The 52,619-nt window shown below is 50.9% G+C and carries 41 protein-coding genes; 19 read left to right on the forward strand and 22 right to left on the reverse strand.

The features are described from left to right. Positions 1 to 35: 35 nt before the first annotated feature. Entirely contained in the window at positions 36 to 926 is an 891-nt protein-coding gene (locus JJU14_RS08895; RefSeq protein ID WP_228612688.1) for an MBL fold metallo-hydrolase, read from the forward strand. Positions 927 to 930: 4 nt separating this feature from the next. Here the strand turns inward: JJU14_RS08895 and JJU14_RS08900 are convergent, their stop codons facing one another. The 5 genes from JJU14_RS08900 to JJU14_RS08920 all read right to left on the reverse strand — a co-directional run bounded on the left by JJU14_RS08900 (position 931) and on the right by JJU14_RS08920 (position 8,572). After that, on the reverse strand, positions 931 to 1,254 hold the full coding sequence (locus tag JJU14_RS08900) for a TraR/DksA family transcriptional regulator (protein ID WP_228612690.1): 324 nt from the start codon (positions 1,252 to 1,254) through the stop codon (positions 931 to 933). 68 nt (positions 1,255 to 1,322) lie between these two features. After that, the gene (locus JJU14_RS08905; protein ID WP_228612692.1) at positions 1,323 to 2,537 is read right to left on the reverse strand and encodes an efflux RND transporter periplasmic adaptor subunit; all 1,215 of its coding nucleotides are present in this window, start codon (positions 2,535 to 2,537) and stop codon (positions 1,323 to 1,325) included. Between the two features lie 4 nt (positions 2,538 to 2,541). Next, complete coding sequence (locus tag JJU14_RS08910; RefSeq protein WP_228612694.1) at positions 2,542 to 4,896, reverse strand: FtsX-like permease family protein; 2,355 nt, start codon at positions 4,894 to 4,896, stop codon at positions 2,542 to 2,544. Next, positions 4,896 to 5,555, reverse strand: coding sequence for an ABC transporter ATP-binding protein (locus JJU14_RS08915; protein ID WP_228612770.1), 660 nt, complete (start codon positions 5,553 to 5,555; stop codon positions 4,896 to 4,898). Before JJU14_RS08915 ends, JJU14_RS08910 begins: the two co-directional genes overlap by 1 nt. A gap of 218 nt (positions 5,556 to 5,773) precedes the next feature. Then, positions 5,774 to 8,572 carry a TonB-dependent receptor gene (locus JJU14_RS08920; RefSeq protein WP_228612696.1) on the reverse strand — a complete coding sequence of 933 codons (2,799 nt, stop codon included), beginning with the start codon at positions 8,570 to 8,572 and terminating at the stop codon, positions 5,774 to 5,776. 316 nt (positions 8,573 to 8,888) lie between these two features. Between JJU14_RS08920 and agaR the strand changes: the two genes are divergently transcribed. From agaR to JJU14_RS08960, 8 genes are all read left to right on the forward strand, one after another. Continuing rightward, positions 8,889 to 9,671, forward strand: a complete 783-nt coding sequence (agaR, locus tag JJU14_RS08925; RefSeq protein WP_228612698.1) for a transcriptional repressor AgaR — start codon at positions 8,889 to 8,891, stop codon at positions 9,669 to 9,671. A gap of 13 nt (positions 9,672 to 9,684) precedes the next feature. Then, complete coding sequence (locus tag JJU14_RS08930) at positions 9,685 to 11,055, forward strand: Gfo/Idh/MocA family oxidoreductase (protein ID WP_228612700.1); 1,371 nt, start codon at positions 9,685 to 9,687, stop codon at positions 11,053 to 11,055. A gap of 78 nt (positions 11,056 to 11,133) precedes the next feature. Then, on the forward strand, positions 11,134 to 12,438 hold the full coding sequence (locus tag JJU14_RS08935; RefSeq protein ID WP_228612702.1) for a D-tagatose-bisphosphate aldolase, class II, non-catalytic subunit: 1,305 nt from the start codon (positions 11,134 to 11,136) through the stop codon (positions 12,436 to 12,438). Further along, positions 12,435 to 13,589 carry an SIS domain-containing protein gene (locus JJU14_RS08940; protein ID WP_228612704.1) on the forward strand — a complete coding sequence of 385 codons (1,155 nt, stop codon included), beginning with the start codon at positions 12,435 to 12,437 and terminating at the stop codon, positions 13,587 to 13,589. The genes JJU14_RS08935 and JJU14_RS08940 overlap by 4 nt, the downstream gene beginning before the upstream one ends. Next, positions 13,589 to 14,509: an ROK family protein gene (locus JJU14_RS08945; protein WP_228612706.1), complete on the forward strand. Its 921-nt coding sequence runs from the start codon at positions 13,589 to 13,591 to the stop codon at positions 14,507 to 14,509. The genes JJU14_RS08940 and JJU14_RS08945 overlap by 1 nt, the downstream gene beginning before the upstream one ends. After that, positions 14,502 to 15,668, forward strand: a complete 1,167-nt coding sequence (nagA, locus tag JJU14_RS08950) for an N-acetylglucosamine-6-phosphate deacetylase (protein ID WP_228612708.1) — start codon at positions 14,502 to 14,504, stop codon at positions 15,666 to 15,668. The genes JJU14_RS08945 and nagA overlap by 8 nt, the downstream gene beginning before the upstream one ends. Then, complete coding sequence (locus JJU14_RS08955) at positions 15,665 to 17,032, forward strand: sugar MFS transporter (protein ID WP_228612710.1); 1,368 nt, start codon at positions 15,665 to 15,667, stop codon at positions 17,030 to 17,032. The genes nagA and JJU14_RS08955 overlap by 4 nt, the downstream gene beginning before the upstream one ends. Positions 17,033 to 17,126: 94 nt before the next feature. Next, positions 17,127 to 20,222, forward strand: coding sequence for an ATP-binding protein (locus JJU14_RS08960; RefSeq protein ID WP_228612712.1), 3,096 nt, complete (start codon positions 17,127 to 17,129; stop codon positions 20,220 to 20,222). A 31-nt stretch (positions 20,223 to 20,253) separates the two neighbouring features. Here the strand turns inward: JJU14_RS08960 and JJU14_RS08965 are convergent, their stop codons facing one another. After that, positions 20,254 to 23,424, reverse strand: a complete 3,171-nt coding sequence (locus JJU14_RS08965) for an ExeM/NucH family extracellular endonuclease (RefSeq protein ID WP_228612714.1) — start codon at positions 23,422 to 23,424, stop codon at positions 20,254 to 20,256. Positions 23,425 to 23,675: 251 nt separating this feature from the next. Next, complete coding sequence (gene fadE, locus JJU14_RS08970) at positions 23,676 to 26,144, reverse strand: acyl-CoA dehydrogenase FadE (RefSeq protein WP_228612716.1); 2,469 nt, start codon at positions 26,142 to 26,144, stop codon at positions 23,676 to 23,678. 196 nt (positions 26,145 to 26,340) lie between these two features. On the opposite strand from fadE, the gene JJU14_RS08975 reads away from it, so the two are divergent. Further along, a complete protein-coding gene (locus JJU14_RS08975) occupies positions 26,341 to 27,105 on the forward strand; it encodes a class II glutamine amidotransferase (protein ID WP_228612718.1) in 765 nt (254 codons plus the stop codon). On the opposite strand, the gene JJU14_RS08980 is transcribed toward JJU14_RS08975, so the two are convergent. From JJU14_RS08980 to JJU14_RS09030, 11 genes are all read right to left on the reverse strand, one after another. After that, complete coding sequence (locus tag JJU14_RS08980; RefSeq protein WP_228612720.1) at positions 27,102 to 27,881, reverse strand: DUF3108 domain-containing protein; 780 nt, start codon at positions 27,879 to 27,881, stop codon at positions 27,102 to 27,104. The two genes, JJU14_RS08975 and JJU14_RS08980, sit on opposite strands and share 4 nt — an antisense overlap. Beyond that, positions 27,856 to 28,512, reverse strand: a complete 657-nt coding sequence (gene purN / locus JJU14_RS08985; RefSeq protein ID WP_228612722.1) for a phosphoribosylglycinamide formyltransferase — start codon at positions 28,510 to 28,512, stop codon at positions 27,856 to 27,858. Before purN ends, JJU14_RS08980 begins: the two co-directional genes overlap by 26 nt. Before the next feature lie 18 nt (positions 28,513 to 28,530). Beyond that, complete coding sequence (gene purM, locus JJU14_RS08990) at positions 28,531 to 29,571, reverse strand: phosphoribosylformylglycinamidine cyclo-ligase (RefSeq protein WP_228612724.1); 1,041 nt, start codon at positions 29,569 to 29,571, stop codon at positions 28,531 to 28,533. Positions 29,572 to 29,641: 70 nt separating this feature from the next. Then, complete coding sequence (locus tag JJU14_RS08995) at positions 29,642 to 30,049, reverse strand: hypothetical protein (protein ID WP_228612726.1); 408 nt, start codon at positions 30,047 to 30,049, stop codon at positions 29,642 to 29,644. Next, on the reverse strand, positions 30,022 to 30,954 hold the full coding sequence (locus tag JJU14_RS09000; RefSeq protein WP_228612728.1) for a LysR family transcriptional regulator: 933 nt from the start codon (positions 30,952 to 30,954) through the stop codon (positions 30,022 to 30,024). Before JJU14_RS09000 ends, JJU14_RS08995 begins: the two co-directional genes overlap by 28 nt. Positions 30,955 to 30,986: 32 nt before the next feature. Then, a complete protein-coding gene (gene cmoB / locus JJU14_RS09005; protein ID WP_228612731.1) occupies positions 30,987 to 31,955 on the reverse strand; it encodes a tRNA 5-methoxyuridine(34)/uridine 5-oxyacetic acid(34) synthase CmoB in 969 nt (322 codons plus the stop codon). A 7-nt stretch (positions 31,956 to 31,962) separates the two neighbouring features. Continuing rightward, complete coding sequence (gene cmoA / locus JJU14_RS09010; RefSeq protein WP_228612733.1) at positions 31,963 to 32,694, reverse strand: carboxy-S-adenosyl-L-methionine synthase CmoA; 732 nt, start codon at positions 32,692 to 32,694, stop codon at positions 31,963 to 31,965. Between the two features lie 76 nt (positions 32,695 to 32,770). After that, positions 32,771 to 33,142 (reverse strand): hypothetical protein, encoded by a 372-nt coding sequence (locus JJU14_RS09015; RefSeq protein ID WP_228612735.1) that lies wholly within the window; start codon positions 33,140 to 33,142, stop codon positions 32,771 to 32,773. Continuing rightward, on the reverse strand, positions 33,139 to 34,692 hold the full coding sequence (locus JJU14_RS09020) for a GNAT family N-acetyltransferase (RefSeq protein ID WP_228612738.1): 1,554 nt from the start codon (positions 34,690 to 34,692) through the stop codon (positions 33,139 to 33,141). The genes JJU14_RS09015 and JJU14_RS09020 overlap by 4 nt, the downstream gene beginning before the upstream one ends. Before the next feature lie 25 nt (positions 34,693 to 34,717). After that, positions 34,718 to 36,811: a diguanylate cyclase gene (locus tag JJU14_RS09025; RefSeq protein WP_228612740.1), complete on the reverse strand. Its 2,094-nt coding sequence runs from the start codon at positions 36,809 to 36,811 to the stop codon at positions 34,718 to 34,720. Between the two features lie 440 nt (positions 36,812 to 37,251). Beyond that, positions 37,252 to 37,689, reverse strand: coding sequence for a DCC1-like thiol-disulfide oxidoreductase family protein (locus tag JJU14_RS09030; protein WP_228612743.1), 438 nt, complete (start codon positions 37,687 to 37,689; stop codon positions 37,252 to 37,254). Between the two features lie 78 nt (positions 37,690 to 37,767). Between JJU14_RS09030 and JJU14_RS09035 the strand changes: the two genes are divergently transcribed. Beyond that, the gene (locus tag JJU14_RS09035; protein WP_228612745.1) at positions 37,768 to 39,000 is read left to right on the forward strand and encodes an Nramp family divalent metal transporter; all 1,233 of its coding nucleotides are present in this window, start codon (positions 37,768 to 37,770) and stop codon (positions 38,998 to 39,000) included. A gap of 43 nt (positions 39,001 to 39,043) precedes the next feature. Beyond that, entirely contained in the window at positions 39,044 to 39,322 is a 279-nt protein-coding gene (locus JJU14_RS09040) for a hypothetical protein (protein WP_228612747.1), read from the forward strand. Here JJU14_RS09040 and JJU14_RS09045 read toward each other — a convergent pair. Continuing rightward, positions 39,319 to 39,657: a ribonuclease E inhibitor RraB gene (locus tag JJU14_RS09045; protein ID WP_228612749.1), complete on the reverse strand. Its 339-nt coding sequence runs from the start codon at positions 39,655 to 39,657 to the stop codon at positions 39,319 to 39,321. The genes JJU14_RS09040 and JJU14_RS09045 overlap by 4 nt on opposite strands. Before the next feature lie 105 nt (positions 39,658 to 39,762). Between JJU14_RS09045 and JJU14_RS09050 the strand changes: the two genes are divergently transcribed. The 3 genes from JJU14_RS09050 (at position 39,763) to JJU14_RS09060 (ending at position 41,925) form a co-directional block, all read left to right on the forward strand. Beyond that, complete coding sequence (locus JJU14_RS09050; protein ID WP_228612751.1) at positions 39,763 to 40,173, forward strand: cytochrome b562; 411 nt, start codon at positions 39,763 to 39,765, stop codon at positions 40,171 to 40,173. A 42-nt stretch (positions 40,174 to 40,215) separates the two neighbouring features. Further along, positions 40,216 to 40,821, forward strand: coding sequence for an HAD family hydrolase (locus JJU14_RS09055; protein WP_228612753.1), 606 nt, complete (start codon positions 40,216 to 40,218; stop codon positions 40,819 to 40,821). Positions 40,822 to 40,884: 63 nt separating this feature from the next. Continuing rightward, positions 40,885 to 41,925: a GGDEF domain-containing protein gene (locus tag JJU14_RS09060; protein WP_228612755.1), complete on the forward strand. Its 1,041-nt coding sequence runs from the start codon at positions 40,885 to 40,887 to the stop codon at positions 41,923 to 41,925. Here JJU14_RS09060 and JJU14_RS09065 read toward each other — a convergent pair. Next, a complete protein-coding gene (locus JJU14_RS09065; RefSeq protein ID WP_228612757.1) occupies positions 41,864 to 44,914 on the reverse strand; it encodes a transglycosylase domain-containing protein in 3,051 nt (1,016 codons plus the stop codon). The genes JJU14_RS09060 and JJU14_RS09065 overlap by 62 nt on opposite strands. Positions 44,915 to 44,931: 17 nt before the next feature. Next, positions 44,932 to 46,008, reverse strand: coding sequence for a ferrochelatase (gene hemH, locus JJU14_RS09070; RefSeq protein ID WP_228612759.1), 1,077 nt, complete (start codon positions 46,006 to 46,008; stop codon positions 44,932 to 44,934). A 425-nt stretch (positions 46,009 to 46,433) separates the two neighbouring features. On the opposite strand from hemH, the gene JJU14_RS09075 reads away from it, so the two are divergent. From JJU14_RS09075 to JJU14_RS09085, 3 genes are read left to right on the forward strand one after another with little or no spacing between them, the layout of a single operon-like run. Continuing rightward, positions 46,434 to 46,844: a hypothetical protein gene (locus tag JJU14_RS09075; RefSeq protein ID WP_091341581.1), complete on the forward strand. Its 411-nt coding sequence runs from the start codon at positions 46,434 to 46,436 to the stop codon at positions 46,842 to 46,844. Continuing rightward, the gene (locus tag JJU14_RS09080; RefSeq protein WP_228612762.1) at positions 46,831 to 48,048 is read left to right on the forward strand and encodes a hypothetical protein; all 1,218 of its coding nucleotides are present in this window, start codon (positions 46,831 to 46,833) and stop codon (positions 48,046 to 48,048) included. The genes JJU14_RS09075 and JJU14_RS09080 overlap by 14 nt, the downstream gene beginning before the upstream one ends. Positions 48,049 to 48,051: 3 nt before the next feature. Then, positions 48,052 to 50,502 (forward strand): EAL domain-containing protein, encoded by a 2,451-nt coding sequence (locus JJU14_RS09085; RefSeq protein ID WP_228612764.1) that lies wholly within the window; start codon positions 48,052 to 48,054, stop codon positions 50,500 to 50,502. Positions 50,503 to 50,510: 8 nt separating this feature from the next. Here JJU14_RS09085 and JJU14_RS09090 read toward each other — a convergent pair whose 3' ends face one another. Further along, positions 50,511 to 51,488 carry a glutathione S-transferase family protein gene (locus tag JJU14_RS09090; RefSeq protein ID WP_228612766.1) on the reverse strand — a complete coding sequence of 326 codons (978 nt, stop codon included), beginning with the start codon at positions 51,486 to 51,488 and terminating at the stop codon, positions 50,511 to 50,513. 344 nt (positions 51,489 to 51,832) lie between these two features. Between JJU14_RS09090 and JJU14_RS09095 the strand changes: the two genes are divergently transcribed. Then, entirely contained in the window at positions 51,833 to 52,597 is a 765-nt protein-coding gene (locus tag JJU14_RS09095) for a hypothetical protein (RefSeq protein ID WP_228612768.1), read from the forward strand. Positions 52,598 to 52,619 lie beyond the last annotated feature (22 nt).

A 52,619-nucleotide genomic window follows, 5' to 3' on the forward strand; every position in this document is an offset into this window, starting at 1 on the left:
TATTTAGTGAAATCTAATTTAAAAGAGGTGCCCCGATGACTACGCAACAGCAGCCGATGCACATTGAGATGTTTTTTGATAACGATAGCAGTACTTTCAGTTATTTGCTGGTGGACGAGATCAGCAAAGTGGCTGCACTGATCGATCCTGTGCTCGATTACGATGCCGCCGCCGGCACGGTCGATACCCGCAGTGCCGATCAAGTGCTGGCCTACCTGAATCAGCACCAACTGACCTTGCAATGGATTTTAGAAACCCATGCCCATGCTGATCATTTATCGGCTGCGCATTACCTGCGGAAAAAAACCGGTGCCCAGGTCGGTATTGGTGAAGGTATTCGCAAAGTGCAGCAGACTTTTAAGGTGGTGTTTAATATCGGCGACGAAGAGTTAACAGCCAAGGGCGATTGTTTTGATCACCTGTTCCATGATGACGAGACTTTCCAGATTGGCACTTTGACCGGACGGGTGATCAATACGCCGGGGCACACCAACGACAGTGTCAGTTATCTGATAGCCGGTCATCTATTTGTTGGTGACTCTTTGTTTATGCCGGATGCCGGTACTGCGCGCTGTGATTTCCCGGGAGGCGATGCTGCTTTGTTGTTTCAGTCCATTCAGCGCTTGTATCAGCTACCGGATGAAACACCTATGTACATGTGCCACGATTATCAGCCCAATGGCCGTGAGCTGCGCTATAAAACCACAGTGGGGGAGCAAAAGCGCCAAAATATTCATGTTGCGGCGCAAACACTTCAGCAGGATTTTGTGCAAAAGCGCACGGCGCGCGATGCAACCCTGGCCGTGCCGCGGCTGATTTATCCTTCGGTACAGGTCAATATCCGCGGTGGTCAGCTGCCGGCAAAAGAGGGAAATGGTACGGCTTATATCAAGATCCCACTGAAAGGTAGCGAGCAACTGGGTTGATGGGCTAACTGGTGCGGTTAGCACACTGAATGCACAGAGTGGTGTAGGGAATGGCCTGAAGCCGCTCCAGTGCGATTACCTCCTGGCAAGCCGAGCAGCGGTCGTAGTTGCCTTGCTCCATCCGGGTTAAGGCACGATTGATGTGTTGCAATTCCTGTTCGGCTTTAAGCTCCAATGCATTTAACACATCATCATTTTCCCGCTCCTGAGCTTGCTCGGCTAAGTCGGAGCTGCGTCCCTGACGAAAATCGTGCTCGATGGCGGCAATTTGCCGCTCCAGCTTCATTTTGCGTTGCAGTAACTCTTGCTTTAGCTTTTGCAATGGCATCGCGATCTCCTTGGAGTAGTTTAATTATGGAGTGTAGCGCATTTTTTGCTCAGCTTACTTGATCTGTCTCAACGACTGCGTGAGTACTGAATTCGATCACCGGGTTGCAAGCTGGCGGGCGGATGGGTGATCACCCGTTCACCCGCTTTAAGCCCGGATTCCAGCTGCGTCACCAGTCCACTGCGCCGGCCAATCTCAACCAAGCGTAGCTGTGCTTTGCCATTTTGAGCGACAAAGACCGCCCAGTGTTGCTGACCCTGATGCTGCTCGCGAAATAAGGCACTGGTCGGCAGGCTGAGTACTTCATCGCCTTGCCAGAGCACAAAGCGGGCTTCGACCCGGTAGCCTTCGCCCAGGTGCTGCCAAAGCTCTGGGGGCGATTCAATGCTTACCAGCACTGGCACCCGTTGTTCATCCACCCCCAGTGCCGAGACCCGGGTAAAACCGGCCGGTTCAACCCGACGTACCAGTCCCTGCAGGGTGCTATCACCGCCCCAGCGCTCCAGATATACCGTCATACCGGGGCGCACCCGCACCGCATCGGCCGATAGCAAGTCAACCTGCACTTCCAGCTGATGTAGGTCTCCAAGTGTCAGCACCGGCACCCCGGCCATAATGACACCTTCGCAGCAGCGATGACGCTGCAGTACCAGGCCGCTAACCGGCGCCAGCACTTGCAAAACACGCTCATCACCACTGCGGCTGCCATCGGTAATGGCCAGCAGGGCGCGGGCATTTTCGACTTCGTAGCGGGCCACATCAATGGCGGCCCGGGCAACGCGTTCGGCCGCCTGAGCGCGCTGCCATTCGTGGCGCAGCCGCTCCAACTGAGTGGCGGAAATCACGCCTTGTTGCTGCAGGCCCTGATGACGTTGATACTCCTGCTCGGCGTAGCGACGCTCCTGCTCACTGCTGTCAAAACTGGCTTCAGCGGCCAGCAGCCTGGCTTTGGCGGCAGACAGCTGCTCTCTGGCCTGCTCCAGGCTGCGCGCATCCAGCGCCGGTGTAGGTGCTGGCTCCAGGGTTAGCAGGGCCTGGCCGGCCTGGACTGCATCGCCCGGCTCCAGCTCAACCCGGTGCAGGTAGCCGTCTATCGGCGCCGAAATGGTGTAGGTATCGCGCAGCCGGGTTCTGCCTTCATCGGCAATGGTTTCGGCAAAATAGCCAGCATGCACCTCGCTGACAGATACCTGCACAGCGGCAGGCCGAAGTGCCAGCAACAGGGCCACTAGCACTGCTGCGGTCAGCAGGTACAAAAACCAGTGTTTGGTTCGCATGATCATGAGGTTACTCCGTTTTTAAAGCCGAAATCATATCCAGTTGATGAAAGCGCCTGAGCATCAGGCTGAGCGACAAAGCGGTGGCCACCAGCACCCCAAGCGCTGCCAACGCAAAGCTGGCCGGTTCCAATACAAAAGGTAGGCGAAACAGATCCATGGTCAGCGCCTGTTGCAACGACCAGGCAAAGCCGATCCCCAGCACCCAGCCCAAGGGGATCGCCAGCAGGGTCAGCAGCAGCACTTCACCGGCCAGCACCCAGCCCACCTGGTAGCGCTCAAAGCCGAGCACCCGCAAGGTTGCCAACTCACGTGAGCGCTCAGCTAAGGCAATGCGGGCATTGTTGTAGATCACCGCAAAGGTAATGGAGCCTGCCATCAGCAGCAGGATAGCCATCATCCCCAGCAGCGTATCGGCAATGTAATTCCGAAGCTGCTGCTCGATATCGGCCATCTGGCTGATACCGGCGATAGTGGGCCGCTGCTGCAGGCGTTGTTGCAATTCAGTGCGCTTAAGCGGATCGGTCAGTAACCAGACACCGGAAATAGCAGGGCCTTCCCGCAGCAGGCGGTTTAAAGCTCTGCGCTCCATATAACCACTGACGCCAACCGGCTCATCCACCACGGCCGCCACCGGCAGCTCCACCAGGCGGTTGGCTCCCTCCATCAGTTCAGCCTGCACCCTATCGCCGGGTTTGACCCCGAGGTAGTCGGCCAGATAGCGGGTTAACACCAGGCCTTCAGCGGGCAGTTCTATCGGCGTTAGCTCCTGGTCGAGCAGTCGCCTTAGTTGAGGTTTGGCCTCCAGCCCTTGCAGTACAGTGCGATAGGAGGTGCGTTGATAATGCAGCCGCACCGGCACCATGCGAAAGGCTTCGACGGCCAACACCCCAGGTTCTGCCTTAATTTCGGCCAGTATCCGCTCCGGGCTGGTTTCGCTTAGCATTAGCTGGGTATCCATGCGCAGAATGTGGCGGTATTGTATGTCCAGCAAGGTATTGAGGGCATGAAACTGAAAACTGCCAACCAGCAGCAAGGCTGAGGACAGTGCGATGCCAAGCACCGACAGCAAACTGCGGCCGGGATAGCGCAGCAGGTTACGCACAATGATCCGGTTCAGTTGGCCCAGCCAGGGGCGCAGTAACATCTTCTCAGCCAGGCCGCGCTGAAACTGGGGTGGCACAGCAGGGCGCATGGCTGCTGCGGGCTGAAGTCTGGCGACCTGACGCAGCACATTGAAAACGCCCACAACGGCGGCCAGTAACGCCAGAAGTAAGGCCAGAGCCAGGTGACGCAGTTGCACCCGCAGTTCCATATCGGGAAAATGAAAATAAGCGGCATAAAGCTCAGCCAGGCCTGTTGCCGCCCAAAGCCCAAGACCAATGCCGAAAATAACTCCAATCACCACGATCACGCAGGCCAACTGCAGGTAATGCAGTAGCAATGAATTGTGGCTATAGCCAAAAGCTTTTAACACTGCAATTTGCTGCAACTGATTGCGCACCAGCCGGCCAATCAGCACATTGAGCAGGAAAGCGGCCACGCCAAGAAACAGCAGCGGCAGGAACCAGGCCATCACGCTTAATTGCTCTAACTCTTCGGTTAAAAAACGATGCGAAGCTTGCTCGGCTCTGAGGTAACTACCCCGGCTGCCATAGGGAGCCAGCAGCAGATCCAGCGCATCGAGCACCGGCAGCGGATTAGCACCGCGCTGCAGGCTAACACTCAGGTGATTAAAAGCACCATCCATCTGAAAGGCATGGGCCAGGGCGCGTCGTGGCATCCATAACACGCCAAAGCGATGATAGTCGGGCAGCAGATCGGCCGGGCCCAGCTGATAAATAAACTCAGGCGACAGCACGATGGCGCTTACTTGCAGGCGCTGCAAACGGCCCTGAATGACCGCAGTGATGTGATCGCCGGGTTGCAATTGATGGGCTTTGGCAAAGGGCTCGGTGATGGCGACCTCATTGGCTGCGACCGGTAAGTGCCCATGCAGCAGCACCAGTTGATTTAGCCGCGGCAGGCCCTGCTCTGGCAGTGACAGCATCAGGCCACGAATAGGATCGTCAAAACCGGCCACTTCCAACCGTACCGGTGCCCGCACCGAGCTTTGCAGCTGTTGTACGCCGGGCAGCAGCTGCAATTGTGGTAGCAGGTGCTCTGGTGCTCTGGTCAGATCGACAAAGACATCGCCAAAATGTGCCTGCTGATAAAAGCGCTGCTGGGCCCGTTCCAGCATATCCAGCGTAGTGACCGCCAGAAACAGCACCATGACACCGGCCCCTATCACAGCCGCGATGGCCAGGATCTGACCTTTCATCGCCAGTAGGTCGCGCCAGAGCTTTCGTTGCAAGGCCTGCATTACCAGCTTAGCTCCGAGGCTGATTTGGGGTTGGGGTTGTGCTGAATATCGACAATCTGGCCATCTTTTAACCGTATGACCCGATCAGCCATAGCGGCAATGGCTTCGTTATGGGTAATGACCAGAGTAGTAGTGCCCAGTTGTTGGTTGATCTGATGCAGCACCGCCATTACTTTGCTGCCGGTTTTGGAGTCCAGCGCGCCTGTGGGCTCGTCGCACAGCAGCACCCGTGGTTTTTTGGCAATGGCGCGGGCAATCGCCACCCGCTGTTGCTCACCGCCGGACAGTTGCGATGGGAAGTGATTGCTGCGCTCGCTCAGATCCACCATAGCCAGTGCTTCTTGCGGCGACATCGGGCTGGGACTGATGTCTGTGACCAGGGCAACATTCTCCAGTGCCGTCAGGCTGGGGATAAGATTGTAAAACTGAAACACAAAGCCGACCTGCTCGCGGCGATAGCGGGTCAGCGCCGTATCATCGGCCTGGCTTAATATTGCATCACCATAACGCAGTTCACCGGAGCTGGCTGTATCCAGCCCGCCAAGAATATTTAGTAAGGTGGATTTGCCAGAGCCGGATGCGCCTAACAGCACCACAAACTCCCCACGATACAAAGTCAGATCGACGCCACGCAGCGCCTGGATCAGCACATCGCCCATCTGGTAGTGGCGGGTTAGCTGGTGGGCGGAAAAAACGATGTCTTGGCTCTTGGTTGTTGCAGGCACCGCGTATCCTTATGAAAAAGCAATAGCTCAGTATGGCACAGTCTGATGCGAAGAGGCTTGATCTGCAGCAAGCTGGATGGTCTTGTATTCACTGAATAAAAAAGGGCGCAGCAGCTGCGCCCAACGGGAGTGTTACCTAAACAGAGCCTTACTTAGAAATAAGCCCGGATCCCTAACGAAAGCTGGGTGCCAAAACGCTCTAGGTAAGCGACCTGGTCTTCGCGGTCGATGTAATGCCAGGCGCGGTTGTTGGTGATGTTGGAAGCTTCGGCAAACACCGTGACCTTGTCATTGATGTCGTAGCTCAGGCTGGCATCCAATTGGCCATAAGCAGCATGCCAGGCCGGCCCACCCCAGGCATCGGGGTTGAGCAGGTACTTGCTGCGCCAGTTATAGGCCAGCCGTGCCTGCAGGCCATACTGCTCGTAGTACAGCACAGCATTGTAAGAGTTTTTCGACATGCCCTGGAAGGGCAGGCCGGCCGCTTTTAACGCTGGATCGTCGTAGTTGCTCTCGACATAGGTGTAATTAAGCAAAAAGCCCAAGCCATCGAAAGGCGCTGGCAACAAATCCGCAAAGGATTGCTGCCAGGCCAGTTCATAGCCACGGACAGAGGCGCCATAATCACCACTCACAGGCTCATAAATAAAGTATTCAATGCCTTCAACCACACCAGGTTTGCCTTCAGAACTAATAAAGGACAGGATATCTTTGTAAAAAATACCCAGGTTTAAAGCACTGGCCTCGGCAAAGTACCAGCCCAGCACCAGATCCCCCTGGCGTGCCCGCTCGGGTGGGACACTGGCATTGCCCCGACTTAAGACCGGCAAACCTTGTTCACGACTGGTAAAGTTTGGTGCAGCCCAGGGACGAAGGTAACCCAGACTTGGCCGGCTCAGCACTTCGGCAGCAGAGGCTCGCAGTTGCAACTCATCATTGAGCTGCATCCGGAAATTCATGCTGGGTAGGATATTGGTATAGCTACCGCTGTAGCCGACATCGACGACTTCATCTTGCCAATCATTATTGATGGGTTGACCTGTAGCCGGGTTTAACTCAATCAGGCCAAAGTCATAGCCAAACCCTGTGGCGTCGACGCTGGTGCGGCTAGCCCGCACACCCAGGTTAAGGACATAAGGCATCTCGGCCAGCTCACTTTCGAAGTCCGCCTGCAGATAGGCGGCAGTAACTGATTCCGTGACTTTGTAACTGTCCTGCGGCACGGAGCTTGCCACGATACCGGCATTAGCAGCATCCGCATTGATGGTACGGTAGTAATCGACCAGATCATCGTAATCAAAGCTTGGCCATGGATTGGGCGTAATGCTGTTTTCACCTTTTAGGAAGTTGTCAAAATTGGCTGGGCGAAACACCGAGGATGGAATGGCAAACAGTTCAAAGGCACCACGTTGAAAGACCGTGCTGTCATCAAATTCGTAACCGTCCTGTGCTAGAAAGAAACCACCGCGACTAAACTGGCTGGGATTTCTGGAGCGAAAGCCACTTTGTTGTTTCGACTGTCGCAGGTAACTCAGACCAGCATCCAGCCGGGTTAATATACTGCCAAAAGGTTGATACTGGCTTATGAGCTTTAGATCGGTGACGGTATCTTTGACCCCGGTGCCAGAACTCAAACTGTAATGCGCACCGTACTGCTGGTCGGCGGTCAAGCCAGGTTCAATCATCACATCGGGCAGCATATTGCCGGTGCTGTAATCAATATCAATGGCATCGACAAAGCCGCGTGCAACAATGAAACGATTGTTGCCGTTGTTTTTATTGCGGGCTTCCGAGTATGCGGCATCCGCTTCCAGCGTCCACTCATCATTCAGGTAATAACGGGCATTGCTGCCCAGTTGCCAGGTATCGCTACGCCGAGGTGTGGTGCGGTTAAGCAGCTCCACCATGGTTTCAGGGCCAGTCTGTCGGATTTTGTTGACCCGGCCCAGCTCGTCAAAACCCGGGTCGGTAAAGATGGGTGTGCTGGGAGTCCAGGGCTCGTCGTAATTGACAAAACCAATCTCATAAAAACTGCCATCGGTGGTGTATCGGGAGTACAAGGCATCCAGATTTAAATCTAGCCGAGCATTGGGTTGCCATTGCAATGCCAGCGAGCTGCCAATGCGGGTGCGAACATCCTGAGCATTGGCGAAGTACATGTACATGGGGATTTGAGAAGGAAAGCGCTCGTCATCGCTGATCACCCCATCGCCATTCATATCCACATTCAGGAAGGCGTCCTCATCTTCATCCTCAAAACCTGATGCCCTGTAGGTATCTGCTCGTAAAGTTTTCCGTGAATACACCATGGAAAACAAAGCCCCCAGCCGGTTATCGGCTGTCTTATCGCCAATGATAAATGAAGCATGGGGATGAATGTCGCCGGAGCGTGACTCATGAATGCCTTTGACTGAGGCTGCCATGGTGCGGCCATCCAGCGCCAATGGCTTACGGGTTTCGATGTTGATCACAGCGCCTATGCCGCCATCTATGAGCCTTGCTTCTGGAGACTTGTATACACTAAGCACATTGACCAGCTCGGAGGCGATGGTATCGAAATTAAAATCCCGGCCAGCAAATTCTGATGCCAGCTTGCGGCCATTCAGGGTGGTAGTGTTGTAACCACCACTTAAACCCCGCACCGAAATGTTCTGGCCTTCGCCGCTGTTGCGGGTGATGGTGATACCTGGAATGCGCTGCAAGGCTTCGGCTAAGTTTTCATCCGGAAACTTCCCAATATCATCCGCCACCACAACATCAATCACGCTGGTGGCGTGTTGTTTTAAAAATTGCGATTCGGTAATGCTGCCGCGAATACCGCTGACCTGAATGCGCTCGATGTCTTCTTCAGCATCTGTTTGTTGCTCTGCCAGCGCAAAGGGTGCTTGCATGCTGAAAAGGCTGGCAAGAGCCAGTACCAGTGGCCTAGGTGTGAATCTGTGCTGTTTCATAAGTTCCCCAGTGATCTCATTGTATTGTTTGATGTGCGCTCTTGCCTTGAAAACTGCCTGCTTCAGGTTTAAATCGCAAGATATCGAAAGTTAATCTGTTTTCGATTATCTTTTTATAGCCTGCTTTTTGTGCTTTGATCAATAGTGAAAGCAAAAAAAAATAGTGCTTGCTTTTTAAGTTTTGGGCTGGTAAATCTATACAGCGTTGGCTGTAGCGGGGCTTCGTCCGGAACTGTTGCGAAAACTTCGTAAGCATTTGAAAGTATCAACCGGAGTGTTATCTTAAGGTTGGATTTAAACTAAGAGCATGGTTGATATGACTGGATTAAATACGATTGAACGGCAGCAGCAAATTGTGCGGCTAACCCAAGAGCAGGGCAAAGTATCGGTGAAGGCGTTGTCCGAGCGTTTCGAAGTGTCGGAAGTGACCATTCGAAACGATCTAAGCGTGCTGGACAGAAAAAAGCTGCTGGTACGTTCGCGCGGTGGCGCCATGGTCAACTCACAACTCAGCCGGGAACTGTCGTTGAAGGAAAAAAGCCACCACCGTCAGGCTTTGAAGCAGCAGCTGGGTAAAGAGGCAGCTTTATTAGTGGGTGATAACGAGCAAATCTTGCTGGACTCCGGGACCACCACACAGGAAGTGGCCGCCAACCTGGTTGAGCGGAAAAATCTGGTGGTGATGACCAATGGTTTGAATATCGCTTTGGAGCTGGCGCAAGCAGACGAAGTCCAGGTGATGCTGACGGGCGGTGTGTTGCGGAAAAAGTCGATGTCCTTTTATGGGCATCTGGCTGAGAAGAGTTTGCAGGATTTTCATTTCAACAAGTTAATCCTGGGTGTTGATGGCTTTGACTTGAAAACAGGGCTGGCAACACACTTTGAAAAAGAGGCGGTGCTTAATCGCATTATGTGTGAAATCGCCAGTGAAATCATTGTGGTAACCGACTCATCCAAATTCAATGCCCGGGCATTTCATCGCATTTGCCCAATTCAACGGATCCATACCCTGGTTACCGATGATGGCATTCCGGATGAGTACGTGCAGGCATTAGAACGACAGGGTGTGCGCTTACACCTGGTCAAACAAAATAAATAACAGGAGTATGGCTATGTCCAAACTGAATCGTCGATCGTTTTTAAAGGCCACCATGGCCACAGCCGCCCTCGGGGCCATGACCGCCTGCACCAGCAGTCAGGCAAGTGGCGCTTATACCCCGGCTGCTAAAGGCAAAAGTGTGATGGGCCTGGTAGCCCCAAAAATGGACACGGTTCGGGTTGGCTTGATTGGCGTCGGTGAGCGGGGCGTTGGCTTTGTGCGGCATTTCTGTCATATCGATGGCGCTGTGGTGACTGCGGTATGCGATACCGATCCTGTGGTGCTGGAGCGGGCAGCCAATATTGTGACCTCGTTGGGAGGGGAAAAGCCAGCCATGTACGGTGAGCATCCTTATGCCTATCGGGATATGCTGGCGCGGGAAGATATTGATATTGTGATTATTTCTACGCCCTGGGAATGGCACCATCCGATGGCCAAAGACAGCATGTTGGCTGGCAAGCATGCTTTTGTTGAGGTCCCTTTGGCGCTGACGGTGGCAGAAATGTGGGATCTGGTCGATACCGCTGAGAAAACCCAGCTTAACTGCATGATGATGGAGAATGTCAATTACGGCCGGGATGAGCTGATGGTGCTGAATATGGTGCGTCAGGGGCTCTTTGGCGAGTTATTGCATGGCGAAGCGGCTTACATTCATGAGCTGCGCTGGCAAATGAAGCAGATGGACCGCAAAACCGGCTCCTGGCGTACCCATTACCATACGACGCACAACGGCAACCTCTATCCGACCCATGGTCTTGGCCCTGTGTCGCAGTACATGAATATTAACCGTGGCGATCGTTTCGATTACATGACCTCGATGAGCTCACCGGCGCTGGGCCGGGCAGCTTATGCCAAACGCGAATTTCCAGCCAATCATCCGCGCAATCAGCTGAATTTTATTCATGGTGATATGAATACCAGCATCATCAAGACTGTGAAAGGCCGGACCATTATGGTACAGCATGATACTACCACGCCCATGCCCTACAGCCGCCACAATCTGATCCAGGGTACCAATGGTGTTTTTGCCGGCTTTCCAAATCGTATTGCGCTGGAAAAGGGCGGGCGGCTCGATTTCCACCACTGGGATTATGAGATGGAACACTGGTACCAACAATACGACCACCCATTGTGGACCCGAATGGGCAAAGAAGCGGAAAAACAGGGCGGCCATGGTGGCATGGATTTTCTGATGTGCTGGCGCATGATCTACTGCCTGCGCAATGGCGAGCCTTTGGATCAGGATGTGTACGATGGCGCCGCCTGGTCGGTGATTTTGCCACTGTCGGTGGCATCGGTGGCCGATCGCGGCAACTCGAAAGATATCCCGGACTTTACCCGTGGTGCCTGGCAAACCGGCAAACCACTTGGCATTGTCAGCTAGCCGGCGCCATTTCTACTCGCACGCTTATGCCCTTTAACCGGGGTCTTGCCCCGGTTTTTTCAGACACTTGAGGATCGCATGCACGCATTGCACTCCATTTTTGCTGCCAATAAAGCTGGCAGCCAGCAAGGTATCTACTCCGTTTGCTCCGCCCATCCGCTGGTACTAAAAGCGGCTTTGCTTCAGGCGAAGCAAGATCAGAGTCGGTTACTTATTGAAGCCACCGCCAATCAGGTGAATCAGTTTGGCGGCTACACCGGCATGATGCCAGCCGATTTTATTGCCTTTGTAAAGCAACTGGCTACCGAGGTTGGTTTCAACCCTGAACAACTGGTGTTTGGTGGTGATCATTTGGGACCGGTCTGCTGGCAGGATTTGCCGGCGGCTGAAGCGATGCTTCAGGCAGAAGCGCTGATTGCTGCTTTTGTCGCTGCTGGTTTTACCAAAATTCACCTGGATACCAGCATGCGCTGCGCCGATGATCCGGCTGTGCTGTCGGATCAACTGATCGCCAGCCGGGCGGCGCGTTTGTGCCAGGTTGCGGAAGAAAGTGCGGCCAGGGAAAATCTGGCCGGCACCCTAAGTTATGTGATTGGCACTGAAGTGCCGCCACCTGGTGGCGTATCCGAATTGGAGCAGGGCATAGTGCCGACCTCGGTGGACAGTGTGCAGGCGACACTGCTGGCGCACAGGCAGGCATTCGCCCAGCAAGGGTTATCGGCAGAAGTCTGGTCGCGGGTGATTGCGGTGGTGGTGCAGCCCGGTGTGGAGTTTGATAACACCAGGGTGCATGCTTTTGATGCTGAAAAAGCCAAAGCCTTGTCGGCTTTTATTGCTGCTGAACCTGGCCTGGTGTTTGAAGCGCACTCCACCGATTACCAAACTGAAGCGGCCTATCATGCCTTGGTGCAGGGGCACTTTGCTATTTTAAAAGTCGGGCCTCAACTGACTTTTGCGCTGCGTGAAGCCTTATTTGCGTTGGCACAGCTGGAACAGCAACTGCTACCCGCCGCTGAGTGTTCACAGCTGCAATCAAAATGTCTTGAGTTGATGCTGGCCAAGCCAGGGTACTGGCACAAGTTCTATCAGGCAGAAGGTGCGAAGCTGTTGGAGTTGCAGTTATACAGCTACAGCGATCGCATTCGTTATTACTGGCCTGAGCCCGTGTTGCAACAGGCCCAGATCCGATTATTCGACAATATTCGGCAATTGGCGGTCAGCCAGCCGGTACTGCATCAGTTCTTACCGCAGCATGCGCAGCCTGAATCCGCTGGCGATATGGTGGCTGATCCCGAGCAACTGGTGATCCGTCATATACAATTAGTACTGGCACGTTATGCCAGTGCCTGTGGTTTGCGCTGCAAACAGGAGCAATCTTCATGACAACGGCTTTGAAGCATGATGCGGGTTTAACCCTTGGTTTATCGCAGGCTGAGTTACGTCAGGCCGGAGCCCTGGCGACCGCGAAAGAAATTAGTCAGCAACCAGAGCTATGGCGCACTCTGCTTGATGGCTTCGAGCAGGAAACCGCGGGCTTGTTACCCTGGCTTACTACGGTACTGCAGCAGCCCGGGCTTCGCGTGATCCTGACCGGTGCTGGTACCTCTGCTTATATCGGCCAGGCACTAGCTCCTTTTTTGCAACAGCAGCTGGGCAGCCAGGTACAGGTGCTGGCACTGGCGACGACCGATTTGGTCAGTCATCCGCAGCTTTATCTGGCCGGTGATCAGCCGGTGTTGCTGGTGTCTTATGGCCGCTCGGGCAATAGCCCGGAAAGTGTGGCTGCCGCAAGGATTGTGCGTCAGTTGCATCCTGACAGCCATCATCTGGTGCTGAGCTGCAATGCCGATGGCAAACTGGCCAACATGGCTGCCGGTGATGCAGCTACTCAGCTCTGGTTAATGCCAGCTGACGCCAATGATCAGAGCTTTGCTATGACCAGCAGTTACAGCTGCATGCTGTTTGCAACCATGTTGTTGTTTGGTGCAGACAAGATGCAGGCAAGCCGGATGATTGCATTAAGTCAGCATCTTTTGCAGCACAGTGTGCCCCGCTTAAAAAGCCTGTCGGCGCACAACTGCGATCGTATCGTCTTTCTTGGCTCAGGGCCCTTACAGGCGGTGGCCAGAGAGCTGGCGTTGAAATACCTGGAGTTGACTGCCGGCCAAATCCCAAGCTTTTACGAAACAGCCCTTGGCTTTCGGCATGGTCCGAAATCTTTGGTCAATCAGACCACTCAGATTGTGCTGCTGGATGCACTTAGCCCATACAGCCGGCGCTACGATATGGATATGCAGCAGGAGTTGTGCCAGGACCAGCAGGCCTTGTCGGTGCAGTTGTGCTCTGAGTTACTGGATACAGACTTACTGCCGGATGACGATAGCTGGCTTTGCTTTCCTTATGCGCTGTGCGGTCAGTTGTTGGCGTTTTTCAAAGCCATTGAACTTGGGATATCGCCAGATAATCCGTGCCCAGCCGGCCTGGTCAATCGGGTAGTGCAGGGCGTAACCATCTATCCACTTATAGAGCGGTAATGGTGATGAAACTTTGTTATGGCCTGGATATAGGTGGCACCAAGATGGAACTGGCCATTTTTGACCAGCAGATGCAGCTGCAACAAGAATGGCGACTGGCCACGCCAACCACCGACTATGCCGATTTCCTGCAACAACTTTGTGCGCAAATAATCAAAGCCGATCAGTTCAGTGGACAGCAGGGACAGCTTGGCATTGCGCTGCCAGGCATTCAGGATGCAACCGGCAGGGTCATTTCAAGCAATGTACCTTGTTTAAACGGTCAGCAGGTTGCTGCTGACTTGCAACAGCAGCTGCAACGCCCGGTGGCTATTGGCAATGATTGCCGCTGCTTTGTGCTGTCAGAAGCTGTGCTTGGAGCTGGCCGTGGTTTTAACCGGGTGCTGGGTGTCATTCTGGGCACCGGCTGTGGCGGTGGCTTTTATGCCGATGGCTCTTTGCAACAAGGTGCACAGCAGTTGGTGGGCGAGTTTGGCCATCAAAGTCTGGCGGCCCGGGTGATTCAGCAGCATCAGCTGCCTCTTTATCTGTGTGGCTGTGGCCTGACGGGCTGTGCCGAGACCTATGTCTCCGGGCGCGGGTTGGAGCGGTTGTATCAGCACTTCGGCGGCGCACCAAAGAGCACCTATCAGTGGCTGGAAGATTATCGGACCGGGCAGTCAGCGGCGATCGATACTTTTGTCGCCTATATGGATGCGCTTGGATCCGTGTTGGCGGCTCAGGTGCTGGCTTACGATCCGGATGTGCTGGTACTGGGAGGTGGTCTGTCCGATATTGCGGAAATAGTGGCAGCGGCAGCTGAGGCGACTCAGGCACATCTGTTTGCCGGTGTGCAAGTGCCGCCCATCAAGGTGGCTGAAGGCGGTGCTGCCAGCGGTAAACGTGGCGCGGCTTTATTAGGAGCAAAGGCCAATGACTAATTCATTTCAAATTATGGCGCCAAAAGTTCTGACCGCAACGGGCTGGCTTTACCATGCCTATGTCAGCATTCAGCACGACCGTATTATCAGCATAGGCCAAGCCCCTGATCCTGCTTTGCCACTGCTTACTTTAGAAGAAGGCACACTGGTGCCCGGGCTGATTGATGTGCAGGTGAATGGCGGTGGTGGTGTCCTGTTTAATCAGGCTCCTGATCGCCAGGCGCTTCGTACCATGCTCAAAGCCCATGCCCAGTTTGGCACCACGGCCATGTTACCTACAGTGATTACCGACTGCATTGCTGTGATGCGCCAGGCAGCCGATACCATAGCCATAGCCATTGCTGAGCAAGAGCCTGGGGTGCTGGGCATTCACTTTGAAGGGCCTCACCTGTCACTGGTGAAAAAGGGAGTGCATCCGCCTGCTCATATACGCTCGCTGAGCGATGCCGAGTGGCAGTTGTACCGCCGCAAAGACCTGGGCATCAAAGTGGTCACGCTGGCACCAGAAACGGTCGCTCCGGAGCTGATAGCGGAGCTGGTAGCGGAAGATGTGCGCGTGTGCCTCGGGCACTCCAATGCCGACAGTGCCACGGTACAAGCGGCATTGAACGCAGGTGCTACCGGTTTTACCCACCTCTACAATGGCATGTCACCACTGACCTCGCGTGAGCCGGGCATGGTGGGAACGGCCCTGACCGACAGAAGCAGCTGGTGCGGTATTATTTTAGATGGCCATCATCTGCATCCACTAGCGGCCTTACTGGCCTATCAGGCCAAACCCAAAGGCAAGTTAATGCTGGTAACTGATGCGATGTCGCCGGTAGGCACCGAGCAGCAGCAGTTTGATTTTTTTAGTGGCAAGGTGGTGCGCGATGGCAGTCGTTTGACCGACTCATCCGGCTCTTTGGCGGGCTCGGTGCTGGATATGATCACCGCTGTACAGCAGGCCAGTCAGCAGTTGGGCATCAGTTTTGCCGAAGCGCTGGCTATGGCTTCGGCTTATCCGGCAGATTTTCTGGGTTGTGCCGACCGGCTGGGTCGTCTGGCACCGGGTAAACAGGCCGATTTGGTCTGGCTCGACGACTCACAACAGGTCCGACAAAGCTGGGTCGCCGGTCGGCCATTTTATGTTCATCCTCAATCGAAGGTAGCGTTATGACGACAGACTTCAGGCAACAAAGCAGCTTTTTTCCGATGCTGTTGATTGGCATTTTGTTTTTTGTGTTTGGTTTTGTCACCTGGCTGAACGGTGCCTTGATCCCTTTTTTAAAAATTGTCTGTGAATTAAACGAGTTTCAGGCGCTGTTAGTGGCTTTTGCCTTTTACATTGCTTATGTGGTGATGGCGTTGCCGATGTCTACCTTATTAACCCGCTTTGGCTATCGCAACGGTATGACCATTGGCTTGGGTATTATGGTGGTTGGCTCCTTGCTGTTTATTCCGGCGGCGCAAAGTGCACACTATGCCTTCTTTTTGCTAGCGCTTTTTGTGCTGGGTACCGGCCTGACCATTTTGCAGACTGCTGCCAATCCCTACATTGTCTGTATTGGTCCGCGTGAAAGTGCCGCCATGCGCATCAGCATTATGGGCATTGTGAATAAAGGAGCGGGCTTTATTGTGCCTCTGGTGTTCGCTGCCTGGATCCTGACCGGTATGGATCAGTACAGCGAAGAAGCGCTGGCGCTACTTAGTCCAGCGCAGCAGGCCGAGCAGCTGCAGGCTTTATCCAATCGCCTGGTGGTACCTTACCTGTATATGACGGCCGCTTTACTGGGGTTGATGGCTTTTGTGTACTGTTCACGTTTGCCAGAGCCGGATTTATCCGAGCCGGAGCCCGCGGCGGATGCCGTCACTTCCCTGGTGGCAGAAACCGAGCATGCGACGGATGCAGCAGACAAAAACGATTCGGACTGGCGGGCTATCTGGCGTCATCCGCGGCTGGTGTTGGGCTTTATCGCCCTGTTCTTTTATGTTGGCGTCGAAGTGATTGCCGGTGATAGCATTGGGCTGTACGGACAAGGACTTGGCGTGGCACACTTTGGCATCCTTACTTCCTACACCATGGCCTTTATGGTGGCAGGCTATCTGCTTGGGGTTTTGCTGATACCACGCTATTTGTCTCAATCCACTGCGCTGGTAGGCTCGGCGCTGGCTGGGATCCTGTTTAGTTTTGCCATTTTGTTCAGTTCGACCGAGAGCTCCGCTTTATCGGCCTGGACCCTGAGTTTGGCAGGGGTTCCGGAGGTGCCGGACTCAGTGCTCTTTGTTGCCCTGTTGGGATTTGCCAATGCGTTGGTGTGGCCTGCCGTCTGGCCGCTGGCGCTGCAGGGGTTGGGTCGTTTAACGGCGACAGGTTCTGCTTTATTGATTATGGGGATTGCCGGTGGTGCTTTATTGCCTTTGTTGTACGGCTATCTGGCCCATAGCAGTGGTAATAGTCAGTCAGCATATTGGATGCTTATCCCTTGCTATGCGTTTATCCTGTTTTATGCACTGAAAGGCCATAAAATAAGGAGTTGGTAATAAACCATTGAGCTAAAAGCAGTTCACTACCTTTTTCCTATCCATAAAGCGGCTATACTCAGTGACATAACTATCATTGCACTGAGGATGCCGCTTGCTAAGTTCGTACACTTCGCTCGAACGATACTGGACTTTTAGCCGACGCCAGTTGTGGTTTTGGTGTCACATCAGTGCCTTGGGTTTTGTCACTAATTTGCTGGTGTTGCAACTGCCACTGCTAGCACCCTTGCTGCTTGGTAATACCGCCTTCTTGGCTATTTTGCTTCGGCTTGGGCCATTCTGGGGGCTCGCTTCTTTTGCTGTAGTGGCAATGCCGCTATGGGGGGCCTGGTTTTGGTGGCTTAGTCTGGCCGAGTTTATGCTGGTATTGATGGCCTGGCGTTCGGGTCGGCAGAATATTATGTCGCTGTATCTGAACTGCTGGTTAGCATTAGTACCTGCCGTTTTTGTGTATCTTTGGTGGTTGCAAGGCATTGGCATCGGCTTTGCTGCTCTTATCAGTCTGATTCTGTGTCTTGGAGGCGGAATGAGTCTGGTAGGCGCTAAATTGATCCTGAACGTGGCCATCAGTACTCGCTTAAGCCGGCAACAGCCTTTGTCGGAACAATTGGCCGGGCGAATTACGGTTTATTCCGCTGTGCCAACCCTGGTGTTGATTCTGGCGGCTTTGCATGCTTTTGTGGCCTGGGATTTAAACAAGCGACATGAACAGCTACTTCGTTTAGAGCGGCAGTTTTTAACCTTTAGTGCGCACCAGTTAAGGCAGTTTCGTACCACTTTGCTGCAAGCCGCACTAAATTATCCACGTTATCAGGATGAACGAATTCTGGATGATTTACTGCAGCTACAACCACACTTTATCTCCGCAGCGGTGACCGATCAGCATGGCGATGTTATTAGCTACCGGATCCGTGGAGGACATCAGTTGATGGGCTCAGTCAATGTTTCCGATCGGGAATATTTTAAACAGCTGCAACTAAAGCCTGTGGGTACTTACGTTAGTGATGCCTATGTAGGGCGGGGGCTGGGAGACGATCTACTGTTTGCCGTTAGTGCGCCTATGTTAAATTCTGAGCAACAATTTATCGGTATTGTCCAGGCCTCGGTGTTGCTCTCCTCGGTGGCACAACAGCTGCAACCATCTGACAGTCCGGAACAGATACGAGCCGTCTTGTTGGACAATCAGGATAAACAAATTTGGTCGGTCCCTTTTACCGAGGGATATGGTCAGCTGTTTCAGCGTGGCAGTGACTTTTTACCCGGGAAGCGCGTTTTTATCAACTCCTGGTTTCTGCCCGAGGGTGGGGTCCAGCTTAATCAGGATGGTCGAGGCTTTATTCGAAGCCATCAAACCGACGATGGCTGGTTGCTGCTGATGCACTATCAGCTAGAGGCTGTTCTGCTCGGTTATAACATATTGACATTAATGGTGATTTTGCTGGTTGGTTTGGCACTTTGGTTGCTGAATCGCACCTCTTTTTACTTTGTCCGTTTTTACAGTCGTCCGTTACGGCAATTGGTGCAGTCCATTCAACGATTGGAGTTGCAAACTGACGCACCTTTTTGTGATCTGTCGGCCAGAGCCAGCGGTTTGGAGGTGCAGCAGCTGTTCGATGAATACAATGCGATGGTTCTACGCTTGCATCAGGCCCGAAGCCGGCTGGAAGAGCTCAATGCCAGTTTGGAGCAACGGGTAAAGAAACGAACAGAAGAGCTGGCGAATGAGCGGGATAGGGCAACTCAATTGGCTCAGGTTAAATCACGCTTTTTAGCCACCATGAGCCATGAGCTGCGCACCCCATTAACCGCTATTATTGGCTACACAGAGCAGCTGCAGCTTGGTCAGTTGCTTAATGCAAAGCAACAGCAGCAGCTGGAAGTGATCAGCCGTAATAGTAATTATCTGCTGAGCATCGTCAATGATATTCTTGATGCAGCCAAGCTGGAAGAGGGCAAGCTATCAACTGAAGTCCAGTCGGTCGCTATCAAAAAGCTGTTGCACGATCTATGCAGTGACATGACCAAATTGGCCACCATCAAAGGCTTACGGCTGGATTTTTCCTTTGATGACCGTATCCCTGTCTGGCTGCGATTGGATCCCCAGCGACTGCAGCAAATCTTGCTGAACTTGCTCAGCAATGCCATCAAATTCACTGAACAGGGGAGCATTCAGGTGCAAGCCTGCCGCAGCTCCTCGCATCGTTTACAGATTTCGGTCAAAGACACGGGCATAGGCATGACGATGGAGCAACTGGATAAGGTATTCAGTGCTTTTGAGCAAGCCGATAGCGGCACCAGCCGAAAGTATGGCGGGACTGGCTTGGGACTGCATATCAGTAGTCAGCTGGCAGAGTTGATGCACGGGGAGTTATCGGTCAGCAGTGAGCCTGGACGAGGCAGTCTGTTTACGCTGGAGCTGCCCTTGATGGAGCCGGAAGCTGGTACGATGGATGTGGCTGCTAAAAATTCGGTCTCAGAAATCGCAATCCCAAGGTTAGCTGGCAAGGTACTGGTGGTGGATGATGTAGACGATATCCGCTTGTTGGTGGTGGATTTATTACAACAAAGTGGTTTAACAGTGACAGCGGCTAAAGATGGTGCTGAAGCTGTGCAGTGTGCCAGCCAGCAGAGCTTTGACTTGATCCTGATGGATATGAATATGCCGGTGTTGGATGGCGCTGAAGCCACCCGTCAGCTGCGCGCAGCTGGTTTTAAACTACCCATTCTGGCTTTGACAGCGGACGTGTTACCGGACGACAGGGCGTTGTTTTTGCAGGCAGGCTGCAATGAGGTCTTGTCCAAGCCGATAGAGCCAGCCTTGCTGTATCATGCTCTTAAGCGCTATCTTGGGCAGTCTTCGATGTCAGTGGTAGCAGACTCCCCGGCAAAAGAGCTAACCGCTTCGATGATGTCTGCAGAGGACCGAATTGCTGCTTTAAAGCAGCGCTATGTTGCTCAGTTACCAGCACAGTTAGCGCAGTTGCAGTTATTGCTTGAGCAGCAGAATGAGGAGGGGGTACAGGCATTATTGCATCAGATGAAAGGCACGGCGGGCAGCTTTGGTTTGCAGCAAATTTCTGTTATGGCAGAGAGTATGGAGCAGGAGTTAAAAGCAGGGCAGCCCATGACTGACATGGACTGCACTAAGTTGGCGGCAGCTATCCAAGCTGCCGAAATAAAAAGCCCTTGATATCGGCAAGACCGAAGCAAGGGCAGGTCCATCAGAATTGAACCGTGAGCAGCTCAGTGCACTGATTATTTTGAGCATGACACAGTTGGTAGTTGGCTTGCAAAGCATCACTACGGAACTGATCATTGTATCGGCCGGCACGTTGAATGGTGGTAATGACAGCACCATCACGTAATAGCTGCAAACCCGCCGCTTCACCCTCAATCCGAAGTTGAACCAAAGTAGCGCCTGAGCGGGCCCGGTTTACCCGGATAACACTGAGCTCTGCTTCAAGCGGTGGTAATGGTTCACTCAGTTGCAAGGCAATCAACAATGGATCATGATCCGAGGTACGGAACGGATCTGCCGCATAGAAATTATCCGGTTTTACCAAGCCGCCAGGCAGTGGGCCTTCGCTGTAATTAAAGGCCGGAATTTCATCCGAGTTGATGTGCCAGGACCTGGCTGCTAACACCTTAGCCGCCATGGATGGGCTGGCAAAGGCATGATCCAGGCTGCCGGACTCACCCATAAAGGTGTAGCTGTACACGCTGTAATCGCCATCATTGCTTTGCACCGCCAAGTTCACAAAGCCAGCTGCCTCCATAGCGGCCAGCGGATCTTCTTTGGCGTAGGCATTAAAATCACCCAGCACCAGGATATCGCTATTGCCGGAGTTGGTAGGATCGGTTTCTAACCAACGCAACATGGCTTCGGCTGATTTGGTACGCCAGTTATTCCAGCAACCCTGGCCATCGCCTTGATCTGCATTGATACCGCTGGCGTTGCCACAGACTTTTGCCCGTAAATGCACGGCAACGGCGGTAAATACTGCACCTTGCTCTGTGGCAAAACTTTGTGCCAGCGCCGGGCGTTGCCGGGAAGTATCAAAGTCTGGATCCACGCTTGAGTCCAGCACGGCAAAATCACCTGCCAGGCTAACCCGATTGGCACGATAGATAAAGGCTGGCTTAATGGCATCGGTGCCAAGCCAGCCGGTAGCAACATAGTTCCAGTCAGGGGTTGTGGCAGCATCGTTCAATGCGGACACCAGATGTTGCAGTGTGGAGTCGTCGGCATCGTTTTCAATTTCAATCAAGGCCAGTACATCGGCCTCCAGCCCTTGAATAGCCGGAACTAACTTATCCAGCTGACGTGCCAGTTCGCTTTCTGAACGGGCACCGCGACAGCTCAGAGCGTTAGGGCCGCAGCTATTTCCTGGTAGATCGAAGGTTGTAAACAGGTTTTCGACATTAAAAGTCGCTACCTTGATATCACCTTGTTCTGCCAACTCAGGGGCATCCATTCTTGGGTTGCTGCTGGTGATAAAGTTGGGTGTACTCAGGTAGCGCAGTCGGTAAGCGCCGAAGGCATAGCTCATCACGCCTTCAAAACCAGCCTGCAGCTGATAACCATTGCGGATTGGGTTGAAAGCGGAAAGCTCAGACACGCCATCTTCACCGGTGATAAAAGGTTGGCGGTTGACGCCGGTCAGGCCATTATCAATGATGATGCGGTTCAGTCGGTTACTGGCCATTACCGCTTGTGCCTCGGTACCCGGCGTAACAATCTGTGTAGGATTGTACAAGCGACCACTAGACACGGTAAACTCACCAAAGCGCACCGCATTAAAGACGTCGGTGACGGTTAGAACATCGGCGGTTTGTACCCACATACCCGAGATTGCTTCAAGGGTTTCGAAGCTACTTACTGGCAGACTAAGCTCGGCCGGACTCACCATATGAAGGCGATTGCTAGCACAAACAGCCAGTTCACTGACATTGGACAGCTGCGTTTCTTCAAAAAACTCAGCGACAGTTCCACGAACCCGCACCAGATCCCCTAGTTGCACCGGTACCCCAAAACCATTGTCGTAGACAAAAATACCTTCGGATGTCATCGGATTGCTGTCCTGATGATGATCTTTTTCCTGCAAATAGAAACCACCGAGGCCACCGTTGTCGGTTTGCTGGAATACCGCAGTCACTACAGCTTGCAGCTGCACTTCTGCACCTTGCAGTGGGCTCTGGAAGCCTGCTCCTTGTATCTGGTGAATACGGCTGACTGGGTTATCGCAGGAAAAAATGACGGGCTCAACCGGATTTTCTGCAGTTAACAAAATATTGGCCAGGCGCCAGGTGCTGCAGTTGCCACTATCAAACTGATAACGCAGAGCCAGATGCACCTGTCCATTCAATGCTGCTAGTTGCTCAAAGCCATCAAAGCGCACGGGTACATTGTTGCTGCTAAAGTCATTCGGACTAATGCTGGTGAGTAAGACCCAGTCACCAGGATTTAATTCTGTACCACTGAATTGGGTGGAATAGTAAATATCCAGGTTATTGACGCCAGCAAAGCCGCGGGCGATATCGATGGCCAGGCGCTCACCGGTCTGGCTATCAACATCAAAGGCTGGTGATACCAGCCAACTGTCATTGGCACTGCAGCTGCCGTCGACAAAGCCAGAGAAGCTGACGTTATTAAAACCACCATCCCATTGCCATTGCTGCTCGCCCTGGAGACTCCATTGTTGCCAGCCTTTTTCAAACGGGTTGCTGGCAAAATCACGCTGATACACGACGATACGATCGGCATCGGCTGTCAGGGTGCCCGTGACTAGCAGGTTGTCAAAACGGTTATTGCCAGTGGCATTGCTGGCACCATTCAGTTCGATTCGAAAGTACACACTGGCCTGGTTGTTTAGCTCAGTGACGGCGGAGAAATCGTAGCTACGTAGTTGAAAGCTGCTGCCAAGGGCACCTGAATCGACTGCAAAATCTGTGAAGTTCTCGCCATCAACAGACCAGCTGATACGACGCTCATTAAACCCTGTGGCAGTGCCTCGTTGCGACCAGCTAAGCTGTAAGTCCTGATAACCTTCACTACTGATTTGAAGGACGATAGCTGCGCCATTGTTGCTGGTGCCAGGCCCACCTTGCACCGACAGGCTACCTCCGGCAGCATAACCTGGCAGGGCATTGATGGTACTGCCGGCAAAGGACTGAATGGTAATGTAGCTACCATTGGCTGCTGTATCCTCGTTAAAGTCGGTCAGGACAATGATACCTGCGCCCACATCGGGCTGTTGAGGAAAGGAGTCGGGATTAAAGCCAAAGCTGCCATCCGGCAGTTCATTGAAGTTTTGCGACCAGTAGGCGATGGGGGTTTGCGCCCACAAACCAAAGGTGCAAAGTATCAACACCAGTGAGAGTAGTTGTTTCATCGTTCGGTATCCGTATTATTTTAATGGTTATGACGTGGTACGGCAGTACGTCCTGGTAAGTGTTTAGCCTATCCAAGTGAAGTACGCATGGCGTCCAGCATGGACCCGTTACTATAGAAGTCTTTTGTGTCATTTTCATTAAATTTTTTAGCAATTGCTAAGGTATAAAAGAAGGATTGCTGGATTTGTTAATATTTTCAGACATAAAAAAACCCGGCTTGCACCGGGTTTGTCAAAGAGTAGACTGGGTGTTAAGCGGCATTCACCTTCGCTGAGCTTTGTTGTTCTGAAGCCAACAACGCTTTATCGGCAGCCAGGTAGTTAAAGTCGAAGTCATCCACATTGATGGTGCGCAAGCGACTGACTTCTGCCTGACGTAAGACCTGGGCTTCCTGCTCGGAAATGACCTTCAGTTCCAGGCCTAAGTCGGCCACTTCGTTTAAGCGGAAGAAAGGCAGACGCTTCTTGGCTGCTTCGGTGACTTTGTCAAACAAAGGCTCCGCCGCCAGTACATCACGCAATGCTTGCTCCACCATGCCAATTGGGTTGTTGTCTTTGCCAGCCAGATACAGGTGGTGGCCCAAGCGCGAGCGGGCTTCACAAGGTGTTTGCATAATGCGGGCAACCTGGTGCTCCACTTTATCGCTTGGACGGCTCAGCGTACGACCCCACGGAAAGACCACGCGTTTTAGCAACACGCCAACCAGACGGTTTGGGAAGTTATCAAATAATTCATCCAGCGCCAGCTGAGCTTTGGCCAGGTTGTCTTCACAGGCCCATTGCACCAGAGGCAGATCCTGTGGCTGACGGCCTTCATCCTGGAAGCGCTTTAATACGCTGGAGGTCAGGTACAGCATGCTCAGAATATCTCCAAGCCGGGCTGAAATTCGCTCACGACGCTTCAGATCGCCACCCAGAGTCCCCATAGCGACATCCGACATCAATGCCAAGGCCGCACTGAAACGGTTCATCTGCTTGTAGTACTTAGCGGTCGCATCACTGTAAGGCGCACTGCTAAAGGCGGCACCTGTCAATGACAACCAGAAGGTGCGGAAGAAATTGCTGATGGCAAAGCCAATATGACCAAACAAGGCTTTATCAAAAGCGGTGACTGCAGCACGGTTGTCTTCGTTGTAGGCAGCTTGCAGCTCGGCCAGCACATAAGGATGACAGCGAATAGCACCCTGACCATAGATGATCATATTGCGGGTAAGGATATTGGCGCCTTCAACGGTAATAGCAACCGGAGCACCCTGATAACCACGGGCCAGGTAGTTGTTTGGCCCCATGCAAATGCCTTTACCGCCATGCACATCCATCGCATCAATCATGGCCAGACGCATCCGTTCGGTAATGTGGTACTTGGTTATGGCAGAAATCACCGAGGGTTTTTCACCCAAGTCGATGGAGCCGACGGACATCGTAGTGGAAGCGCATGCCATGTAAGCGGAGCCACCAATACGGGCCAAGGCTTCTTCGACGCCTTCCATCTTACCGATAGGGATTTTGAACTGACGGCGAATACGGGCATAAGCACCGGTCGACATCGCGGCAGCTTTAATGCCAGCCGTGCTGTTGGAAGGCAGGGTAATTGCACGACCAACGGATAAGCACTCAACCAGCATGCGCCAGCCCTGGCCTGCCATTTTGGCACCACCAATGATGTAATCGAGCGGTACAAAGACATCGTTGCCTTGGGTTGGACCATTCTGGAATGGTACATTCAGCGGGAAGTGGCGACGGCCAATTTTCACCCCTGGGGTGTCGGCGGGGATCAGCGCGCAGGTGATGCCTAAATCTTCTTTATCGCCCAATAGCTTGTCTGGATCTTGCAGTTTAAAAGCTAAGCCAAGCACGGTCGCAATAGGCGCCAGCGTGATGTAGCGCTTGTTCCAGGTAAGACGCATGCCCAGTACCTCTTTACCTTGCCATTGGCCTTTGCAGACAATGCCAAAGTCAGGGATGGAGCCTGCATCTGAGCCTGCTTCCGGGCTAGTCAAGGCAAAGCAAGGCACGTCCAGGCCTTTCGCCAAGCGGGGCAGGTAATGGTTTTTCTGCTCCTCGGTACCGTAGTGTTGCAACAGCTCGCCTGGGCCCAATGAATTGGGCACGCCGACAATACTGGACAAGACCATGCTCTTGCTGGTTAGCTTTTGCAGCACGCAGGACTGTGCATAAGCAGAAAACTCCAGGCCGCCATACTGCTTTTTAATGATCATGGCAAAGAAGCCTTTGTCTTTCAGGTACTGATAGACTTCAGGCGATAAATCGGCGCGGTCGTGGGTGATTTCCCAGTCGTCAACCATATCCAACAATTCTTCGACCGGGCCGTCCAGAAAAGCCTGTTCTTCAGCACTTAACCGGGGGATTGGGAAGTTATGCAGCTTCTGCCAGTCCGGGTTGCCACGGAATAAATCAGCTTCCCACCAGGTGGTACCGGCATCAATGGCTTCTTTTTCTGTGCTGGACATTTCCGGCATGATCTTGCGATAGACGCCAAGCAGCGGCTGAGTCAGCAGCTTCTGGCGAATAAAAGCGACATTCAGCGGCAGGGCAATCAGCAGGAATACAATCCAACTGGCCAATCCGACTGGGCCGGCAACAGTACCTGCTGCCAGGGTAACAGCTATTGCAGCTGTGAACAGCGTTAGACTGGCTCGGTAATAAGCTAAAATGCCAATCACAACCAGTAGTATCAGGCTAAACACAAACCCTTCCATATCTATCTCCTAAGAGGTCTGACCACTAATGCTCTAAGAGTATAATCTTCGACAACAACTTGCAAGTCTTTCAAAGGCAGTCCGACATTTGCTCGTACAAAGCGCTTTACACCAGCTGATACGGGAAAGTATAGTCGGTTGGCTCACTTTTAGCGCAGTGGCAGTAAGACTGCCGATCAGAGGAGTTTTGTGGTTCATGTGTGAATTGCTCGGGATGTCGGCCAATGTGCCTACCGATATTTGTTTTAGTTTTAAAGGGTTAAAAGAGCGGGGTGGCCGGACAGGTCCGCACCGGGATGGCTGGGGTGTGGCTTTTTACGAAGGCAAAGGCGTCTGCACTTTTAAAGATGCACTGCCAAGTTATGAGTCGGAGATTGCCCGACTGGTCAGTGATTATCCAATTAAAAGCTGTGCAGTCGTAGCCCATATTCGTCAGGCCAACCGTGGCCGGGTGAGCTTGCAAAATACCCACCCTTTTACCCGGGAGCTTTGGGGGCGTTACTGGACCTATGCCCACAATGGTCAGCTGCACGATTACAAAGACCTGCCGGTGGCACGTTTTCAGCCAGTGGGTACCACCGACAGTGAGCGGGCTTTTTGCTATTTGATGAGTGAGCTGGATAAACGCTACCCAAACAAACCGCGCTCGCGTAAGGCTGCTTTTCGCTTCTTGCAAAAAAAAGCCAAAACACTGCAACAGTTGGGTGTGTTTAATATGTTGCTGACCGATGGTGAATACTTGCTGACCTACTGCACCAGCAAATTACATTGGATCACCCGGCGAGCGCCTTTCGGCATCGCTCGCTTATCGGATGTGGATGTGGATATTGATTTCTCCCGCGAAACCACACCAAAGGACGTGGTAACTGTGATAGCAACCGAGCCACTAACTCTAAATGAGCAGTGGCATAAAATGCAGCCGGGCGAGAGTCAGTTGTTTCGTTATGGTGAGCCTATTTAACGCTGCCCGGCAGCCGCAGTTTCATCTGCGCGCTGCCAATGTACTTTATGCAGCTGGACATCAACTTGTTCGACATTGTTTTCACCGTGCCAAATTCGTACCAGTAAGTAGTCAAGATCCGGTGCAACCCAGGCGTAAATTTGCCGATCAGAGTCTTCTTCAACGCGCTCAATGCGGTAGGCCATCACATTGCCGTAGGGTAGTGGCAGTAACTCTTTGGTGACCACCCGAAAATCATAGGTTTTTGGGTCGCCCCGTCGATTCAATACTTCATAGCTGAAGGAACGCTTACCAGCGGCCAGATCTATGGCCAGTTGCTGATGGTAGCTAAGTTGATCCAGCCAGTTGTCATCCCAGCTGTGGGATTTAAGCTCGCCTTTACTGCCTTCTCGTAACTCTTCTTTGACTGGATCCAGTGTGAGTACATAATTACGACTTGGACCTGTGCCACTGCGGTTCATCTGATATGCGAGCGGTTGCACCTGGGAACCACGCATTGTAAATTGTGTTTGCTCCTCCCTACGATCACGAAACACCATCCAACTGATTTCGCTACGATAACGTAAGGTATAGACACCATCGTCCTTTTTCAGCTCACGCTCGGCTTTACCATGGCTACGGCCATTACGGTAGACCACATACTCGGCTTGGTACGGGGCAAGCTCTAGTGGCAGCTCGTCCGAAACAGGCTCAGCTGCTAATGGCATTACCAAAAGTGGCAAGCATAAAAAAGGCGCCCGCAGGCGCCATTCAGAGATCGTACTCATCATCGTCATGGGCATATCCGTATTGCGGTAATGGCTCATCATCCAACAAGGCTTGTTGGCCTTGTTGACGTAAACGTCCCTGACAAAACCAGCGGATCACCAAAGGGTAGGTACGATATTCTTGTTCATGCACCCGTTCGGCCACTGTTTCTGCATCATCGTCAGAAAAAATAGGGACTTTGGCTTGCAACACCACAGGGCCACCGTCCAGCTCCTCAGTAACAAAGTGCACGCTGCAACCGTGCATTTGGTCACCTGCTTCGATGGCACGCTGGTGTGTTCGCAAGCCTTGGTACTTGGGCAACAAAGATGGGTGAATGTTCAATAATTTACCGGAAAAATGCTGCACAAAGCCTGGCGTCAGAATGCGCATAAAGCCCGCTAGTACTACCAGATCGGGTGCAAACTGCTCGATCAGCTGCTGCAATGCCAGATCGTAGCTTTCACGGTTATCAAAATCGCTATGGGCCAGGCAATGGGCACTGCTGCCGGCCTCACGGGCCCGGATAAGGCCATAGGCATCGGCTTTATTGGAAATAACGGCGGTTACTTTACCGGCGATAAAGCCGGAAGCGCAGGCATCCAGAATAGCCTGCAAGTTCGTACCATTACCTGATATCAGTACAACGATGGATTTCATGCCTACCCTTAGCTGCCCTTAACGGATAATGACTTGCTCTTCGCTGTCTGAAGCAGCTTGAATCTCACCCAGATGCCAGGCCACTTCACCAGCCTGTTGCAACATCTCTATAGCGGCTGGCAATGCCTGGGCAGGAACCACCACAATCATGCCAACACCACAGTTGAAGGTGCGGTACATTTCATGGGTTGTTACGTTGCCTTGCTGCTGCAACCAGGTGAAAATGGCTGGCCATTCCCAGCTAGACCCATCAACTACGGCTTTGCTACCTTGTGGTAAGACGCGGGGAATGTTCTCCCAAAAGCCACCACCAGTGATATGGCAAAGGGCATGCACCGGTTGTTGTTTAATAAGGCTAAGCAGGTTTTTCACATAAATACGGGTTGGTTCAAGCAAATGATCGGCAATGGACTTGCCTGCCAGTTCTGTGTCAGCTGACTGGCCACTAATTTCTAAGATCTTGCGAATTAAAGAAAAGCCATTGGAGTGAGGGCCGGATGACGCGAGGGCGATGAGTTGATCGCCAGCTTGCACCTTACTGCCATCAATTAACTCAGACTTTTCGACCACGCCAACACAGAACCCAGCAATATCGTAATCTTCACCATGGTACATACCAGGCATTTCAGCGGTCTCGCCGCCGACTAAAGCGCAGCCTGATTGTGCACAGCCATCGGCAATGCCTTCGACCACAGTCGCAGCTGTTTCCACATCTAACTTGCCAGTGGCGTAGTAATCGAGGAAAAATAGTGGTTCTGCACCTTGTACGATCAAATCATTGACGCACATGGCAACCAGATCAATACCAACACCATCATGGCGCTTTAAATCCATAGCTAAGCGCAGCTTAGTGCCAACACCATCGGTGCCGGAGACCAATACAGGCTCTTTGTAGCCAGCCGGGATTTGGCACAGGGCACCGAAACCACCTAAGCCACCCATGACTTCAGGGCGATGCGTGCGTTTGACAGCACCTTTGATGCGATCGACCAGGGCGTTACCCGCATCGATATCGACACCGGCGTCTTTGTAACTTAGGGATGGATTTTGGTTGCTCACGGCATTCCTCAATTGAACAAGGGCTGAAAATGGACGCTATTTTACCTGCATAATCATTGCGACAAAAGCATTACTGGGTAGCATTTGCCATTGCCTGTTCGACATAGCCGGCTACACTGATGCTGTCATCCTGTATGATCTTATGGTAAACAACTGATGCAAATGGAAATTCTTTGTCCAGGTAGGTTAGGCAAAGATAAGGCGCATCCTGAGTGCTTTTGTCGTGAAACCACTCACCACCCAGCTCACGGCGAAAGACTTCGCCAGTGTAGGCTCCCAGAATGGTGCATAAAGTGAACAATAAGTCCTGTGCATGCGCTTGTTTCTTTTGACGTTGATGCAAAGCGGACACCAAGGTGTCGAGTTGCAGCAAGCTAGCCCGGCTAAAATCCAGCTCGAGCTGAAATTCTTCTTTAGCGTAGTTAACGGCATCATCGGCTGACTGAACCATCAGGTCCCTGAGCTGTTGATCGTGCATAGATTCTCCCTATTTTGTTCCGATTGATGGGCTGCTAACAGGCACTGACGTAGTAACTTACTGCCGGGGCCCAATTGTTCTTCGTATGGACTTAATAAGGCCATGGGGGCAAGCTTTTCTCCACCACTGCCCAGCTGCAGTACCTTCAGGCTGCCGTCTTTTAAACCCGTTTGCACGGTGTAATCTGGCAGCCAGCAAAAGCCAAGACCCAGTTGCAGAATTTCGATGGCCTCGTAAAAATTATCAACGGTCCAGCGCTGTTCGGATTTCAACCATCCGCCTTGCTCTTGTGGTTTTTGCGCGGTATCACGAATCACGATTTGCAGCTGTTGGCTTAGCTCAGCCAGATCCAGCTTACTATGGTCGGCAAGAGGATGCTTGCTACCAACTACAGGAATAAAGCGGGTGACATACAAGGGTTCACCAAGATGGCCTTTGGGCACCTGGCCTGTGATCACCAGATCAGCGCTCTTATCGCGGATAATCTCGGCTGTTCCGGTGAGCACTGAATCAATAATTTGCACCCGGCTGCCACGGCTTTGCGGGTAAAATTTCAGCAATGCCTGATAAAGATAATGCTTAGGATAAGCCAATTCAACCGCGATCCGAATTTCTGGTTCCCAGCCTTTATCAATGGTGTCTGCGAGTCGCTCCAAGTCTTCGATTTGTTGGGTCACCATGCGGGAGCGCCGAAGCATCACTTCACCTGCTTCGGTTAAAAAGGCTTTACGACCTTTCACTTCCAGCAGCTCGACACCCAGCATGCTTTGTAGTTTAGCCACCGCATGGTTTAAAGAAGACTGACTTTTATTGAGTAGATCAGCAGCCTGGGCATAGCCGCCGGCATCGACAACTGCTTGCAGGATACGCCATTGTTCGATGGTGGTTTTAGGGCGATAGGGCATAAGTCAGTCGCTCTCCTTTGGGTAACCGGCCGTTAGCGTTCAGCAACAATCACAGCCCGAAGCGGCGCTGGGTAACCTTCAATGGTTTTACTATGGTCATTTGGGTCGAGAAAATCAATTAAACTTTCATTTTCCATCCAGGCGGTGGCTCGTTGCTCTTGCAAGCTGGTTGGGCTGCAATCCACTACACGAGGACTTTTAAAGCCAAGCCGTTTTAGCCAGTGACACAAAGCAGCACAGCTTGGAATAAACCAGACATTGCGCATTTTGGCGTAGCGTTCACCGGGAACCAAAACGGTGTGCTCATCGCCTTCCACCACCAAGGTTTCCAGTACCAGCTCGCCACCCGTGCGTAGCTGCATTTTCAGCTGTTGTAAAAACTCCAGTGGCGAGCGACGGTGATAGAGCACTCCCATGGAAAAGACCGTATCAAAGACTTGCAGTTCAGGCAGTTCGTCACAGCCTATCGGTAACAGATGCACCCTTGGATCCGGATTAAAGTGTTTGATGGCCTCAAACTGGCTATAAAACAGCTGCGAAGGATCGATGCCGACAACAAAATCGGCTTTTGCTTCGCGCATGCGCCATAGGTGATAGCCGCTGCCACAGCCAATATCCAGCACAAAGCGGTTTTTCAGTGGCTGAATATGGGGCAAGAGACGCTGCCACTTCCAGTCTGAGCGCCATTCGGTATCGATATGAATGCCATGAATGTTGAATGGACCTTTGCGCCAGGGCATCAGCTGGCGTAATAAATGTTCAATGCGCTTACGCTGTCCCTCATCAATCGCCTCGTCAAGACCGAGCGTGATGGTATCACCTAATTCTTTGCACGAGACAGTGGTCGCTGGAAGTTGTGCCAGCACTTTTTGCCAGCGGTGAAAATCACCATGGAGAGCCTCTTTTTGCCAAAGCGCCAGTTGAGCGGGCAGGGTTTGAAGCCAGTGAGCCAGTCGATTGCCGGCGATTTGCTGGTAAAAAGGGGTAAATAAATCTGTCATGCTGATCTCAAGGCTGTTTAAAAGCAATCATCGAGCAAAAGTTAAAGCACTGGAACCAGACGGTGCTTTCTTCAAAGCCAGCCTGCTGCAAGCGCTGCTGGTGCTGGTCGATGCTATCGGGCTGCATCACATTTTCCAGTGCGGTGCGCTTTTGGCTGATTTCCAGCTCGCTGTAGCCATTGGCCCGCTTAAAGTCGTGATGCAAATCCACCAGCAATTGGTTGCTGCAGGAGTGCGGGCTAATGATTTTTTCAGATAACAGCAAAATTCCGCCGGGCTTTAACGCCTGATAAATGCGAGATAGCAAGCTGGCTCTATCTTGCTTGGCTAAAAACTGCAGCGTGAAGTTCACCACCACCATGGCTGCATTGCTAAGCGCCAACTCACGGATATCGCCTTCAATCACCTCTACCGGGACTTCGGAGCGAAAAGCCTCCAGATGGCGCTGACAGCGCTGCACCATAGCCGCGCTGTTATCAACCGCAATGATTTTACAGCCCGCAACGCTGATATTGCGCCGCATTGCCAAACTGGCTGCGCCTAAAGAGCAGCCCAGATCGTAAAAGTGGCTATCGACTTGCTGGTAGCGGCTGGCTAACTGGCCTATGGTTTGGATAATGCTCTGATAACCCGGTACTGAGCGCTGAATCATATCCGGAAAGACATCGGCTACCTGATCGTCGAAGCGAAAATCCTGAATATGCGCCAGAGGCTCGGCGTAAATATGATCTTTATGCATAGGAGAAAGGGATAAACCACCATGGGCTAAGTGTATCTGATTTTGTGATGGAACACGATCTGCTTGTACTGGCTGCTTACTGGGCAGCCAGGCGTTTATTGGCTTCTCGGCGCCTAACATAGTCAATCAGACCCACAATTAACAGCGCCAGGCTTTGATAAAGCGGCACCATGGCTAGGATCAGGATGGCGCGCTCGCCCTCTGCCGGGTTATTCACCAGACCAATGTAGGGGAGCAAAGCCACCAGGTGTATCAGCAGAGCGGCCAGCGGAAATAGCTTGTTTAACTGATAACGAAGGTGCAAAAAAATACAAATACCAGCTGCAGCCACGGCTGGTAGCAGCAGCCACAGCTGCAGTATGGATGCTGGTACCAGCTCGGTGCTTAGTTTGAAAACCAGCAAGGACTGCAGTGCCAGAAGGGCCAAAGTGGTGATCAGAAGCTTCATGTGGACGGGGTCTCTTTCATGCTGTGTTTGCCAAGCCAGCTTACTTGATACAAATCGTGGCGTCGATCTTTTAAGTTCGTGACTGAGCCTTCATTGCGAATTTGTGTTAAGCGGTCCAGATCAAGATCGGAGAACATCAGCATTTCGGTATTGGGTGTGGTTTCTGACATGACGGCATCGTGCGGAAACGCAAAGTCGGACGGGGAGAATACCGCCGATTGAGCGTACTGCACATCCAGATTATCGACCGAAGGCAAGTTGCCGCAACTGCCGCAAATCACCACATAACACTCGTCTTCAATGGCTCTGGCCTGAGCACAGTGGCGCACCCGTAGGTAACCATTTTTGGTGTCGGTCCAGAAGGGCACAAAGAGCACATCCATTTCCTGTTCTGCCAGCAAACGGCTTAGTTCCGGGAACTCCACATCGTAGCAAATCAGAATGCCGATACGACCGGCATCGGTTTGAAATACCTGCAGTTTATCGCCTCCCTGGATGACCCAGTCCCGGCGTTCATGTGGTGTAATATGGATTTTGCTTTGCATTTCGACGGTGCCATCGCGCCGGCAAAGATAGCTGACATTGAACAAGTCATCACCCAGCAGCAAAGGCATGGAACCAGTGATGATGTTGATGTTGTAACTAACTGCCATATTGGACATTTCCTGCCGAAAACGCTCGGTAAAGCCGGCCAGAAAACGAATGGCTTCGGTCTGATTGGATTTGTTGTCGCACAGGCCCATCAGCGGGGCGTTAAAAAACTCCGGAAACAGCGCAAAGTCGCTTTTGTAATCGGATAGGGCATCCACGAAGTATTCAACCTGCTGCAATACTTCATCAACGGAGGTGGCCTGGCGCATCTGCCACTGCACCGCGCCAACCCGGATTTGGGTTTTACGGCTTTCAATCAGGCGACCTGGTGGTTCATAAAAAATATTGTTCCACTCCAGCAAGGTAGCGTAGCCTTGGGACTTTTCGTCTTCTGGCAGGTACTTTTTCAGCAAACGCTTTAACTGAAAGTCGTTGGAAAGTTGAAAGGTCAGGATTGGATCGTAAATCTCGCGTCGCTTTACAGCTTCAAGGTAGTCGGCGGCCGACATTTCATTACTGTGTTGCTGGTAGCCTGGGATCCGGCCACCGGCAAGAATAGCCCGCAGGTTTTGCTGACGGCACAGCTCTTTTCTTACCTCGTATAAACGACGGCCTAAGCGATAACCACGATAATCCGGATCAATCAGTACATCCAGGCCATACAGAGCATCACCATGTGGATTATTCAGAATGGTCATCCGCTGACTGATTAATTCATCGTAGGTGTGTGGGTTGCTAAAGCGGTCGTAATCGACCTGCAAGGAAAGCGCAACGCCAACAATATTTTCGTGATCCACCACGCAAAACTGTCCATCCGGAAAATCCTGGATTAGTTTTTCGATGGTATGTCTAGGCCAGGCGCCACCTAGCTCGGGGTAAATCCGGTCCATCAGGCGCTTTAGTTGCGCATAATCACTGACTTCAAGGTTTCGGATTTTAATACGCAGTTCTTCTTGCACCTGAACTCTCCCAAAGTTAAAGCGATTACGAACGATTGACTTTAGGCCCAGCGACTTCACTGCATTTTAGCTGTTGCAGTGTCAGTGGCTGATTTTGTTCCACATCAAAGCTCGTCATGATTTCCATTAAGGGTACGTGAAGGCCGGTGACGCCGCAAGCCTGATTTCGGCCTTTAGATTTGCCAGAGTAAAGAGCGAGATCAGCCAATTGCAGGGCTTTTTCCCAGTTGAGTTTCTCTTCCGGAATATCATCAAATGGCAGAGTAATAAAGCCAGCGGTGGCGGTGACCACGATCGGCTGGCCATTCACCATAAAGGGTTTCTCGGCCAGTAAATACAAAGTGCGCTCCACCAATGTATTTAAATCTTTTGGTTTGATACGGTGCAAATACAATAGAAACTCTTCTCCGCCCCAGCGAATGGCCTGATCATGTTGTCGTAGTGACTGGGTCAGGCGTTTTGCAACCTCTGTCAGGATGTCATCACCAGCGGCATGGCCATGTTGATCATTGATTTGTTTGAAGAAATCAATATCAAGTAAAATCAAAGCGTCACGCTCTTCGCCATGATGACGGTGTTCTTTTTGTTGCCAACGCTTGGCCATTCGCTGTTGAAATGACCGCCGATTGAACAGGCCTGTCAATGGGTCACGCAGCGACTGAAACTCCAGCTGCTTGTTGGCTTCTTTTAGTCGGCGGTTAATGTGGCGGACCTTGCGGTACAGTAGCCACATCAGAATACCGGCCATAGCAGCAGCAAAAGCCGCCAGCAAGATGAGCCGGTTTTGCAGTTGCTTGTTTTCTATGGTCCGTTCCTGCAGAGCGTTGGCTTGTTCCAACCGCTGGATATGATGCGCTTGCTCTCTGGCCTGAAAGCGTTGTTGCATCTCTGCGAGGATGCGCTCCCTATCAGCCTGGAACAGCTCTTTGTTCAGATCCCGTTGTTCACGCAGTATCGCGGCCTCTTCGATATGATAGCCTGCATGATTTAGCGCTTTGGCAAACTCCGTTAGGAAGCGTTCTAAATCAGAGCGACGACCATGCTCCCTATAATACTCGATGCCGCTGCGCATTTGCTGCAAGCCTTCGTCATGATTGCCTTGCATCACTTCAATATAACCGAGGTTGAGCAATACGAGTTGTTGGGTATATTCATCCTCCAGCTCAATGGCCAGCTCTTTGGCTTGCAGCAGCGGCTCAATGGCTTGCTCATATTGATGCATGAGTATGTATGCTGCGCCAATATTATTAAGGCTAAGCAGAGCTATGCCCTGATAGCCCAGTTCAGAGGCTTGTTCCAGCGCTAAATAATGCGTACGAATGGATGCTTCATGATGACCAAGCTCACCTTCGATGTAACCTTTGGTCAAATAGAACTCTGGTAGATGGTCCTTTAAACTTTCTGGCACACCCGCAATGGCTTGATTGATAAGCTCAAGCCCTTGCTCAAGATTTTGCATATCCGCATGAAGTTGCGCCAGCTGGCTTTGTAAATAGGTACGCCGGATAGCCGTACGCTCATCATCGGTTTCCTGAACGGCTTCCATCGCAGCGTGCAAATGCTTACTTGCCAGCTCAAACTGATTGTCCTGGATGTAAATCCGGCCTAACAGATTGTTGGCATAATAACGAATGCGAGGCTGTACCACAGACTCCAGAAACGACTCCAACTCAACAATGGTTTGGTAGGCTTCATTCATCTGCCCTTTGATTGAAAGTACTTCAATGTGGGTAGCGAGGGCCTCGGCCATCACATCCGGACTGGGATGCTGTCTGGCGTAACTGCTTAGCCTGTCAAGAGCGGCCATTAATTGTTCATCATCGTTGTTGTATAAATAGTAAAACACTTTCATTGCATACAGGCGTGTGACGGAGGCCGGAGGCGTGGTAACTTGAATTTGTTGCTGCATGAGCTGCAGCTGCTGCAAAGCAAGCTCCTGATCTTGATTAAGGTTGTTCAGATACATATCCAGCTGGTGCTCTAGTTTGGGATCTGTTTCAATCGACCAGGCTGCCGGCGTTTGTAGCAAGCAGATAAGAACAGCACTCAGGAATAACCTGTAGTCGAATAATTTAGGCCAGGTTGAGCCAAACCAAGGGGCGCTAGGTGCATCAAACATATCAGTCCAGAATCAGAGTCGACCATTTAAAAGTAGCAACTATCAATTAGAAAGCCAATTGCTTTATTTATCAACAGTTTTTTTAGTTGACGCTAATTCAATAGGGTGATGAGCCGAAGTGCTAGCCTGTTGGGTGCTAAGACTAATCAACCATAAGCAAGGACTTTTACGGCGGTACTTGTATGCCTGTGGCGAAGGATTGGCTATTTCCTCGGTAAATCTCTCCAAGGAAAGTGGCATACTAAGGAGGGTATCCCAAAAAAGGTAAGCACCATGTTTAATTAGCCCAGCTTGATGCATTAGCTCTAAACGTTCCTGGCACTGTCGACGCAACGTATGACTCGCGTGCAACTGCGGTGCTAGTTGAAGATGGCGTTGTAATAATTGCTCATCCTGATAGGACAGCGTTCTTGTACGAACCTTGTGCTGATGCTTTCGATTCATTCGTTGAGCAGACATAGACCCTTTTTTTCCCTCCAGCGGGCCCACAAGCGATAGCTAAAGCAACTGATAGCATAAAGTGGTGCCAAACGAAGCAAGCGGGTGGTTCGGTGAAATCCAGCTAATTCCCAATAATACAAACTGGCATCGAAACCAATGATAAACTGCTGGCCGTCCCACAGGTGCAACTGTTGCATCATGCTGACTTTACTAACCCCGTGAAACTTTTCAAAGTCATCATCGTGCAGGTTTTTCAGTACGATTTTTCCATTGAGACGAGGCATTAGCCAAGTAATTTCTTTCGCGCAGAGGCTGCAACGTCCATCGTAGAATAGAATCGGCAGCTTACTGTGGTTTGGCAACAAAGGTAATTCCTGTTGATTAGGCGTGGCGACGATTATTGTTTTTATTACGTCAATAGTACTCGGATCGATCATCTCAGACCAAGGATTGCATTGTGGCTTGCTAAAGGCATACTAGGTGACATTACTGGTTTTACAAGGACACTTTAAGCCATGAACTCCTGGTTTCGACTTGGTCCCGCTACCTTGGTTGCCGCTGCATTTATTGGTCCAGGTACTGTGGTCACTGCCTCTTTAGCTGGAGCCAATTATGGTTATGCTTTGCTATGGGCACTGTTGTTCTCTGTACTGGCTACCATGATTTTGCAGGAAATGGCTGCTCGGCTGGGTATTGTTACAGGGATGGGGCTTGGAGAAAACCTGCGCCAACTGGTGGCCCAACCGGCACTGAAGTTCTTATTGTTTTTATTGGTAATAGCGGCCATCGTCATTGGCAACAGTGCTTATCAGGGCGGGAATATTACTGGAGCCAGCCTAGGGGCTGATGCTATCTGGGGAGATACTCGCTTTATCAGCAGCATTCGCACTTATACAGGGCTTAATCCATGGGCTTTATTGATTGGAGCTCTGGCAGTATCGGTGTTGTGGCACGGCAATTATCGGCTGATTGAACGCTGTCTGATTGGCTTGGTGTTGCTGATGAGCCTGGCTTTTGTCAGTACCATGTTGCTGACCCGACCAGATTATGGCGCTATGCTGCAAGGGCTGTTACTACCCACTATTCCAAGCGGTGCGACACTGACAGTGATTGCATTAATCGGCACTACGGTGGTGCCGTATTCCCTGTTCTTGCATGCAGCCAGTTCAGCCAATAAATGGCAGAGAGTGCAGAATAAAGCGGAGGCATTGCAGCAATCCAATGCCGACTTGCGCACTTCAATCCCTTTGGGTGGGCTCATTTCGCTAGCTGTCGTTTCAACTGCTGCTACGGCTTACTTTGGGCGAGGTCTTGCCATTGAAAATGCCGCTGATCTGGCGGTATCGCTGGAGCCTTTATTTGGCCAACGAGCGACTTATCTGATGGCGCTTGGCTTACTCGCTGCAGGCTTGTCCTCTGCCGTCACGGCACCTTTGGCAGCTGCTTATGCGCTGAGGGGGATTTTGCAGCTGTCGAACCTGCACTTTCGCTTGACCTGGCTCACCATCATTCTGATTGGCGTGGTGGTTTCTTCGTTGGGTTTGCGTCCCGTGTCGGTGATTTGGTTTGCGCAGGTGGCCAATGGTATTTTGTTGCCAGTGATTACCTTTTGTTTACTGGCCGCCATGAACACGGCAATGCTTGGGCGTTACCGCAATAACTGGCGGCAAAATATGTTGGGTGGCCTTGTCTTTATTATCAGCTTGCTACTCAGTGGCCGCAGCCTATGGCTTGCTTTTGCTAGCTAAACCAGGCTTTGCAATATAGGCCTTCAACCCGGGGAGATGGTACATGAGTTGGATTGATTGGGTGGGGATGATACCTGCAATTATATTTCCAGTGGCGACTTTGGTGCAGGTGGTACATTTACTGCGAGTAAAAAATGCCACCGGGGTATCAGCTCTTAGCTGGAGCGCCTTTGCTGTGGGCAATCTGGCACTTTATGTCTACACCGAAAAGTACCTGGAGTGGCAGGCGTTGCTGGGCTTGTTGGGCACTGCTGTGCTGCAAGTCTATTTAATTGCGCTGATCCTGTACTATCAGCGCCAGGCTGTTAAAGTACAAATTTAGTTGGGCTCGTCAGGCTCCTGAACACCCCAGCCATCGTATTTGCCAGCAAGTTTTTTGGCCAAGGCTTCCAGCTCGGTTTCAAAATCAGTTATTGCCTGGTAGCTTAACGGCAGCTGCTTGCTTAATTTAAGCTCCCATTGACTGGCAGCATCCAAGGCCAGTTGCAGTCTGACTTGTGGGTACTGCTCAGTAAATGCAGAAAGGGCTGCTTCTGCTTTGTCCTGCCGTTTAAAAAAGATATAAAAATCAAGCTCAATCTCTTGTTGCAGTCTAAAGCCGGACTCAACCAGCAGTTGCAACATATCGCCATTGGCGTCGTCTGGAAAATGCGTCATACATGGATCCTGGTGTTTTTTTGCAAGTATACCAGTTTCGTTGTAGCTAGGCTTGCTGGAAGTGACATGGTAGGATCTTAGCGATATTTTTCCGGAGGTAGCCCCATGAAATTAAGCTTTGCCGTTTTGCTATTAGCTATGATGAGTTGGAGTAGTCAGCTGTATGGTTATACCTCACAGACGGATAGCCTGGAGGTGATCATGAAAACCTTCTCATTTCAGTATCGTCAGGCAGTAGAATCAGACTCGACTGAACAGCGTCTGGTGCATGTACGCCAAATGCAGCAGGGTATAGTTGCTGCGCAACAAGCCCCGATGCGGGATGATTTGGCTGAGCAATTTATCGAAGGTTTTCAGCGGGTAGCTGTGAAGCTAGATGGGGTAGAACAAGCTTTGCTAAGTGGTCAGATAGCTCAGGCTGAGCAAAAACTGCAGCAAATTGACCGATTACGGATTGAGTATCACCAGTTGCGTAAACGCAGCTTCTGGCAATGGCTGTTTGGGGATCGCTCCTAGGCACTTTGTAGTTCATTCATGATGTCTCCGGAGTAGATGCACATGCGGATGCTGACAAGCTCAATACGAGCAGATATTGATGTGGTAGCCTTTGACCTGGATGGTACTCTGGTCGACAGCCCGCTTGACTTTGTTGCCATTCGCCAGGAGCTGGGTTGGCATGATGCCAGTGATTTGTTGCAGTCGATGGCCATGTTGCCGGATGAAATTAGCCGACAGCACGCCGCTGGGGTCATTTATCGCCATGAAATGCAGGCGGCCGAGCAGTCGGTATTATTACCTGGCGTGCTGGAGTGTTTGAATCAATTTCAGGCGCAAGGCATTCCGACGGCAATTTTAACGCGTAATATGCGGGCTGCGACCCAGCTGATGATCCAGAAATTGCAGATCCCAATTTCTCTGGTTTTGACACGGGAGGACTGTGCTGCCAAACCCGATCCTGAAGGCTTATATCGCATTGCAGCCCACTACCAAACCGAAGTGCAGCGCTTGCTTTATGTCGGTGATTATCATTTTGATTTGACGACCGCAGCCAATGCTGGCGCTCAGTCTTGTCTACTGCTGAACGCGAATAATCACCAGTTCTCCTCTCAGGCCGATTGGGTCATTGCTGAGTATCAGCAGTTGGCCAGAGCTCTGACAAGTTAAGGTTGCACAGCAGCTAAACTTGTCCGTATAGTAGGCGTCGATAATTTCAACATCGAGGTCGTTTTGATTGCCCGATTGCAGCGAGACTTTCACTTAGCCATGCTAAGCCTGGTTGGCATTATGGTGTTGGTCTGCGTCACACCCTATGCTATTTATCGTTACTGGGATGGCAGTTATTTGATTGCTGCGGTAGATAGTATTCTTGTTGTGTCCACGCTGGCAGCTGTAGCTTATGCCTGGCTGACTGGCAATACCAAAGCTGCTGGTTTCTTCGTTGCATGCATGTTTTGTGCTGGTGTGGTGATCGTGGTCTTTGGCCTGGGGCCAGTTGGTTTATTCTGGACCTATCCTTTTATCGTGTTTATTTTCTTTTTGGTGCCACCATTGCGGGCATTGCTTTTATTGCTTCTGGTGCTGGTGACCTTGTTGCTGCTTGCTGCGCTCTTACCCGGCAAAATATTTATGGATGGGTTTCAACTGGTCTCTTTTGTGGTGACCAGCGCTGTGACCAGCTTTTTTTCTTATGTGTTTGCTTACCGGATGTTGGTGCAGCGCCGCCAGTTAGAATCAATGGCTGCTCAGGATGCGTTAACAGGTGCAGCTAACCGTCGTCAATTGGATCAAGCACTGGAGTTTGCTGCAGGATCAGGACGGCGCAGCAGACATAATGAAATTGCGATGTTGTTGTTTGATCTGGATTTCTTTAAGCAGATTAATGACAGTGAAGGCCATCAGGCTGGTGATGCTGTTCTGGTGGAGCTGGTTCAGTTGTTGCAAAAGCACACCCGTATGTGTGATCAAGTGTATCGCTTTGGTGGTGAAGAGTTTGTTGTTTTACTGGAAGACATTACGCAAGAGGAAGCATTGGCTGTGGCCGAAAAGTTGCGTGGTGTGATAGACAAAGAACTGCACAGCAGTCAGCATACGGTCAGTGCTTCTGTTGGCGTTGCCATTTTGGCTCCCGGCGAGAACTGGGAGCAATGGTTAGCCCGTGCTGATGCCGCCTTGTACCGAGCTAAAGCGCAGGGACGCAATCAGGTGGTTATGGCTGAGGTGGGCAGCCCTGTGCCAAGTAAGGAAGCAACACCGGTTCCATGCTCTTAAGCACCTGAACGGGCAGTGCTGAGGTAAAGCGCAATTGCTCCGCTTGAGCACCTGCGGCATAAGCGGTTAAAGTCCCAAAGTAGTCCGAGCCTAAATAAAATACTAAGGTAGCCGTGCGGTTCAGACTCCGCTGATCGATACGATTGCCCCGACTGTCAACGGTACTAATACGGTTATCGCCAGTACCGGTTTTACCGCCTGTAAGCCCCAGCAGCAGATAACTACCCTGCAAGCGTCTGCCAGTACCGTCTTGTACTACCTGATGCAACACCTGGCGCAGCACGCTGGCTACTTCTGAGTCCATGACGCGTATCCCTTGTTGATGGCCTTGCTGCCAGCGAGTATGGTAAGGGGTGTCTTCTCCTAGTAACAATTCCTGTATTGGCTGACTTGGGTAGCGTATCCCATCACTCATAATAATGGCCATCAGTTCTGCAAGCGCTGCAGGTCGGTCGCCAGAGCTGCCTAGAGCTGTGGCTAATGAGGGGACCAAATGGTCAAAGGGGTAACCCAATTGCTGCCAGCGGTAATGCAAATCCCAGAATGCTTCGATTTCCAGCATAATACTGATGCGATTATCCCTGGCACTTCGATGCCTTGTGCGAAACAGCCATTGGTAGACTTCCTGGCGTTCGTTGGTACTCAAAGCCAGTATTTCTTGCCAGCTCAACTCTGGGTTTTGCTGTAGCTTGCCAACCAACCAGAGTTCGAGTGGATGAACTCTGGCATGGTAGGCATGATCTGGCAGACTAAGCTGCCGCCGGGAAAAGCTTCGATGCCAGCGCTCCAACTGATTGCTGCTGATGCCACCGCTGGACTCCCTGGCAAGAAAGTCTTCCAATTGTTGTTGGCTGGCTTGTGGATGCAACCACAGATAAATAGCGGCTAGTCGGTCCGGGCGTTGCCGCGCGGTTTGTGACAGCAACTGCAAGCGTTGACTGGTATCCTGTTGACGATGCTTACGCCAGAATTGCTGAAGGTAACTGGCTCCTTCCCGATCGGCAAAGCTGCTTAGGTAGTTGGAGCGGCGAGTACCATCATCTTCCGCCAGCAGTTGCTGACCTTGTGTGTCTTTATGATAAATACTGTAATTGATGACATCACGCAGTAACCGAACGAAAGGCAGGTTAATGGACTCCCGGGTTGCTTCCAGCAGGCTGGGGTTGCGGTTGTTGTCTTCAGCCATAAAGTTACCGAAACTATGTAAGCCCCCTCCGGTAAAAAAACTTTCCGCCGGGCTGGCACTGTAACGACGTTCCATAGCCAGTTCCAGCAAGCGCAACAAATCTACATCTGGCGATTGCAAAAGTTGGTCAATAACCCAGCGGCTAATGTGATCCTGAGGTGCGATATCCAGTAGCTGTAGCTCAGTTGCCGACTCACCGGCGTAGCGCTGATACAACTCGGCAATAATTTCCAGGTAACTGACCAGGACTCGAAGTTTCGCTGTTGAACCGAGCTCCAGTTTGCTTTGGCTATTTAAATCAAAGGCTGCTAAAGACGTATCGGTCTGTACTCTGAGCAGATAACCATCCTGCTGACGCTGATACAACACAAAGCTGTATTCTACTTTGTTCGTTTGTTCTGCACTGAGCAGCCAGTGTCCTACCAGCCCATGATCCGCAGCAACCTGTGGATTACGCAGTTGCTGTAAAAATTGACCAACCTGCTGCTGCATGCCTAGGTGCAAACTGCTTGTTACTTGCAGATCAAGTCGGTCACTGTCATAGGAGCGAAGTTGCAGTAACTGATCCAGTTGCTGACGAACCAAGTGGCTGGCTTTAGGATCCTGATTTAGATGCATGCTCTGCCAAGCGTGTGGCGATACGACCAGCGGGGTTTTGTGAGCCAAGGCTACCAGCTCTGGTGAAAGCAGTTGTTCTTCAAGCAACAACTGTAGGTACAAATCGGTCAGTTGATTGAGCTGAGCATGACCTTGCAGCAGATAAAACGATGGGCGGCGCTGCGCGATCATCAGTGCCAGCACTTGTTTTAAGGCAATAGCAGTTTCTTCGGTGGTTGCCAGCTCGTTCAGCAGGAGGCTAATGCGATGATAGTCGCTGCCAAACCAGGCCCAGAGGCCATCGGCTATACCATGAACCTCGCCAAAGCCTGGTGCTGCTGCCAGTGGTACCGTATTGATATAATGCAAAAGCAGTTGATTGCGGTGAGTTGCCGTTACCGGAGAGTTCCGATAAGCGCGCACACTGCCAGAAAGCATTTGCCGGAATTTGTCTGTCAGTCCGTGGGTTCGACCTGCAGGTGAGTGTCGGTATTTCTCCAGTTGGGTCGCAAGGGTACTACCGCCTCCGGCAGCATTGCCATTGCGGCCCAACCACTGTTGACCTTGGCCAAGCATGGCTGAGCCTAAACGTGGCCATTCAATCGCCGGATTATGAAAGGGCGACTCTGCGCTTAGAATGCTTTTGTTTTCAATAAACGCCAGCATCTGCGGCATGATGGCTGGCATTTGCAGCAAGCTGTCAAACTGACGCTGTGGATAGGCAAACTGATAGATGGTGTCGAGTTGACAGTCTTTGATCTGCAAGCCTGCTTGTTGTTTTTCTTGATAAGGTGGAAAAAATCCCCACTTGCTGTAACGAAATAAGCTTGGCGAGAACTCGCTTTGCTCAGTGATGTGAAATCCCTTCTCTGTCAGGTTGAACTGCCATTGAGGTGCCAGACTATAACCTCGTTGCTGGTTATACGGTCCTGAAATAGGGAATTGAATGGCGTTGCTAGATCTCTGAACCAGTTGGCTGTCCAGTCGGTTGGCATAAGTATGCAACAGCTGCGCTTGATAAAAGCTGGTGCGAATTTCCTGCCAAATAACCCCGGCAGTTAAAACCAAGGCTATTGGCAACAACCAAGGCCAATAGCGACGTTTCGATTTGACTTTCAATACAGAACGCTCTTCAGCCGCAGTGCTGAAGTCTTTTCGTTTCAGTAAAGGTGCTGACCCAAATTCAGGTTCAATCCTTGGTGTCATAGTCGTTTACCATTGTGCTATTGATTGGCACCAATTTTACGAGCCCTAAGCTGACGTTCTGGATCAGGCCTTACCTGCCAATTAGCCAGGTTTTGTTCAATCAGCTGACACAAGGCATCGATATGAGCCGGGTTATCATTTAGTGCCGGAATGTAATGGTATTGCTCGCCACCTGCATGCAGGAAATAGTCTTTGTTTTCTTCAGCTATCTCTTCAATGGTTTCCAGGCAGTCTGCAGAGAAACCAGGGCAAAACACCTGAACATGCTTAATTCCTTGTTGTGGTAAACTTTTGAGTGTTTCATCGGTATAGGGTTTTAACCATTCTTCACGGCCAAAGCGTGACTGAAATGACGTTATATACTCGTTTTCGGTCAATCCAAGCCGCTCAGCGATTAAGCGAGAAGTTTTGTAGCACTCGCAGTGGTATGGGTCACCGTTTAACAAATAACGTTTTGGAATGCCATGATACGAGAATAGCAGCTTTTCTGGTCGACCATGGTGTTGCCAGAAGCTTTCGATTTGTTGAGCGGCAGCTTCAATATAAGGAGGGAAATCATGGTAATGGCTGACAAAGCGCAAGTCTGGCAGCCAACGGCGTTGCATAAAGTCCCTGGCAATGGCATCGAAGGTCGAGGCCGAAGTTGAAGCTGAGTATTGGGGGTACAATGGCAGTACCACAAGTTTTCTAACGCCTTTAGCGAAGAGCTCGTTTAAGGCGCTTTGAATACTGGGGTTGCCGTACCGCATAGCAAAGGCGACTTCGAGCTGTTGATGGCCTTTTGTTTGCAGTTGCGCCCGAACGGCATCGCATTGCCGCTGAGTATGAAACAACAGCGGTGAGCCTTGATCAGTAAACACAGTCGCGTAAGCCTTAGCAGAACGTCGTGGGCGAATGCGCAAGATGACACCATGCAAAATGAGCCACCACAGCAAGCGAGGCACTTCCACCACCCTTGGATCGGACAAAAACTCGGCCAGATAGCGCCGCAATGCCTTGGGTGTTGGCGCATCCGGTGTTCCTAAGTTGGTGAGTAAAACGCCGACTTTATCCTGCTGCTGATGTTGGAAGTTTTTTGTATTAGTATAACGCATAGACTTTGTCTGCCTAAAAGATGAATGACTGGCTGAACAGTACGCAATAAACACCAGGTCAGATGCCTGTGTTTACTCTGATTGCTGCTTAGACGCTGGCAGCTTGGGTTAGTTAATTACCCTCTCAGTATACGCAGTACGACCGCTGAATGCCAAAGTTCTAGTTGCTAAGTTGGTGAAAAATCGAACAAAAAAACTAATTTTTGCGCATTCAGTCAACAGGGATGTGATAATAAACGAATAAAAGAATGATCCTGCTTGCTATGACACTGTTTTTCCTATGAAATGAACAAGTATGTACGACAGGCCCTGCTTTGCAGGATGACAAGGCAGCTGATCGTACCGTGTTTAGTTTCACATGTATTCAGATCCAATTGGCCACTGGCGGACTTTGGTCGTGTCTGGAATTCTGGTACCGGTGCAGCATGTTTAAATATCTTTTTTTGGTTTTTGTTCTCTTTTTTAGCCTTTCCAGCCAGGCGGTACAGGTTATTGCCCATCCTTCGGTCGAGTTGAAGCAGTTAAGCCCAGCGCAGCTTCGTGCCTTGTTCAGCATGCGTCAGACACAATGGCCGGATGGCAGCGCTGTACGCGTTTTTGTGCTCAGCAGCGATCATCCCTTGCATCAAAATTTTTGTAAGGAGCAGCTACGGATGTTTCCTTATCAGCTGGATAATATATGGAATCGATTAAGTTTTTCCGGGATAGGTACCCGGCCGCAATTAGTCAGCTCAGAGCAAGAGCTGCTGCAAATGATTCAGCTTACGCCTGGCAGTATTGGTTACAGCTCGATCAGTGCTGAGGACACAGGGGTTCGTATCATTGAAATACTTTAACTTTCAACGTCAGGCAGTGACTCTGCCTTATTCCAGGTTAGCTGCGAGTCTCATCGTGCTGATGGCAGGCGTGTCGGCATCAACTCATGCGCAGGAGTGGCAGTGGCATGGTTTCCTGGCTCAAGGGTTAATTCAGGCCGATAAAAGCAATTTTATTAATCGCAGTGGCGATCCATCTTTAGCCCTAACGGAACTTGGTTTAAATGGCTCTTTACAGCTGCAACCTAACTTACGTATAGCCGGGCAGGTTGTTTATCTGAATGGCGGCAACCGTTACCCGGATGGTCTAAAATTGGATTATCTGTTTGTCGACTGGGCCTTGGTCAATCAATTGGACTGGCGTCTTAATGCCTATCTTGGGCGTTTTAAAAATCAGCATTGGATTTATTCCAGTACCCGTGATGTTCCGTTAACCCGGCCCAGTATCGTGCTGCCTCAGTCAGTGTATTTCGATGCATTCAGGGATATTGCCGTAAGCAGCGATGGTGTGGCATTAAAAGCGAGCGTAGATACAACTGCAGGCCACCTAGAGATGAACTGGAGCCTTGGTGCAACGCCTTTATCCGATAAACAAACCCGTTTATTGCTTGGTGAGCAGGTGCAAGGCGAGTCACGGCAAAAGTATGTGCATCAGGCCAGCTTGTTCTGGCAACCTGAACGCAGTAATTGGACGCTTGGGGTGTCTTTACTGGACTCTGAGTTTAGTTACCGTCGAGCGGCATCAGAGCCACTGCTGGATGCTGACTTTGTGGTGCAACGCGTTATGTTAAACGCCCAGTACCTGCAAGAGCGTTGGCAGTTGGTGGCTGAGGTATTTCAAGAGCGCATGGATACCAAAGGATTCTTTGCGCCAGCTTTTGAGGTGCAGCAGTTTGGTCAGGGAGGCTATGTGCAGGCTTTGTATCAAATAAGCTCTGATTTTCGGGTCAATGCGACATTTGATTACTACGTTGCCAATAAAGATGATCGTTGGGGCCATCAATTAATGCAAGCCAGCCAGGGCAGTATTCCAGCCTACTTTGCTTACCAACACAGCTTTAGCCTGGCAGCCAGTAAAGATTTAGCACCGCGTTTGCGTCTGCAATTGGAGCATCATTGGGTGGAAGGAACTGGCAGGCTGGCACCTGCTGTATTGCCTGATCTTACCACCAACCAAGATGCTTATTGGCAGTTATGGGCTCTGCAACTGATGTACTGGTTCTAAGCGATGCGGCGCTTTATCAGCCTGCCATGGAAATTGCTCATTGTCATGCTGCTGGTACTTTTTGTGATGACCTTTGGTTTGACTAGCTTTTCTTTGGTGCGAGTGCAGGATGAATTCACTCAACAGCAGCAACATAAGCGTGTTCTGGGCGAGCAGCAGTTCAGTCAATACAACCAATTGATTGAAAATCAGCTAAGGATCTGGGTGGAGTCTTACGCTGAGTTAAGTCTGCTATCCAAGCACGATTCTGGGTTATTGGCTTTTAAGCAGGCACTTTCGCAGCAAATTGAAACTCTGCATTTACATTTAAATGTGGATCATGTTTGGTTGTATGCCGATGCAACTGAAGTAATCTATCAAAGTTCTGCAGCCATTCCGGCAGCCGTGGAGACGTTGGTCCAGCAAGCTTTTAGCTTGCAGCAGCCACAAAGTGACATTTTGTGTGATCACTACTGCGTAAAGTCACTGGCGGTACCATTATTGCTAGAAGATGGCGAAATGGCTGTGGTTGCAATGACGACAACACTGGTGGATATTCTGTTTTATCTGAATCGTTCACTGCAGGCAGATGTTGCCATTGTCAGTCATCACAGCACTGATACGGCAAGGCCGTCCGATATACGACTGTTATCAAGCTCTAATGCTTCTTTGCTAAATGAATTGTATTACGAGCTGCCGCAGTTGCTGGATGTTGGCCGCATTGCCAGCCAGGGGCTGCGGCTACAATCGGGGCATCGACATTATTTTGCCCATATGCAGCCGCTGGATACCCGGCACCCCAGGCAATTCCATTTAATCCTGATAGAAGATATTACCGATTATGTCCAGGCCAATCAGCGTTATCAGCAGCGAATAATTTTAATTGCTCTACTAGCGTTTTTGTTGCTGGCGCTGCTAACTTATGCGATTACGCAACGACTCAGTGCCCGTTTGATGACATTGGCTGCGCGCTTACCGTTATTAGCTAATCGGGAGTTTAGTCGTTTTCGTCTGGATAGTGAACGCCAATCAGCCTTCTTTACCGATGAAGTAGATACACTAAATGACGCTACGCTAAAGCTAAGCTGGCAATTGGAAGTATTGAATGAGCAAGTGGAACAGCATACACAAGAGCTGGAAAACATTGCCATGTATGATTTGCTGACCGGGCTGCCGAATCGGAACATGTTGCAGTACCAGTTAAAAAAAGCATTGGCTGCGCTAGAGGAATCCCCAGCTTTCGTTGGCCTGTTATTTTTGGATTTGGACCAGTTCAAAAAAGTAAATGACAGTCGCGGCCATGCAATTGGCGATCAATTGCTGATCGAAGCTGCAATACGATTACGTGCCTGCATCCACAGTGCCGATACAGTGTGTCGTTTTGGTGGGGATGAATTTGTTATTATTTTAACCAAGATGTCGCATGCCACTGAAACCAATAAGGTTGCTGAAACAGTTTTGGCTGCCTTTGCTGAGCCAATAATGGTTGGCGAGGAAAGTTTCCAGGTGGGCACCAGTATTGGTATCAGCCTGACTTCTGATAGCACCACACCCACCGAAGATCTGATCCGTCAGGCTGATTTGGCGATGTATCAGGCCAAAGCTAAAGGGGGCAATAGCTGGCACCATTATACGGCAGAAATGTACCAAGCTTTTGCTTATCGTTTGCAGTTGGAGACCGAAGTTCGGGTGGCGCTGGAAAAAGGTGAGTTCAGCTTAAGCCTGCAGCCGCAAATAGAAGTTGCTACTGGCCGTTTGTTTGGTTTTGAAGCCTTGTTGCGCTGGCAGCATCCTGTGCGTGGTATGGTGCCACCGGATGACTTTATAGGTGTAATTGAGAACTCACATCTTATGGTGCCACTAGGGTACTGGGTAATTGAGCGTTGCTTTGGCATTGCCCGACGCTTGGCTGATCATGGTTATACCAATCTCAAAATTGCTATTAATCTATCGGCTGATCAGTTTGTCGATCCAAACTTATGCGAGTTTTTACAGCAGCAACTGGATCGTTACCAGCTTGCAGCCAATCAATTTGAGTTGGAATTGACAGAAAGTACTTTGGTGAAAAACGTATCTGAAACATTGGCTAGCATGCACTTGTTAAAGGCCATGGGTTTTGGGTTTTCCATTGATGATTTTGGCACCGGTTACTCTTCACTGAGCTATTTAAAACAGATGCCGGTTGATACGATAAAAATTGATAAAAGCTTTCTGTTTGGCATGCTTGATAACCATGCCGATTACCAAATCATTACTTCCACCATCGCCATGGTGCAAAAGTTGGATTTAAGAGTGGTAGCTGAAGGGGTAGAGAGCAGCGCTCAGCTGCGGATTTTGCGGCAGCATCACTGCGATCTGGCGCAAGGATTTTATTTTGCCAAAGCCATACCCGAACCAGAATTACTGCGATTTTTGCAAGAAAAATTCCGGGACGGCTATTGGCTCGGCAGCGGTAAAATGGACGCTAGTAGTTGATACCTTTGTTAGTCTTCATGTTCCAGTACCACTTGTTGCAAGGTCCAGTCACCTCGGTTATGGCTAGCGCTGAAATCAAGCTCAGGCCCAATTGGCACTACCTGCGTGGGGTTAATCATCGGATGGCTAATGTAATAATGACGCTTAATATGCGACAGATCGACCGTCTCGGCGATGCCTGGTAATTGGTACAAGGAGCGCAAATAGTGACTCAGCGCTGGGTAGTCGGCAATTCGACGTTGATTGCACTTAAAGTGGCCAACATATACGGCATCAAAACGAACCAAGGTGGTAAATAATCGCCAGTCGGCTTCGGTTAGATAATCACCTGTCAGAAAGCGTTGTTCCAGTAATAGGTGCTCCGCTTTGTCCAGCGCTTTAAACAAAGCTTCAAATGCTTCCTGATATGCCTCCTGACTGGTTGCAAAGCCAGCTTTGTAGACTCCATTGTTAATATCTTGGTACACCCAGTCATTTATAGCATCAATGGTCGATTGCAGTCTGGTCGGATAAAAGTCCAATCGGTTACCGGTCTGTTGATTAAACGCTCGGTTAAAAATGCGCACAATATCGGCGGACTCATTATTTACCAGCCGCTGCTGTTGTTTATCCCAAAGTACCGGCACGGTAACACGGCCTGTGTAATCCGGCTTGGCTTTGGTATAAAGCTGGTGCAAATACTTCGCTGCGTAGAGTGGGTCAGCGTCACCGTCGTCATTTGCAAACTCCCAGCCATGTTCCAGCATGATAGGGGACACAGCTGTCACATCAATCAAAGGTTGCAGTGCCTTTAGTTGACGCAAAATCAAAGTTCGGTGTGCCCAAGGGCAGGCCAGTGATACATACAAATGATAGCGGCTGGCATCTGCCTGTTTCGATGGTTCTATGGTATCCCGGAAGCTGGCATCCTGGCGTTGAAACCGACCGGATGATTTCTTGGTATCGTACCAGCGATCTTGCCATTGTCCGTCCACTAACAGTCCCATGCATTCCTCCTTTGTTCAACTTGGCGGTCACTATAACAAAGGAAAAAGCGAACAATAAGCGGCAAAAATAAACTTGATCATTCGATTATTTGAATGCTTTTGGTTGGCTATGGTTGCTATTTGGCATCTTCATCGTGAACTGGCTGCACACTCATCGGTTAATGTTCTGCATTTTAACTTTTTTGTTTTTATTTTTTTATTTTAATTTGATTTAATTTTTTTGTGTCTCATAATTGGTGATGAATTAACTTTTTGTTTGCATATTCATTTGGGGCGGTTCTCTGTTTGGCCATGAGACTGCTTTTAACCGATTTTTACTTCACAAAAGTGAGCTAGGAGCACAGATGTCATTTTTACTCTGTAGGAAATCGTTAAAGTACGCGTCATTATGTCTTATTTCATTATGCAGCTTCACAATTAATTCAGAAGGGTTAGTCGATAACGGACATTATAATACTGATTTAATTGATTTTATTGTGGTATCAGATGATGAGAAGGAGAGAGAATGGCAGCGACAGCAATTTTCAGAGAGTGGGCAAGAATTTCTTGGTAGAAATGTATTGCAGCAACTAGCCATCCAATATGACATTAGTGCCGAAACCACAGGCCTTATGGGGGAGCAAATTGATCTTAGTTCTGGATCACTGAGCTTTTTGCAAGTAGATATTGATATCCCAGGTAACTTTCCTATCCCAGTCAGATTAGCCCGAAGTTTTGGTGGGCCTGACCGATGGTTCAGCGCAAACCGGTTTTTTGGAAACTGGAATCTGGATTTAGCCTATATCAGTACCACTATGGCCAGCGCAGATAATATATTTTTTACCGGTAGCTGGGCTCAAAATAAAGCGTGCACAGGTTCATTGAATCCACAGACTCAACTGGCTAAAGGTGGAGCTGTATTGGATGTTAATGATTATTGGAATGCTGACACCGTGTATATACCGGGGCATGGTAGTACTACTCTGCTCACTAGTGCGGCAGCAACACGAAGTACAAAAAATAATTGGAAAGTTAGTTGTTTCAATTCAACTCATGGGTATGAAGGGTTTCGTGTTACGACGCCCGATGGTCTGACGTATCTGAGGTATCCCCACAAATGGGCTAGTTAAAACAAAAAGTTAGGCGAGAAGG

The organism is Alkalimonas sp. (assembly GCF_020831925.1).
GTDB lineage: Bacteria > Pseudomonadota > Gammaproteobacteria > Enterobacterales > Alteromonadaceae > Alkalimonas.

Coding starts and splice junctions, on each gene's coding strand:
- JJU14_RS08965 (WP_228612714.1), bottom strand. CDS start 23,424: ATGAAACAACTACTCTCACTGGTGTTGATACTTTGCACCTTTGGTTTG.
- JJU14_RS08930 (WP_228612700.1), top strand. CDS start 9,685: ATGTCCAAACTGAATCGTCGATCGTTTTTAAAGGCCACCATGGCCACA.
- JJU14_RS09035 (WP_228612745.1), top strand. CDS start 37,768: ATGAACTCCTGGTTTCGACTTGGTCCCGCTACCTTGGTTGCCGCTGCA.
- JJU14_RS09065 (WP_228612757.1), bottom strand. CDS start 44,914: ATGACACCAAGGATTGAACCTGAATTTGGGTCAGCACCTTTACTGAAA.
- JJU14_RS08895 (WP_228612688.1), top strand. CDS start 36: ATGACTACGCAACAGCAGCCGATGCACATTGAGATGTTTTTTGATAAC.
- cmoB (WP_228612731.1), bottom strand. CDS start 31,955: ATGACAGATTTATTTACCCCTTTTTACCAGCAAATCGCCGGCAATCGA.
- JJU14_RS08955 (WP_228612710.1), top strand. CDS start 15,665: ATGACGACAGACTTCAGGCAACAAAGCAGCTTTTTTCCGATGCTGTTG.
- JJU14_RS08915 (WP_228612770.1), bottom strand. CDS start 5,555: ATGGGCGATGTGCTGATCCAGGCGCTGCGTGGCGTCGATCTGACTTTG.
- JJU14_RS09040 (WP_228612747.1), top strand. CDS start 39,044: ATGAGTTGGATTGATTGGGTGGGGATGATACCTGCAATTATATTTCCA.
- purN (WP_228612722.1), bottom strand. CDS start 28,512: ATGAAATCCATCGTTGTACTGATATCAGGTAATGGTACGAACTTGCAG.
- JJU14_RS08945 (WP_228612706.1), top strand. CDS start 13,589: ATGGTGATGAAACTTTGTTATGGCCTGGATATAGGTGGCACCAAGATG.
- JJU14_RS08935 (WP_228612702.1), top strand. CDS start 11,134: ATGCACGCATTGCACTCCATTTTTGCTGCCAATAAAGCTGGCAGCCAG.
- JJU14_RS09075 (WP_091341581.1), top strand. CDS start 46,434: ATGTTTAAATATCTTTTTTTGGTTTTTGTTCTCTTTTTTAGCCTTTCC.
- JJU14_RS09045 (WP_228612749.1), bottom strand. CDS start 39,657: ATGACGCATTTTCCAGACGACGCCAATGGCGATATGTTGCAACTGCTG.
- JJU14_RS09095 (WP_228612768.1), top strand. CDS start 51,833: ATGTCATTTTTACTCTGTAGGAAATCGTTAAAGTACGCGTCATTATGT.
- JJU14_RS09055 (WP_228612753.1), top strand. CDS start 40,216: ATGCGGATGCTGACAAGCTCAATACGAGCAGATATTGATGTGGTAGCC.
- JJU14_RS08910 (WP_228612694.1), bottom strand. CDS start 4,896: ATGCAGGCCTTGCAACGAAAGCTCTGGCGCGACCTACTGGCGATGAAA.
- JJU14_RS09000 (WP_228612728.1), bottom strand. CDS start 30,954: ATGCCCTATCGCCCTAAAACCACCATCGAACAATGGCGTATCCTGCAA.
- JJU14_RS08995 (WP_228612726.1), bottom strand. CDS start 30,049: ATGCACGATCAACAGCTCAGGGACCTGATGGTTCAGTCAGCCGATGAT.
- JJU14_RS09090 (WP_228612766.1), bottom strand. CDS start 51,488: ATGGGACTGTTAGTGGACGGACAATGGCAAGATCGCTGGTACGATACC.
- JJU14_RS08975 (WP_228612718.1), top strand. CDS start 26,341: ATGTGTGAATTGCTCGGGATGTCGGCCAATGTGCCTACCGATATTTGT.
- JJU14_RS08920 (WP_228612696.1), bottom strand. CDS start 8,572: ATGAAACAGCACAGATTCACACCTAGGCCACTGGTACTGGCTCTTGCC.
- JJU14_RS09050 (WP_228612751.1), top strand. CDS start 39,763: ATGAAATTAAGCTTTGCCGTTTTGCTATTAGCTATGATGAGTTGGAGT.
- JJU14_RS09015 (WP_228612735.1), bottom strand. CDS start 33,142: ATGAAGCTTCTGATCACCACTTTGGCCCTTCTGGCACTGCAGTCCTTG.
- JJU14_RS08980 (WP_228612720.1), bottom strand. CDS start 27,881: ATGACGATGATGAGTACGATCTCTGAATGGCGCCTGCGGGCGCCTTTT.
- agaR (WP_228612698.1), top strand. CDS start 8,889: ATGACTGGATTAAATACGATTGAACGGCAGCAGCAAATTGTGCGGCTA.
- JJU14_RS09030 (WP_228612743.1), bottom strand. CDS start 37,689: ATGATCGATCCGAGTACTATTGACGTAATAAAAACAATAATCGTCGCC.
- JJU14_RS08905 (WP_228612692.1), bottom strand. CDS start 2,537: ATGATCATGCGAACCAAACACTGGTTTTTGTACCTGCTGACCGCAGCA.
- nagA (WP_228612708.1), top strand. CDS start 14,502: ATGACTAATTCATTTCAAATTATGGCGCCAAAAGTTCTGACCGCAACG.
- JJU14_RS09025 (WP_228612740.1), bottom strand. CDS start 36,811: ATGTTTGATGCACCTAGCGCCCCTTGGTTTGGCTCAACCTGGCCTAAA.
- JJU14_RS08900 (WP_228612690.1), bottom strand. CDS start 1,254: ATGCCATTGCAAAAGCTAAAGCAAGAGTTACTGCAACGCAAAATGAAG.
- hemH (WP_228612759.1), bottom strand. CDS start 46,008: ATGCGTTATACTAATACAAAAAACTTCCAACATCAGCAGCAGGATAAA.
- fadE (WP_228612716.1), bottom strand. CDS start 26,144: ATGGAAGGGTTTGTGTTTAGCCTGATACTACTGGTTGTGATTGGCATT.
- JJU14_RS08940 (WP_228612704.1), top strand. CDS start 12,435: ATGACAACGGCTTTGAAGCATGATGCGGGTTTAACCCTTGGTTTATCG.
- JJU14_RS09085 (WP_228612764.1), top strand. CDS start 48,052: ATGCGGCGCTTTATCAGCCTGCCATGGAAATTGCTCATTGTCATGCTG.
- cmoA (WP_228612733.1), bottom strand. CDS start 32,694: ATGCATAAAGATCATATTTACGCCGAGCCTCTGGCGCATATTCAGGAT.